Source organism: Pandoraea pneumonica (genome assembly GCF_049918595.1).
GTDB lineage: Bacteria > Pseudomonadota > Gammaproteobacteria > Burkholderiales > Burkholderiaceae > Pandoraea > Pandoraea pneumonica_A.
In genome coordinates this window covers 966,566-1,024,236 of the sequence record NZ_JBNCRZ010000001.1, presented here as the reverse complement: position 1 = coordinate 1,024,236, position 57,671 = coordinate 966,566, and the positions used below count along the sequence as shown (strand labels likewise).

General features: G+C 62.9%; 42 protein-coding genes and 2 pseudogenes (2 of these 44 running past the window's edge). 17 read left to right on the top strand and 27 right to left on the bottom strand.

Annotated elements, in window-relative coordinates; all coding sequences use genetic code 11:
- A protein-coding gene (gene aceE, locus ACPWR9_RS04750) for a pyruvate dehydrogenase (acetyl-transferring), homodimeric type (protein WP_426296253.1) crosses the window boundary here: on the top strand, positions 1-1,048 show its end. It extends 1,649 nt beyond the left edge of the window; 1,048 of the gene's 2,697 nt are visible here — the last part of the coding sequence; its start codon lies beyond the left edge, outside the window; the stop codon is at positions 1,046-1,048.
- Between the two features lie 21 nt (positions 1,049-1,069).
- Here aceE and ACPWR9_RS04745 read toward each other — a convergent pair whose 3' ends face one another.
- From ACPWR9_RS04745 to ACPWR9_RS04730, 4 genes are all read right to left on the bottom strand, one after another.
- A complete protein-coding gene (locus ACPWR9_RS04745; RefSeq protein WP_426296254.1) occupies positions 1,070-2,065 on the bottom strand; it encodes an alpha/beta hydrolase in 996 nt (331 codons plus the stop codon).
- Between the two features lie 123 nt (positions 2,066-2,188).
- Positions 2,189-3,391 carry a class C beta-lactamase gene (ampC, locus tag ACPWR9_RS04740; RefSeq protein ID WP_426296255.1) on the bottom strand — a complete coding sequence of 401 codons (1,203 nt, stop codon included), beginning with the start codon at positions 3,389-3,391 and terminating at the stop codon, positions 2,189-2,191.
- Positions 3,392-3,681: 290 nt separating this feature from the next.
- On the bottom strand, positions 3,682-4,080 hold the full coding sequence (locus ACPWR9_RS04735; RefSeq protein ID WP_174987924.1) for a DUF3331 domain-containing protein: 399 nt from the start codon (positions 4,078-4,080) through the stop codon (positions 3,682-3,684).
- Positions 4,081-4,133: 53 nt separating this feature from the next.
- The gene (locus tag ACPWR9_RS04730; protein ID WP_426296256.1) at positions 4,134-5,426 is read right to left on the bottom strand and encodes an NAD(P)/FAD-dependent oxidoreductase; all 1,293 of its coding nucleotides are present in this window, start codon (positions 5,424-5,426) and stop codon (positions 4,134-4,136) included.
- 156 nt (positions 5,427-5,582) lie between these two features.
- Between ACPWR9_RS04730 and ACPWR9_RS04725 the strand changes: the two genes are divergently transcribed.
- The 3 genes from ACPWR9_RS04725 to ACPWR9_RS04715 all read left to right on the top strand — a co-directional run bounded on the left by ACPWR9_RS04725 (position 5,583) and on the right by ACPWR9_RS04715 (position 7,555).
- On the top strand, positions 5,583-6,239 hold the full coding sequence (locus ACPWR9_RS04725) for a TetR/AcrR family transcriptional regulator (protein ID WP_426296257.1): 657 nt from the start codon (positions 5,583-5,585) through the stop codon (positions 6,237-6,239).
- A 149-nt stretch (positions 6,240-6,388) separates the two neighbouring features.
- Positions 6,389-6,742: a RidA family protein gene (locus ACPWR9_RS04720; protein WP_150679509.1), complete on the top strand. Its 354-nt coding sequence runs from the start codon at positions 6,389-6,391 to the stop codon at positions 6,740-6,742.
- A gap of 237 nt (positions 6,743-6,979) precedes the next feature.
- Positions 6,980-7,555 carry a hypothetical protein gene (locus tag ACPWR9_RS04715; RefSeq protein WP_426296258.1) on the top strand — a complete coding sequence of 192 codons (576 nt, stop codon included), beginning with the start codon at positions 6,980-6,982 and terminating at the stop codon, positions 7,553-7,555.
- Positions 7,556-7,585: 30 nt separating this feature from the next.
- Here ACPWR9_RS04715 and ACPWR9_RS04710 read toward each other — a convergent pair whose 3' ends face one another.
- The 4 genes from ACPWR9_RS04710 to ACPWR9_RS04695 all read right to left on the bottom strand — a co-directional run bounded on the left by ACPWR9_RS04710 (position 7,586) and on the right by ACPWR9_RS04695 (position 13,554).
- Complete coding sequence (locus tag ACPWR9_RS04710) at positions 7,586-9,220, bottom strand: SH3 domain-containing protein (protein ID WP_426296259.1); 1,635 nt, start codon at positions 9,218-9,220, stop codon at positions 7,586-7,588.
- 76 nt (positions 9,221-9,296) lie between these two features.
- Positions 9,297-11,801 carry a TonB-dependent siderophore receptor gene (locus ACPWR9_RS04705; RefSeq protein WP_426296260.1) on the bottom strand — a complete coding sequence of 835 codons (2,505 nt, stop codon included), beginning with the start codon at positions 11,799-11,801 and terminating at the stop codon, positions 9,297-9,299.
- A gap of 137 nt (positions 11,802-11,938) precedes the next feature.
- Entirely contained in the window at positions 11,939-13,021 is a 1,083-nt protein-coding gene (locus ACPWR9_RS04700) for a FecR domain-containing protein (RefSeq protein ID WP_426296261.1), read from the bottom strand.
- Positions 13,018-13,554: a sigma-70 family RNA polymerase sigma factor gene (locus ACPWR9_RS04695; protein ID WP_426296262.1), complete on the bottom strand. Its 537-nt coding sequence runs from the start codon at positions 13,552-13,554 to the stop codon at positions 13,018-13,020. The genes ACPWR9_RS04700 and ACPWR9_RS04695 overlap by 4 nt, the downstream gene beginning before the upstream one ends.
- Positions 13,555-13,958: 404 nt before the next feature.
- On the opposite strand from ACPWR9_RS04695, the gene uvrA reads away from it, so the two are divergent.
- Entirely contained in the window at positions 13,959-19,832 is a 5,874-nt protein-coding gene (gene uvrA, locus ACPWR9_RS04690) for an excinuclease ABC subunit UvrA (protein WP_426296620.1), read from the top strand.
- 108 nt (positions 19,833-19,940) lie between these two features.
- Here the strand turns inward: uvrA and ACPWR9_RS04685 are convergent, their stop codons facing one another.
- The 7 genes from ACPWR9_RS04685 to ACPWR9_RS04655 form a co-directional block, all read right to left on the bottom strand.
- A complete protein-coding gene (locus ACPWR9_RS04685) occupies positions 19,941-21,104 on the bottom strand; it encodes a porin (protein WP_426296263.1) in 1,164 nt (387 codons plus the stop codon).
- A gap of 317 nt (positions 21,105-21,421) precedes the next feature.
- Positions 21,422-22,363, bottom strand: coding sequence for a DUF1177 domain-containing protein (locus ACPWR9_RS04680; RefSeq protein ID WP_426296264.1), 942 nt, complete (start codon positions 22,361-22,363; stop codon positions 21,422-21,424).
- 58 nt (positions 22,364-22,421) lie between these two features.
- On the bottom strand, positions 22,422-23,135 hold the full coding sequence (gene pepE / locus ACPWR9_RS04675) for a dipeptidase PepE (RefSeq protein ID WP_426296265.1): 714 nt from the start codon (positions 23,133-23,135) through the stop codon (positions 22,422-22,424).
- A gap of 56 nt (positions 23,136-23,191) precedes the next feature.
- Entirely contained in the window at positions 23,192-24,382 is a 1,191-nt protein-coding gene (locus ACPWR9_RS04670) for an aminotransferase class V-fold PLP-dependent enzyme (protein ID WP_426296266.1), read from the bottom strand.
- 67 nt (positions 24,383-24,449) lie between these two features.
- Entirely contained in the window at positions 24,450-26,102 is a 1,653-nt protein-coding gene (locus tag ACPWR9_RS04665; protein WP_426296267.1) for an OPT/YSL family transporter, read from the bottom strand.
- Between the two features lie 44 nt (positions 26,103-26,146).
- Positions 26,147-26,899: an IclR family transcriptional regulator gene (locus ACPWR9_RS04660; protein ID WP_426296268.1), complete on the bottom strand. Its 753-nt coding sequence runs from the start codon at positions 26,897-26,899 to the stop codon at positions 26,147-26,149.
- 302 nt (positions 26,900-27,201) lie between these two features.
- Positions 27,202-29,265 carry an ATP-binding protein gene (locus ACPWR9_RS04655; RefSeq protein ID WP_426296269.1) on the bottom strand — a complete coding sequence of 688 codons (2,064 nt, stop codon included), beginning with the start codon at positions 29,263-29,265 and terminating at the stop codon, positions 27,202-27,204.
- Between the two features lie 449 nt (positions 29,266-29,714).
- Here ACPWR9_RS04655 and ACPWR9_RS04650 point away from each other — a divergent pair, with 449 nt between their 5' ends.
- The 4 genes from ACPWR9_RS04650 to ACPWR9_RS04635 all read left to right on the top strand — a co-directional run bounded on the left by ACPWR9_RS04650 (position 29,715) and on the right by ACPWR9_RS04635 (position 35,815).
- Positions 29,715-31,895, top strand: a complete 2,181-nt coding sequence (locus tag ACPWR9_RS04650; RefSeq protein WP_426296270.1) for a malate synthase G — start codon at positions 29,715-29,717, stop codon at positions 31,893-31,895.
- A gap of 105 nt (positions 31,896-32,000) precedes the next feature.
- Positions 32,001-33,272 carry a DUF445 domain-containing protein gene (locus ACPWR9_RS04645; protein ID WP_426296271.1) on the top strand — a complete coding sequence of 424 codons (1,272 nt, stop codon included), beginning with the start codon at positions 32,001-32,003 and terminating at the stop codon, positions 33,270-33,272.
- A 284-nt stretch (positions 33,273-33,556) separates the two neighbouring features.
- Positions 33,557-34,633 (top strand): porin, encoded by a 1,077-nt coding sequence (locus ACPWR9_RS04640; RefSeq protein WP_426296621.1) that lies wholly within the window; start codon positions 33,557-33,559, stop codon positions 34,631-34,633.
- A gap of 87 nt (positions 34,634-34,720) precedes the next feature.
- Entirely contained in the window at positions 34,721-35,815 is a 1,095-nt protein-coding gene (locus tag ACPWR9_RS04635) for a nucleoside hydrolase (protein WP_426296622.1), read from the top strand.
- Positions 35,816-35,886: 71 nt separating this feature from the next.
- Here the strand turns inward: ACPWR9_RS04635 and ACPWR9_RS04630 are convergent, their stop codons facing one another.
- Positions 35,887-36,903, bottom strand: a complete 1,017-nt coding sequence (locus ACPWR9_RS04630) for a LysR family transcriptional regulator (protein WP_426296272.1) — start codon at positions 36,901-36,903, stop codon at positions 35,887-35,889.
- 119 nt (positions 36,904-37,022) lie between these two features.
- Here ACPWR9_RS04630 and ACPWR9_RS04625 point away from each other — a divergent pair.
- Positions 37,023-38,168: pseudogene (locus tag ACPWR9_RS04625) on the top strand (NCS2 family permease); the annotation flags it as partial.
- Positions 38,169-38,470: 302 nt separating this feature from the next.
- On the top strand, positions 38,471-39,589 hold the full coding sequence (locus ACPWR9_RS04620; protein ID WP_426296273.1) for an adenosine deaminase family protein: 1,119 nt from the start codon (positions 38,471-38,473) through the stop codon (positions 39,587-39,589).
- A 173-nt stretch (positions 39,590-39,762) separates the two neighbouring features.
- Here ACPWR9_RS04620 and ACPWR9_RS04615 read toward each other — a convergent pair whose 3' ends face one another.
- A complete protein-coding gene (locus ACPWR9_RS04615) occupies positions 39,763-40,080 on the bottom strand; it encodes a DUF4148 domain-containing protein (protein WP_174987930.1) in 318 nt (105 codons plus the stop codon).
- Between the two features lie 866 nt (positions 40,081-40,946).
- Between ACPWR9_RS04615 and ACPWR9_RS04610 the strand changes: the two genes are divergently transcribed.
- Positions 40,947-41,195: a hypothetical protein gene (locus ACPWR9_RS04610; protein ID WP_426296274.1), complete on the top strand. Its 249-nt coding sequence runs from the start codon at positions 40,947-40,949 to the stop codon at positions 41,193-41,195.
- Between the two features lie 53 nt (positions 41,196-41,248).
- Here the strand turns inward: ACPWR9_RS04610 and ACPWR9_RS04605 are convergent, their stop codons facing one another.
- Entirely contained in the window at positions 41,249-42,556 is a 1,308-nt protein-coding gene (locus ACPWR9_RS04605; RefSeq protein WP_426296275.1) for an MFS transporter, read from the bottom strand.
- 160 nt (positions 42,557-42,716) lie between these two features.
- Entirely contained in the window at positions 42,717-43,814 is a 1,098-nt protein-coding gene (gene psrA, locus ACPWR9_RS04600; protein ID WP_426296276.1) for an iron-containing alcohol dehydrogenase PsrA, read from the bottom strand.
- Positions 43,815-44,096: 282 nt separating this feature from the next.
- On the opposite strand from psrA, the gene ACPWR9_RS04595 reads away from it, so the two are divergent.
- Complete coding sequence (locus ACPWR9_RS04595; protein WP_426296647.1) at positions 44,097-44,294, top strand: hypothetical protein; 198 nt, start codon at positions 44,097-44,099, stop codon at positions 44,292-44,294.
- 260 nt (positions 44,295-44,554) lie between these two features.
- Positions 44,555-48,103, top strand: a complete 3,549-nt coding sequence (locus ACPWR9_RS04590) for a hypothetical protein (RefSeq protein WP_426296277.1) — start codon at positions 44,555-44,557, stop codon at positions 48,101-48,103.
- Positions 48,104-48,162: 59 nt separating this feature from the next.
- Here the strand turns inward: ACPWR9_RS04590 and ACPWR9_RS04585 are convergent, their stop codons facing one another.
- Together ACPWR9_RS04585 and ACPWR9_RS04580 are read right to left on the bottom strand one after the other, a co-directional pair.
- Positions 48,163-49,017, bottom strand: a complete 855-nt coding sequence (locus ACPWR9_RS04585) for an undecaprenyl-diphosphate phosphatase (protein ID WP_426296278.1) — start codon at positions 49,015-49,017, stop codon at positions 48,163-48,165.
- A 289-nt stretch (positions 49,018-49,306) separates the two neighbouring features.
- On the bottom strand, positions 49,307-50,626 hold the full coding sequence (locus ACPWR9_RS04580) for an O-acetylhomoserine aminocarboxypropyltransferase/cysteine synthase family protein (protein WP_426296279.1): 1,320 nt from the start codon (positions 50,624-50,626) through the stop codon (positions 49,307-49,309).
- Positions 50,627-50,871: 245 nt separating this feature from the next.
- Here ACPWR9_RS04580 and ACPWR9_RS04575 point away from each other — a divergent pair, with 245 nt between their 5' ends.
- Complete coding sequence (locus ACPWR9_RS04575) at positions 50,872-51,828, top strand: dienelactone hydrolase family protein (RefSeq protein ID WP_426296280.1); 957 nt, start codon at positions 50,872-50,874, stop codon at positions 51,826-51,828.
- Positions 51,829-52,315: 487 nt separating this feature from the next.
- Here the strand turns inward: ACPWR9_RS04575 and ACPWR9_RS04570 are convergent, their stop codons facing one another.
- Both ACPWR9_RS04570 and ACPWR9_RS04565 read right to left on the bottom strand, forming a co-directional pair.
- On the bottom strand, positions 52,316-52,618 hold the full coding sequence (locus ACPWR9_RS04570; RefSeq protein WP_087690501.1) for a DUF4148 domain-containing protein: 303 nt from the start codon (positions 52,616-52,618) through the stop codon (positions 52,316-52,318).
- Between the two features lie 241 nt (positions 52,619-52,859).
- Positions 52,860-53,282, bottom strand: a complete 423-nt coding sequence (locus ACPWR9_RS04565) for a hypothetical protein (RefSeq protein WP_150679534.1) — start codon at positions 53,280-53,282, stop codon at positions 52,860-52,862.
- Between the two features lie 187 nt (positions 53,283-53,469).
- Here ACPWR9_RS04565 and ACPWR9_RS04560 point away from each other — a divergent pair, with 187 nt between their 5' ends.
- Complete coding sequence (locus ACPWR9_RS04560) at positions 53,470-53,814, top strand: DUF2288 domain-containing protein (protein ID WP_426296281.1); 345 nt, start codon at positions 53,470-53,472, stop codon at positions 53,812-53,814.
- A 5-nt stretch (positions 53,815-53,819) separates the two neighbouring features.
- Here ACPWR9_RS04560 and ACPWR9_RS04555 read toward each other — a convergent pair whose 3' ends face one another.
- Together ACPWR9_RS04555 and ACPWR9_RS04550 are read right to left on the bottom strand one after the other, a co-directional pair.
- Positions 53,820-54,194, bottom strand: a complete 375-nt coding sequence (locus ACPWR9_RS04555; RefSeq protein WP_150679536.1) for a hypothetical protein — start codon at positions 54,192-54,194, stop codon at positions 53,820-53,822.
- Positions 54,195-54,247: 53 nt separating this feature from the next.
- Positions 54,248-55,141: a LysR family transcriptional regulator gene (locus ACPWR9_RS04550; RefSeq protein WP_426296282.1), complete on the bottom strand. Its 894-nt coding sequence runs from the start codon at positions 55,139-55,141 to the stop codon at positions 54,248-54,250.
- A 184-nt stretch (positions 55,142-55,325) separates the two neighbouring features.
- Here ACPWR9_RS04550 and ACPWR9_RS04545 point away from each other — a divergent pair, with 184 nt between their 5' ends.
- Positions 55,326-56,723: an MFS transporter gene (locus ACPWR9_RS04545; RefSeq protein WP_426296283.1), complete on the top strand. Its 1,398-nt coding sequence runs from the start codon at positions 55,326-55,328 to the stop codon at positions 56,721-56,723.
- Between the two features lie 44 nt (positions 56,724-56,767).
- On the opposite strand, the gene ACPWR9_RS04540 is transcribed toward ACPWR9_RS04545, so the two are convergent.
- Positions 56,768-57,097: a LysR substrate-binding domain-containing protein gene (locus tag ACPWR9_RS04540; protein ID WP_426296623.1), complete on the bottom strand. Its 330-nt coding sequence runs from the start codon at positions 57,095-57,097 to the stop codon at positions 56,768-56,770.
- A 199-nt stretch (positions 57,098-57,296) separates the two neighbouring features.
- Positions 57,297-57,671, bottom strand: a pseudogene (locus ACPWR9_RS04535) (BTAD domain-containing putative transcriptional regulator); its annotated part runs 1,233 nt beyond the window's last position; the annotation flags it as partial.

The following is a 57,671-nucleotide window of genomic DNA, read 5'->3' as shown; positions in this document are numbered from 1 at the left end:
CCAGCTCTATACGCCGCAAGACGCCGGTCAGCTGAGCTACTACAAGGAAGCCCGCGACGGGCAAATCTTGCAGGAAGGGATCAATGAATCGGGGGCGATTGCTTCATGGATCGCGGCAGGCACGTCGTACAGCACGCACGACTTCGCGACGATTCCGTTCTACATCTTCTACTCGATGTTCGGTTTGCAACGTGTGGGCGATCTGGCGTGGGCAGCGGGCGATGCACGCACGCGCGGCTTCCTGCTAGGCGCCACATCGGGGCGCACGACGCTCATGGGCGAGGGGCTGCAACACGATGACGGACATAGTCACGTGCTGTCGTCGGTGATTCCGAACTGTGTGTCGTACGACCCGACGTTCCAGTTCGAACTTGCTGTGATTCTGCAAGACGGCATGCGTCGCATGTATGCGAACGACGAAGACGTCTACTACTACGTCACGCTGCTCAACGAGAACTACGCGCACCCCGCGATGCCGGAAGGCGCCGAAGCAGGCATTCTCAAGGGCTTGTATCTGCTGCACGAGGGGGCGGCTCCGGCACCCGATGCGCCACGCGTGCAACTGATGGGCAGCGGCGCGATTCTGCGCGAAGTGATGGCAGCGGGCGAATTGCTGGCGAAAGATTTCGGTGTGGCGAGCGACGTGTGGAGCGCGACGAGCCTGACCGAAGTGCGGCGCGAGGGGTTGGCCGTCGAGCGTTGGAATCTGTTGCATCCGTCGCAGAAGCCGCGTGTGCCGTATGTGCAGCAATGCCTCGCAGATCGTGACGGGCCGGTGGTGGTGGCGACCGACTACATGAAGATCGTCGGCGATCAGATTCGTCCGTTCGTCCAAAATCGACGCTTCGTGACGTTAGGTACCGACGGCTTCGGCCGCTCGGATACGCGGGAATCGCTGCGGACGTTCTTCGAAGTGGATCGCCATTTCATCGTGCTTGCCGCCCTCACAGCGCTCGCCGATGAAGGCAAGCTGCCGCGTGAGCTTGCTGCCGAGGCCATCGTCAAATACGGCATCGATCCGGAGAAGCTTGACCCGGCGTCGGTGTGACGCCGGGCGCGCCGTCGGCGGTTATTTTGCCGCTGGCGGCGCGTCATCCGTGGTCGGATGCGTCGAGATGAAGCGCGAGATGGTGGCGACGACATTGGGCGCGAGCGGCAACGACGGATTGCCGTAGGTTGCGATGTTCGCCGCACGGTTGTCGGTGGTCACGGTTTTCAGCACGTGATTTGTGTCGGGCAGTAGCGCGAGCGTCGCAGCAGGCTGTGCTTCCTTCAGGCGCTGTGCATCGACGACGCCTACTTGCAGGTCGCGTTCACCTTGCACGATGAGCGTGGGGACTTGCACGTCGGCAATCAGTTTGGCCGGGTCTTGTGCGAAGAGGCTCATCAGAAAGCCTTGCACCGCCGGTGCGAACAGCGGGGCCAGACGAGGGGGGAGGGTTTGGACGTCCACACGCTCGCCTCGCGTGAGCGCTTGGATGGCGACGTCGCCTGCGCTCGCTGCGACGCCATTGGTTGGGTTGGCGTGCAACTGCTCGCTTAGCACCTCGCCAAGCGGCCGCCCGCCTGTCGATACGAGAATCAAACCACAGACGCCCTCCGGGTGCCGTGCTGCCGTCGCGAGCGCCATCAAACCGCCTTCGCTGTGGCCGAGCAACCAGACGCACTTCGCGCCTGTCTGCTTGCGAATCGTGCCGATCCACGTCAGGGTGTCCTGCACGTAGTCGTCGACGGTGACGGCATTCGCATCGGCCACGGCCTTTGCGCTGCCGAACAAGCCTCGTTTGTCGATGCGCACACTGGCGATGTCGTCCATGGCCAACGCTTGGGCGAGCAGCTTGTACGGCTCGGCACGTACCCCCAGCGGGTTGTTGCCATCGCGATTCGTCGGCCCGGAGCCGGGAATGATCAGCACTGTCGCGAGGGGCTTCGCGGGAGATTCGAGCGTTCCCGCGAGCGGCCCCTGTGGCCCCGATGCCTGAATTTCAGTGCTGGCGGCGTGGGTCATGGTGGTGATGGCCGTGAGGGCAAGCGCTAATCCGAGAGACGTTGCGAACTTGAGCATGACGAAAGCGGCAATGGGACGACATGACGTCGACTTGACGTAATCCCCCGGTGGATATCCCATCGGGGCGCAGCCGATATTCGTACCACAGCTTGTTGACATCATGCTCAGCGCGTCAGTACGTCAACGCGTAGTGCCGTCGAGCGTCGACAGAATCTGATGCGCGGCACGTACACGCTCGGCAATCGGGAACGCCTTGTTGGCAAGCATCACGATGCCCATCTGCTTCGCGGGGACGAAGGCCACATAGGCACCGAAGCCGTTGGTCGAGCCGGTCTTGTTGACCCATACGGCCTGCGTCGGCGCAATCGACGGCGAAAGCTCACGCGCCGACGTGGTCTCGTAAGCCATCTTGGGTCCGTTACCGGCGAGCAGCGAATCCAGCGTGACCGGGTAGGGGTACTGCTCCCAGATCAAGTCCTGCGTCATCGGGCTGTCGAAGTAGTAACCGATACGTGTGTCGTGAATGGCTTGTTGCAACTTCGCGTCGCCAACGGGCTTGCCGAGCTGCACGCTAACGAAACGCAACAGGTCGCCCGCCGTCGTCCTCACGCCATAGGTCTTCGCTTCAAGAATGTCGGGATTCGCACGCACGGGCTTGTCATCCTTCGTATAACCCCACGCGTAATTCGCCATCTGATCGGCAGGCACGCGCAAGTACGTGTGCGAAAGACCCAGCGGCGTGAACACGTGTTGGGTCATCAGCGCGGTGTAATCGCCGCCCATCGCGCGGGACGTAATCCAGCCAAGCGTGCCGATGCTCACGTTCGAGTACTTGCGCACGGTGCCCGGCGCGCTTTCCGGCTTCCACGACTTGAGATAGGCGAGCAATTGATCGTCGGTACGAATCGCATCCGGCACTTGCAGCGGCAGGCTGCCCGCGGTGTGGGTGCCCAGATTGAGCAGCGTGAGATCGCCGAACGGTGTTCCGGCGAGCGACGGCAGGAAACGGCTCGTCTTGTCGGTGAGCGAGAGGGCGCCGGTGGTTTGTGCGTAGGCCGTGAGCGTCGCCGTGAACGTTTTGGTGACGGAGCCGATTTCGAACAGCGTGTCGTCAGTCACGGGCTTGTTCGCGGCTTTGTCGGCGACGCCATAGGTGAAGACATACGATTTGCCATCGACGATGACACCGACTGCCATGCCCGGCACGGCGTTGTCTTTCATGACGGACGCGACGGTCTGGTCAACGAGCGTTTTGATCGCAGCGCGTTGCGGATCGGTGCCGGGTTGTGCCGCATAACTGCGCGCGCTGACGGCCATCCAGCCGATAGCGGCGATAGTGGCAATGGCGGCGAAGGCGGTAGTCGTGAAGGTGCGCGATGTCATCGGATAGGGTCTCCCGGAAGGCTGAAGCGGCAGGTCGTCGAAAAAACGGTGACACGTGTCCGCTCGTTTGGACTGCGCTAAGCCTAATCCGAAAGTTGTCGCTGGTCGTTCCCTGTGCTGGTAACGGATGTAACCGATGCAACTTTTGTTTGACGTAAATGCACGACGAAAAAAAACCGCCCTCTGGGGGGCGGTAACACGCTGAACCAATTCCGGGGGGAGGGGGGACAAGCGTCCAGCGCGGGGGTCTTGAGCGACGGTGCTGTGTGGGGCACCGCCGGTAAGTCGGATCAGCCGTCCTGAAGCGCGGGCTCCTCACGCACTTCGCGGCGGATCGCAGCGGCGGAGATCATCGCGTCGGCGTTGAGCGGCGGCACGTCGCCGAAGAGCGGACGGTAGACGAAATCGCCCACATCGATCGGCTCGCCGGTGAGCGCGCATACACCCGGGTGATGCGCCTTGCGCACGCGCCAGATCTGCGCGCCGTAGTTGCCGCCCATGGCGTCGTTCCACGACACGGTGATGGTCAGTTCGCTCGCGATTTCGAGGACGCGGACGATCGGCGCGCGCCGGGTGTACGGAATCACCGGACGGCACTCGACAGGTTCTGCATCGAGCATGGCCACCGTGTGCTGCCATACGCCCTTGTTGCGCACGGCGGCGCCCGAGGCGTTGGATATCCCGGACACACGGCCACGGCCGCTCCGGTTGCTGCAATTGGTTCTGTTTTCGCTTCGCATAGTTAAGCCAGCCGGATGCGCGGCCCGAGCAGGCCGCCGAGTTTTTCGGCACCCAACAGCGCCGTCGCGCGGGCAACCCCGTGCAGCGCATGTTGATGACGCCGGTACAACATCGCGTGGCTCCACTGCGCAAAGCGTCCGCGCACGATGCCACCTTTGAAAAAACCGAATCGCCCGAGGGCTCCGAACGCGTTGTAGTCCGAGAGCGATACGAGCGCGCCATGGTCGCGATACCCGAACGGCGGCATCGCACGACCTTCAAGCCAGGCGCCCAGATGGCGGCTCAAATGCGCCGCCTGCTGTGTGGCCACCTGCGCCGTTGGCGGCAGGGCGCGTGCGCCGTCCGTCGGCATGAGAGACGCGCAATCGCCGACGGCGAAAATGCGCTCGTCCCGTGCGGTTTGCATCGTGGCGCGCACCACGATCTGATTCGCATCATTGGTCTCCAGACCGCCGATGCCTTGCAAAAAGTCCGGGGCTTTGACACCCGCGGCCCACACGAGCAGATCGCCTGGAATCAATTGACCGTCGTCGCGATAAAAGCCGTCGTGATCGGCGCACACAATGCGCGTGTCGGTCAGCACCCGGAACCCGAGGCGTTCCAGTTGCGCTTGGGTCGCCGACGAGACTTCCGGCGGGAAGGCGCCCAATACGCGGGGGCCGCCTTCGACGAGCGTGAGCTTCAGGCGCTCGCGGATCTGCGGGTCGCCATAGGCCGTTGCCATCTCGAACATCCGGCTCAATTCGGCCGCCAGTTCGACGCCGGTGGCGCCTCCGCCTGCGATCACCACGCGTAACGCGTCGTCGTTCACGGTGCTGCGTACGGCTTCACATCGCAAAGCGGCGTTGAAGGCTTCCGCCTGCGGCTGGCTGTCGATGAAATGACACGCATCGCGCACGCCGGGGAGGCCGAAATCGTTGGCCTGCGAGCCGAGCGCGAGCACTAGCGTGTCGTAGGGCACCCGGCGCTCGCCGAGCAGGCGCGAGCCGTCCGGTGCGTCCATTTCTCCCAAAACGATCTCGCGGCTGCACCGGTCCAGCCCGCACATACGCCCGACCTGGTACGTGAAGCCGTGGTTGCACGCATGCGCCAAATAGGCGACCTGCGCCCGCGCCACATCACGTGTGCCGGCTGCAACGGTGTGCAGCATCGGCTTCCAAAGATGGGTAGGGTGGCTGTCGATGAGCGTCACGCGCGCAACGCCGGTACGACCCAGCGTTCGGCCAAGGCGGGTAGCCAGCATCAGACCGGCGACGCCGCCACCGACGATCACAATTCGGTTTGCGCGGGACATTTGGGGGGAAATGTCAAATTCAACAAGTGATGAATAAGCGCATAATAGCGACCGTGTCCCCATCGTGTCAAATGGGGTGTGTCTGGGCAGGCAGCTCGGCGCGGGTCGGTTAGACTTGGCGCATTGCTGTCGCGAATTCGTTTACCCCATCGCTCAATGACTCCGAATAAAGCTGTCTCGCAAGCCGATTTGCCGCGCAAACGTACGCGCGGCCGTCCTACCGATAACTGCCACGGTGCCGACGCGTTGCTGCATAACGCCCGGCGCATCTTCGCGCAGCGAGGGTTCTATGCGAGCAGCGTGCGGCAGATTGCGGAAGCGTCGGGCGTCGATGCGGCGTTGATTGCCCATCATTTCGGCTCGAAGGAAGCGCTGTGGGTGGCGGTAGTCGATCAGATTGCGACGCTCACGCGCTCGCTCATCGACGACACGCTCGCGTTGCGGCATGCGCCGATCGAGCCCGCCGAGCGTATCGAACAGGCGGTGCAGCTATTCGTGGAGGCGGTATTCGATAACCCGGATATCGGCATGTTCTTCTCGACGGCGGCGACCGAGGAGGGTGAGCGGCTCGATATCCTCACGCAGCGCCTCGTGCGCCCGTACCGTGACGCGATGGTGCCGTTGGTGGCCGACTGGCTCGTCGCTCAGGAGCGTCGTGTGGAAGACGCCGATGTGATGTTCTTCATGCTGACCTCGGCGATCAGCAAAACGGTGTCGTATCGCCACATGATGGGCCCGTTCCTGCCGCCAGAAGGCATGGCCGATCTCAAGCGCACGGTGCTCGATTGCGCGATGGCATTGATCCGGCAGTGATCGCGCAGTGATCGTAGAGGCATCGCGTTTTATGCACGTCGTAAGCATTCGCTAATGATGCGTAACGCCGGACGTAGCGGCGCGCGTCTGTCGTATAAGATATCGGGGCCTGGGCCGACGTCCGGCCCTTTTTCTTTTACGGTGCCCCCATGTCGAACGAAATCAAGCGTCTGAAAACCAATGCCCGCATGAGCCAGGTCGTGATCGCCAACAACGTGGTGTATCTGGCGGGTCAGGTGCCGGACACCCCGAACATTTCGGTCACGCAGCAAACGACGGAAATTCTCACGCGTATCGACGAATTGCTGGCGCTGGCCGGTGTCGACAAGACCCGTCTGCTGACTGCCAACATCTGGCTGTCGGACGCCAAGCACTTCGCTGAATTCAACGCCGTGTGGGACGCTTGGGTGCCGGAAGGCCACGCCCCGACGCGTGCCTGCGTGCAGTCGCCGCTCATGCGCGCCGGCCTCGAAGTGGAAATCGCCGTCACCGCACTGGCGTAAGTTTCCAACGCGTGGCTCACTAAGGTGGGCCACGCCCCCCATCTCCCCCGCCGCTCCTTCCCCCCTCGCATTCGACGTTCGGCGCACGCCGCTGTGTGCGCTTCAGGGGAATTCACAAAGTCAGCGTGATCCGGAATTTTTCAAATTGCCGGTGCGAAACTATGCACCGATGCGCTGTCGCGTCCAGACGTTTTACGTGAATGCTACGCAAGACCACCAACCGGAAGGTGACAAATCATGTTCGCAATCAAAAGTCTCTCGGCTCCACCAAAGATTTCCGTGGATCGGGGTGGGAATTCAAATGATGCTATTAAGCGACTTCAAGAAAAGCAAAAAATATTTGAAACCGGATCGGCGCGATTTTTAGCTTGTGACGCGGGGGCGCAGGAAGTGCTCAAGTTGATCAAAAATGACGCCGATCTATGGCGCAATATCCAAGAAAAACTAGAGGTGAGGGTCATTAAGGCAACGGGAGACGGCAGGATCGTCCTGCATCCATCAGATGATGCGCAGGAGCGATGGTCCGGCAAATATCACATCTACATAACCGTTCGACATGAAGATCAAAGGCTGGTGATAGATCCTTACGTCGGCGGCAAAAATTCGTGCGCGCACGTCGATGAGCAAGAATTCATCGGATCGAACTGGAAGGGGGTGGCGATGGGGCCGGAGGGATATACGGTGGAAACAGTCGCGCCCACTAGCGAGTTGGACCAAAACGGCAACTACGTCCCCGCGTTCTCATTAGAGGACTATATGTATGATTTTTTCGATCCTCATACTTATGAGTCGCATAAGTTCTTTTACGATTAACGATATCTTTGCTGTCTGGCAGTAACCGGCTTACTGCGGCATTTCCTCCGGGGTGTCCGCGCTTTGCGCGCGAGCGGCATCGCCGTTAGCGTCCGCATTTCCATCGCCGATCACACTGAGCTCGAACAGCCGCTTGCCTGCAAGCGATCGGGCCTCCGGGTCTTCCGGATACGACTTGAGCAACGGCAATATCACCGAACCGCCAATCACATTGCGACGGCTGTTATCCGCTGGCGATAGTCCCCACACGTTCTGATACGTCATCGGCACGGTTTGTCCATCGATCTGCGTGTTGCCGAGATACAGCATGATGTGTCCGTCGATGTGGATCAGCGTCATCAACGGCTTTCCGCGCTCGGTCAGCGTGCGTAAGCGCGTATCGATATCGGCGTTGCGGAGGTCGGTGCGATGGCCCGCACGCAACTGATCCGACGAATGCCGCGGCAGCCAGATACCGAAAGGCGCAAAGAGGCTACGCGTCTCCGCCGAGCAGTCGTTGTAGAACAGCGTGTTCCCCCAACCGTAAGGCCGTCCGATCATCTGTTTCATCACTTGTGCCATGTGACGCGGCGTCAGCGTCCAGGGCATCGGCACGGCGGTGGCGTCATCGACCAGCATCGTGCGCATCACCGCTGCGCGTTGCGTGTCGGCGACGGGGAACGTCACGACCTGACGGCCATCACGAAGGCGGGACATCGGTAGTACCGTCCCAATCGGCGCAGTCGTGCGATAGACCTGCCGCTGCGTGCCCGACACGGTGTCGGCGAGCGCTGTGTCGGCCTGCACGATAGCCCCAAGGCCACGCTGTGCTGCCGCTAGCCAACTGGCGACGAAGCGCTCGTCGACCGATGCCACGGTGCGCGCATCGACCCATCCGATCAGATCCGGCGAATAGACGAGCAGCCATGCGCCATCGGCGCTGCGCGCGAGCGTGTACACGGGGGTGCCGGGGCGAAGCGCGGAGTCTTGCAGTGCATCGAACGGATAGCCTTCACCGGCCTGATGGAAGTCGTAGAACGCGGGATCGGACGTTGGCAATTGCCGCACGAGCGCGTTATCGACCGTAATGCCGCGACGGCGTGGGTCGTAACGCCACTCGGCATGATCGGCATCGAGTTGTGCGAGCGCCATATTCCGCTCGATTGCACGAATCCAAGCCTGCGAGTGCGGCTGGAAATTTTCGCCGTATGTCTTCCGAACACCGACAGCGCTATTGTCGAAAAGACGCACACGTCGGGCTTGCGAGTCGGCGACCTGACTCGCACCGGCGGCGGTCAACAGTGACGTCGAGAGCCATGTGCCATTCCACGGCGACGGATCACCTGGCGCCGCGCCGAAGTAGCGCGCGCGGAAAGCGTCGAAGCGGCGTGTCTGTTCTGCTTGGGAAATGAGCGGCTGGTCGTAGCCGGGGGCATCGGGACGGATCCAGTGATCGACGTCCTGATCGTAGTGCTCGATGGGGAAGCGGGCGACGTTGAAGCGGGGCTGCGTACTTGCTACCGACGAAGATGCCGATGCGGCGGTGGCCTCGCTGCGTTGCGATGGCCCCGCACACGCGCTGAGCAGGACCAGTGCGGTGGCAACGCACACAAGCGTCGCCGACACGCGCGCTGTGGCACGTTTCGTCAGCAAATTGGCGCGTGGCGCCAGCAGGTTTGCACCCATGGGGAACGATGGAGAGCCCGAATGCCGCCATGCTACTCCATCGCCCCGGGGGCTAACGTCTGCGAGACGCGTCCGATTACCAGCGCGCCGTCACGCTGCCGATGACCGTGCGGCCCGTGCCGTAGTAGCACTGCACGGTGGTATTACAGCCCGCCACGTAGGTGCGGTCGAACAGATTGGTCGCGTTCAGTTGCAGGCGCCAGCGCCAGCCGATGTCGGCATGCAACGAGGCGTCGACGAGCGTCACACCCGGCACCGAAAACGAGTTGGCCGAGTCGCCTGCCGTCTGGCCCAGATAGCGCACACCCGCACCAGCACCCAGCTTCACATCGCCGATATTGCCGACGTTGTAGTCGGCCCAGAACGACGCCATGTTGCGCGGCACGCCGTACGGACGCTTGCCCAGATCGGCGTTATTGCTGCGCGTGACTTCCACGTCTTGATATGTGTAGCTCGCCACGACATTGAGCTTGTTCGTGAGGCTCATGCGGCCTTCGAGCTCCACACCGCGTGAGCGAACTTCGCCCGTCTGGATAGTGTTACGCGTATTCGCCGGGTCCGACGTGGACACGTTCTGCTGCGTGAGGTTGAACAGCGACGCGGTGAAGATGGCGTTGGTGTTCGTGGGCTGATATTTGATACCGACTTCGTACTGCTGGCCGGTGGTCGGCTTGAGCGGGTCGCCTGCGAGGTTGGTTGAGAGCGTCGGCAGGAACGAGGTCGAATAGCTGAAGTACGGCGACACGCCGAAGCTCGATTCGTACAACAAGCCCGCACGCCACGTGAACTTGTTCGGCGTCTGTTTCACGGACGTTTTGGCGATGTTGTTGTCGGTCGTCGACCAGGTGAAGTCTTCGCGTCCGCCGAGCGTCAGGTACCAACGGTCCCAGCGCATCTGGTCTTGCAGATACAGGCCGAGTTGCGTTTGGGTTTGGTCGGTGCTCGTGGTCGGATTGGCGGGGAGCACGCCTTTGACGCCGTACACCGGCGCATACAGATCAAGCGACGGAGCCGAACCGGTCCACACGCGGTTCAGGAAACGTTGCGACTGGAAGTCCGTGCCGCCAACCACTTTGTGTGCGATGGGGCCTGTCGTCGTGTCGTACTGCACGTTGTTGTCCATCTGCCAGCCGTTCAGAATCGGCTCGGCCTGATAAGCGGTGCGTTGCAACGTGCGCTGATCGGCGAGCAGCGCTGTGCCATAGATCGACTTGTAGTCGAGATCCATGTGCGTGAAGCGCAGGCTGGAACGGAATTGCAGCGCGTCGTTGATGCGATGTTCGAAGCGGTAGCCCGTCGCGACCTGCGTCTTGCGATAGCGGTCGAAGGCGGGGTCGCCGGTGAGCAGGTCGCGATCGATGCGGCCCCAGCGCGACGGCGTCACCATGCCCAGCGCCGGGCCGTAACTGACCGACGAGCCCATGTTGTCCTGCATGTAGTTGAAGAACCACGTGAAGCTCGTTTGCGCGTTGGGGCGCCACGTGATCGACGGCTGAATCATGATGCGGTCGTCGGTCACGTTGTCGGTCTGCGTGTTCGCCAAACGGCCCAGACCGGTCACGCGATAGAGCAGCGTGCCGTCTTCATTGATCGGGCCGGTCATGTCCACGCGCAGTTGACGACGATCGAACGTGCCGTAATCGACGCCGATTTCGCGATACGCCTCGGCGCTTGGCACCTTACTCACCAGATTGACCAGACCACCGAGGTTGCCCGCACCATAAAGGATCGAGCTGGGGCCGCGCAGCACTTCCACGCGCTCAAGCGTGTACGGATCGACGCGAATCGCGGCGTAGCTGCCCGGGCGGTTGGCAATTTGTGGAATGCGCAGGCCGTCCCAGTAAGCGTCGGCGTTGAACCCACGGATGTAAAACCAATCGGCGCGGGTATCGCTGCCGTACGGGTCGGCGTTCACCCCGGCGGCGTACTTGAGTGCGTCGCTCACGGTTTGCACCGCCTGGTCGTTCATCTGGTCGCGCGGAATCACGCTGATCGACTGCGAGGTTTGCATGATCGACGTGTCCGTCTTCGTCGCGGTGTCGCTGCGTTGGGCGACGTAGCCCACGACCGGACCGCGCGCGACGTCGCGGTTCGCCTGTGCGTTGACGTTGGTCTCGGGCAGCGCGACGGCCGCCCCGGTGGCGGCGGCGCCAGCGGTGGCGCCCGGGGCGACGATGTAGCCGCCGTTGGGCTGGCCGCTCGCTTGCAGGCCGGTGCCTTCGATCAGGATCGCCAGCGCGAGCGACGGTGTGTAGGTGCCGGACACGCCAGCCGTGCGCTTATCCGTAATCTGGGCGGCGTCGTAGGAGATCATCAGCCCCGTCTGCTGGGCGAAGGCAACGAGGCCCTGTTGCAGCGAGCCTGCGGGAATATGCAGCGGCTGTGCGGGGCGGGCGGCGCTTGCCGCCGCTGTTGCAGTCGTAGCAGTCGTAGCCGCCGCAGTGGGCGCCGCGTCGGCGGCATGGGCGTTTGCGCTCAGCGCGAAGAGCGCGAAGGCGGCTAGCGAGACGGCGCGGCGGGTACCAGCATGGGCGCGAACACGAGCGGCACGCGAAGGCGTGGGGCTGACGTGAGAAGACATGACGGCGGATTCCTTTCTATGGAGCATCGAACATCGAAATGGGCATTCCTTCCTATGCCCCGCGAGATTCGAAAACCCCTCATCCGGCGGCAAAAAAATTTGAATTGGCGGCGGCGCGTGTCAAGTTAGCGAGCGCATCAGGTATGCGTTCGATCGCCGCCAACAGCCCTGAAGCGTCCCGGCGATACGCCGGTTTGCGTGCCCGGCTGCACCCGCACCCACCAGCGGGTGTAGCGCGCGACCTCGACGGGTAGGGCGCGCGCGAGCATGTCGAGCACGCGATCGGTGTCGTCCACCGGATAAATGCCCGAGACCCGCAGATTGGCCACTTCCGGTGCGCAACTGAGATGGCCGCGCCGGTAGCGACTCAATTCGGCGAGGAAGTCGCCGAGCGGCATCGCATGGACGACGAGCATGCCTTGCGTCCACGCGGCGGCGGCATTGGCGGCGCTGGGATCGTCGACACGCGAACGGATCGCCGTCGCATCGAACGTGGCGCCCTGACCCACGGTAAGCACGATGGCGTCTGACGTTGCATTCGACGGCGTCACGCGCACTGCACCTTCGAGCACCATCACCGATGTAGTCTCATCGTGTTGGCGCACGACGAAGCGTGTGCCGAGGGCTTGCAAGCGGCCGTAGGCGGTATCGACGAAGAACGGACGATGGCCGTGGTCCGCATCGGCCCCTGTCGTGACGACAATTTCTCCGCGCAGTAAGCGCAGACGGCGCGTGTCTTGCGTGAAATGGACGTCGACGGCGGAATCGGTGTTGAGTGCGAGCGCGGTGCCGTCGTCGAGCTGGACGTTACGGCGCTCGCCGACGCCGGTACTGAAGTCGGCGCGAAGCGAGCGCACCGTGGCGCTGTCGCGCGCGGTCCATGCCGCGCCTGCGACGGTGGCGAAAGCCAACATTCCCAGCACGCGGCGGCGCGACTGACTCGTTTTAGCTTTGCGGGCGTTCAGGCGTAGCAGCGTGCCATGTGCGATCGCAGGCGGCACGGTGCGCATCTGACTGCCGAAGTCGACCAGGCGCTGCCATGCCTGCGCGTGCCGCACATCGGCGTCGTGCCAGCGTCGCCATGCGGCGTGGTCGATTGCGCGGGCGTGGGCATTGCCGTCGGCGGCGTTGTTGGTTTGCAGGCGCACGAACCACTCGGTGGCCGCCAACGTGACCGATTCCGGCAGCGGGTCGCCGGCGCGATGCGAATTGGCGCTCATGGGTGGTCGCTCCCGAAGCAGCAGGTATGCAGGGCTTTGACGATGTGGCGTTGCACGGTGGCAATGGAGAGGCCAACGGCTTCGGCGATATCGCGCTGCGGGAGGCCGTCGAGTTGCGACATCAGGAAGACGCGGCGAACGACTGGTGGCAGGCCGTCTAGGCGGCGGTCGATATCGACGAGGGTTTGGAGCAGGATGGCGCGCGTTTCCGGATCGGGCGCGACGGCTTCGGGCAGCGCGGCGAGCGTGTCGAGATACGCGGCTTCGATCTTGCGATGGCGATGCAAGTTGGCGACGAGGCCTTGGGCGACGACGGTCAGGAAGGCGCGGGGTTCGCGCGGACTGACGGAGGAGTCTTTGCTGAGCAGCCGCACGAAGGTGTCGTGGGCGAGGTCGGCAGCGTCGCCGTGATTGCGCAGCTTGCGGTGCAGCCAGTTACGAAGCCAGCCATGGTGATCGTGATAGAGCGCGGCCACGCCGGACGCTTCGGCGCGTGCGTGGTCAGTGCGGCCCCCGGTGTCGTCACGCATCATGATCTTGGCTCGGCCGCGCGCGGGCGCAACCGTCGCTGATTCAACAGCTTCGTTGGTTAATGATAATCATTCGCATCATATCATGTCACGTATGGGGCGGTGACTGGCGGGAAATAAATAGGGAGCGGGGAGAAGCGGGTGCCCCGAAAATTAGGACTATCGGCAATGGGGGTATGTGCGACGAACTGTATAAATGTACAGTACAATCGCCCATGCCGAACGGAGCGTGGATGCTGTCAGCGCCTGTCGTATCGGCCTGATAAAGTAGTTCCCCCGAGGCGCAAATGCGCACTTTCAGACGTCAACCAAGCGGCCCTGAACAATTGGATAACTCGTCCTCGAAACCCGACGCTTCGACGCATTCGTCGACCGACACGTCGGCTGATCCGTCGGCCAACCACGCCATTCGTATCCGTGGTGCCCGCCAGCACAACCTCAAGAACCTCGACGTCGATCTCCAGACCGGTGAGATGACGGTCGTGACCGGTCCGTCCGGCTCCGGCAAGTCGAGCCTGGTCTTCGACACCTTGTTTGCCGAAGGCCAGCGCCGCTACGTCGAGACCTTCAGTGCGTACGCGCGCCAGTTCCTCGACCGCATGGATCGCCCGCAGGTCGATCATGTGGAAGGCGTACCGCCAGCCATCGCCATCGATCAGACCAACCCCGTGCGCAGTTCGCGCTCGACGGTCGGCACGATGACCGAACTCAACGACCACCTCAAGCTCCTCTTCGCTCGTGCGGCGGCGCTGTTCGACCGCGAGACGGCACAGCCCGTTCGCCACGACACGCCCGAGACCATCTACGCCGAACTGATGGCGCGCACCGCGCAGGGGGACCCGCGCCTGGTCGTTACCTTCCCGGTGGAACTGCCGGGCAGCGTCACGGCCGATGAGGTCGAACAGTGGCTCTCCGCATCGGGCTACACCCGCGTGCAAGCCGAGCGTGAAGTCGCGAGCGCTACCGGCACGCGCAAGGTGCTCGACGTGGTCGCCGACCGCTTCCGGTTGCAAAACACCGAGAAGGCGCGGGCGATGGAAGCCATCGAGTCGTCGCTCAAGCGCGGCCGCGGCCGCGTGAACGTCTACGTGCTCGCCGAAGAAGGCGAGCCGGACATCTGGCGTTACTCGCAGGACTTGCACTGCCCTGACAGCGATTTGCATTACGCCGATCCGCAACCGGCGCTCTTCTCGTTCAATTCGGCTTACGGCGCCTGCGAGACTTGCCGTGGGTTTGGTCGCGTGATCGGTGTCGATCTCGGTCTGGTGATCCCCGACGAGCGCAAGACGTTGCGCGGCGGCGCGATCAAGACGATTCAGACGCCTGCATGGAAAGAGATTCAGGAAGACCTGCTCGAGTACGCCGGTAAGGCGGGCATTCCGCGCGACACGCCGTGGTCGAAGCTCTCGTCTGAACACCAGCAATGGGTGATTGAGGGCGACCCGACGTGGAAGGGCGAGTGGAATAAACAGTGGTACGGCATTCGCCGCTTCTTCGGCTATCTGGAGTCGAAGGCGTACAAGATGCACATCCGTGTGCTGCTATCGAAATATCGCAGCTACACCACGTGTGAGACGTGCGGCGGCGCTCGCCTGAAGACCGAAGGGCTGCTGTGGCGCCTTGGTTCGAAGGAGAATGCCGACGCGGTTCTGCCGCCGTCGCAACGGTTCATGCCGCGCGGCGTGTCGTGGTCGCGCGCGCAGCTCGAAGCGCTGCCCGGCCTGACCATGCACGATTTGATGCTCATGCCGATTTCACGTGTGCGTCAGTTCTTCGATTCGCTGACGTTGCCGTCGAGCCTGCTCGACGATGCGCTCAAGCTGCTGCAAGAAGAAGTGGGCACGCGGCTGAAGTACCTGTGCGATGTCGGCATCGGCTATCTCACGCTCGATCGTCAGAGCCGCACGCTCTCCGGCGGCGAAGTGCAGCGGATCAACCTGACGACTGCGCTGGGGACCTCGCTCGTCAACACGTTGTTCGTGCTCGACGAGCCGAGTATCGGTCTGCATCCGCGCGATATGGACCGCATCGTCGCCGCCATGCATCGCCTGCGAGACGCGGGTAATACGCTGGTGGTGGTCGAACATGACCCCGCGGTCATGCTGGCGGCCGATCGTGTCATCGACATGGGCCCCGGTCCCGGCGAGCGCGGTGGACAAATTGTGTTCGACGGCACGCCCGAAGACGTGCGTCACGCTGACACCCTCACGGGCAGCTATCTCGGCGGCCGCAAGCACGTGGCGAACGCGTCGAACTGGCGGGCACGTCCGGTCGATGCCGAAACGCCGCGGCTGACGCTTTCCGGCGCGCGCGAGCATAACCTCAAGCAGATCGACGTCGAGATTCCGCTGCAACGGCTCGTGTGTGTCACTGGCGTATCGGGGTCCGGCAAATCGACGCTGGTGCAGGACATTCTGAGTCCGGCGCTCGCGCGGCACTTCGGCGACCCGACCGAAGCGCCCGGTGCGCACGATGAACTCACGGGCGCCGAGCAGTTGTCGGGTGTGGTGTTCGTCGACCAGTCGCCCATCGGCAAGACGGCACGCTCGAACCCGGCCAGCTACGTCGGCGCGTTCGACGAAATTCGCAAGCTGTTCGCGGCCGAGCCGGTGGCGCTGCAACGCGGTTACAACGCGAGCACATTCAGTTTCAACTCGGGCAACGGGCGTTGCCCGACCTGCGGCGGTTCGGGCTTCGAGCACGTCGAGATGCAGTTCCTGAGCGACGTGTATTTGCGTTGCCCGGACTGCGATGGCAAGCGATACCGCGCCGAAGTGCTCGATGTGAAGATTCGCCGCGCCGTGCCGGGCGAAGCGATGCGCGAGTTGAGCGTGTCCGATGTGCTCGACCTGACCGTGAATGAGGCCGTGAAGTTGTTCTCGTCGGATCGCGATGTGCTGCGTGTGTTGCAACCGATCGTGGACGTGGGGCTGGAATACGTGAAATTGGGGCAGCCCGTGCCGACGCTCTCGGGCGGTGAGGCACAGCGTCTCAAACTCGCGGGCTTCCTTGCGGAAGCGGCACAGAAGAAGACAGCGAGCGGGCAGAAGGTCGCGCATCGCGGGCGGTTGTTCATCTTCGACGAGCCGACGACTGGCTTGCACTTCGATGACATCGCCAAGCTCATGCGCGCCTTCGGCAAGCTGCTGGATGGCGGCAACTCGTTGCTGGTTATCGAACACAACCTCGACGTGGTGCGCGCGGCCGACTGGATTATCGATCTGGGGCCGGAGGGTGGTGAGGGCGGCGGCGAAGTGTTGTGCGCCGGTACGCTCGCCGACGTGGTGGCGTGCAAGGGTTCGCACACGGGCAAGGCGTTGGCCGACTACGAGCGTAATGTCGTGGCTCCGGGGCAGGCCATCGCGGCAAACCCGACACGCACCACGGGCGATGCGGGCATGCCGCTGCAAACTGCGGTGCGTGCCGCACGTACGCATCGCAAACCGGCAGGCGGCGACGCCATTCGCATCGTCAACGCGCGAGAACACAACCTGAAGTCGCTCGATGTGGACATTCCGCGCGGCAAGTTCAGCGTGATTACCGGGGTCTCCGGTTCGGGTAAGTCGACGCTTGCGTTCGACATCCTGTTCAATGAAGGCCAGCGCCGCTATCTCGAGTCGCTCAATGCCTATGCGCGCTCTATCGTGCAACCGGCAGGGCGTCCGGAAGTCGATGCGGTCTACGGCATTCCGCCGACCGTGGCCATCGAACAGCGTCTCTCACGCGGCGGTCGCAAGAGTACGGTGGCGACGACGACCGAAATCTGGCACTTCTTGCGGTTGTTGTACGTGAAGCTCGGCATCCAGCACTGCATTCACGACGGCGCGCCGGTGACGGCACAGAGCCCCGATTCCATCGTGGCGCAGCTGCTACGTGACCGGCGTGGTCAACACGTCGGCTTGCTCGCGCCACTGGTGGTGGGCCGCAAGGGTATCTATACCGATCTGGCGAAGTGGGCGAAAGCGCGGGGACATTCACATCTGCGTGTCGATGGCGTATTCCTGCCGGTCGATCCGTGGCCGAAGCTCGATCGCTTTCGTGAACACACCATCGAGTTGCCTGTCGGCGACGTGGTGATTACGCCCGAGAACGAGGGCTTGCTGCGCACGCTGCTTGCGGCGGCGCTCGAGCAGGGCAAGGGCGTTATGCATTTGCTCGCACCGCTCGACGGACTGGGCGATGCGATGACCGGCGAACAACCGGGTGAAGGGGTCGGCGAGATTGAAGTGTTCTCGGTGAAGCGCGCTTGTCCGGTGTGTGGCACGAGTTACCCAGACCTCGACCCGCGCATGTTCTCGTTCAATAGCAAGCACGGTTGGTGCACCACCTGCGTGGGCACGGGCCTCGCGCTCACGCGTGAGCAGCGCGAGGCGTTCGACGACACGGTGCTGAGTCAGGACAACCGCGGACGCGAACACTCGCTGCCGTCGGAGGAGCAAGAACCGGAAGGCGTGGGTGACCAGCCGTGTCCGGATTGTCACGGCGCGCGACTCAATCCGGTGGCGCGGGCGGTGACGTTCGACGAAGAAGCGATTTCCGATGTGGCGCAGTGGACGGTGACCGACGTTCGTCAATGGGTGCAGGCGCTGCATCTGCATGGCCGCGACGCGAGCATTGCGCGCGATCTGATTAGCGAGATTCAAGGGCGGCTCGAATTCCTCGAAGAAGTCGGTCTGGGTTATCTCACGCTGGATCGCGCGGCACCGACGCTCTCGGGCGGCGAGTCGCAACGTATTCGTCTCGCGGCACAACTCGGCAGCAACTTGCAGGGCGTGTGTTACGTGCTGGATGAGCCGACCATCGGTCTGCATCCGCGCGATAACGGCATTCTGCTCGGTGCACTGCGTAAGCTTGGCGATCAGGGCAACACGCTGGTGGTGGTCGAGCACGACGAGGATACGATTCGTCGCGCCGATCACATTATCGATATCGGACCGGGCGCGGGTAAGCGCGGCGGCACGCTCGTGGCGCAAGGCAGCGTGGCCGATCTGGCCTCACACCCCGATTCGTTGACCGGCAAATTCCTGGCGCATCCGTTACAGCATCCGCTCCAACCGCGTCGCGAAGTCATCGCGCCGAAGCAGGGTACAGAGGCTGTGCCACCGAATTGGCTCACCGTGCATGGCGCGACGTTGCATAACCTGAAGAACGTCACGGCGTCGCTGCCGCTCTCGCGTCTCACGGCGATTACGGGCGTTTCGGGTTCGGGTAAATCGACCCTCGCGCGCGATGTGTTGATGACGAATCTGCTCGATGCCGTGGGTCGTTCCGTGATGTCGTCGCCAGCGGAACGACGCGCCCGTAAGGGAACGGTACGCCATGCGGTGAAGGCAGACGGCAAGCCGCGTGCGAAGTCGGAGGCACCCGCAGAACCGCGCCGCGCCGTGACGCATGCCTGGCACGGGTGCGAATCCGTGACGGGTTGGGAGACCATCGACCGTGTACTCGAAGTCGATCAGACGCCGATCGGCAAAACACCGCGTTCGTGTCCGGCGACGTATATCGGCTTCTGGGACACGATTCGACGTTTGTTCGCCGACACGCTCGAAGCGCGCGCGCGCGGTTACTCGGCGTCGCGCTTCTCGTTCAACACGGGTGACGGCCGTTGTCCCGCGTGCGAAGGGCAGGGCGTGCGTACTATCGGCATGAGTTTCCTGGCCGACGTGAAGGTGCTGTGCGATGTCTGCCACGGGCAACGTTTCAACGCCGAGACGCTGGCGGTGACATGGCGCGGGAAGAGCATCGGCGATGTGCTGACGATGGAAGTGGACGAAGCGGTCGAGTTCTTCGCATCGATGCCGAGCATTGCGCACCCGTTGCAGTTGATGCAGGACGTGGGGCTGGGTTATCTGACGTTGGGACAGCCGTCGCCGACGCTCTCGGGTGGCGAGGCTCAGCGGATCAAGCTGGTGACGGAGTTGACCAAGGTGCGCGACGACATTACGCGTCGCGGTCAGAAGTCGCCGCACACGTTGTATGTGCTCGATGAGCCGACGGTAGGGTTGCACATGGCCGACGTGGCACGCCTGATCAAGGTGCTGCATCGCTTGGTGGATGGCGGTCATACCGTGGTGGTGATCGAGCATAACCTCGACGTCATTGCCGAAGCCGACTGGATCGTCGACATGGGACCGGAAGGCGGCAAGGAGGGCGGCACCGTGGTCGCGGCAACGTCGCCGGATGCGCTCGCGAAGATTGCAGCGAGTCATACCGGTATCGCACTCAGACCGGTGTTGGCACAGACGGTGACTAAGGTCGAGGACGTCGCATCGGTGAAGTAGCCGATGCCGTCGTAAGGCAGGGATGGTATGAAGGACAAACGGGACGCCAATGGCGTCCCGTTTGTTATCGCATCAAGCCAAATGCAAGACGCTTGCCATCACGCGTCATCAGAACTTATGACGCAGCCCTGCGTAGTAAGTCACCTGATTGTCGTGGCCGTTCAGGCGTACGCCCGAGCCGCCGGTCCACGACGTGGTCGACGTGCCGAACAGACCCGACCAATCGCCATTCACGTGATCGTAAGCACCGGCCACATAAACGTCGGTGCGCTTCGACAGGCGGTAGTCGAGAATCGCGTAAGCCGTTTGACGCGTGCCGCCGAAGTTGTTCGCCGACGTGTTGTTGTACATCCACGCGCCCGTGAACGAGAGCGCCGGGTTGAAGTTGTACGTCGCACCCAACGTCAGGAACTGGTCGCGGCGCGCAGCGCTGAACACCGAGCCGATCGACGCCGTCGAGCTGGCCGTCGCAGGCGTGCTCATGTTCGTAATCGAGGCGAAATCCACGCCGCCGTTCGTGACGTCGAAGCCCGCGTCGCGCTGGCTTTGCAGGTAGTCGGCGTAGAACGTCGCCGGACCAAACGCATACTTCGCGCCCAACACCCACAGCTTGGCCGTGCGGCTTTGCGTATCGCGCGTTTGTTGCAACTGGCCAGTCAGCTTCAGACCGTTGCCGTCATACGACAAACCACCCGAGAGCGACGAGCGCGCCGAACCCTGACCGGCAATACCACCCAGCGCGTATTGCAAATTCACGCCAATCGCGCCGAACGACTTCGTGTACGTCAACGCATTGTTAAAACGCTGACCGGTGAGATACACCTGCCACGAGTTCGTCGCCGGAGCGCCAATCGACAGCGGGTCGACGGCCGACACAGCGAGCAATGCGCCCGTGTACTGACGGCCGATATCCACTTCGCCAAACGCACCCGACAAGCCCACGAATGCCTGACGGCCGAACAGCTGCCCCTGCTGGTCGAAGTTGCCGTTGTTGATCGTGAGGCCGTTTTCCAGCACGAAGCGCGCCTTCATGCCGTTGCCGAGATCTTCAGTACCCGTCAGGCCGAAGCGGCTGCCCGACAGGAAGCCCTCGCCACCCTGCTGCACGCTGAAGGTCTTGCCGCCTTGCGGGCTGGTGTTGGTCTGCATGACCACGGCGGCATCGAGCACGCCGTAGAGCGTGACGTTCGATTGCGCGAATGCGCTCGGGGCGGCACACGCGAAGCACACGCCAGCGGCTGCGGCGATCAGGGAAGGAAGCGGATATTTCATGAGAGTTCCGGTCGGTCTTGAATCACGAGAAATAGACGGGGCCATGGCATGCGTGCCGGCCCTCGATGCAAAAATTGACGCAAAAACGCCCCCGCGCTCTCGTGCACAAGGCAAGAGAACGACGTCATGTCGTCGCAGAGGAGCCACTCGACACAGGTCCGGCGCAGTCGCCGGCGAACCGGCTGTGTCAGGGCATTGGCGGCAGTCCGGCGTGCCGCGCGGGTTTGTGACCCAGCACGGGCATGTCGCGGTTCAGCCTGTCGCCTTGGAGAAAAGTCAGGCGGCTCGATTCACGCCGAGCCGCCTGAACGGCAGACTTACGCCGCCTTTTGCAGCACCGTCATCGGGCCGTACAGTTCGAGCAGACGCGCGTATTCCGTCTCGCTGTAGAAGTCGCATTGATAGCGCTGACGGTCGGTGAACTGAATCGCCACTTCCACACAGAAACGCACGGCTTCAGCGATATCCACTTCGTGGCTTGCGCTGCCGCCGCTACCGGCCACCGCTGCTTGCGCGGTGATCGGCACGCCCACCACCGGCGCTTCGGTCGCCACGGTCGGCTGCATGATGCTGTTGATGTGATACAGACCGTTGTCGTAGTCGGTGATGTCTTGCGTCGTGAGCGGCATCACGCGCGGCAGATGCCCCGTCGTCTGCTGCATGATGTTGAGCAGGCTGTCCGACACGCGCAGCAGATAGCCTTGCTTCGACGTCGGCGTAATGGCGAAACCGCGCTCGTTGAACACGCGATTGCCCTTGCTCGTGTCGACCGACAGGATGGCGCCCATGGCGGGGTCGACTTCGAGCTGGTTCATCGTTGCCGAGCTGCACGGCATGCCCATGAAATCGACCGGCTGACGCGGCGTGATCGGCGCGTCCGTGCACAGGTGCGTCGTGACAATGACGTCGCCCTGCAACGTGTCGCCGCGCGCACGCATTTGCGCGAGCTTCAAGCCTGCGGCGATGACTGCCGTTGCGCCGTCGGCGTCCGACACTTGTGCGATCCGGTCCGGACGCGCACCGATCGCGCCGTTACGGCCGATCAGGCCCAGCGTCGGCGCCGTGCCGCCAGCCGTCTTGCCGATAGCGCCCGGCACCACGATCTTGATGAAGTCGGCCACGCGGCCTTCGGTCACACGCTCGACGGCGACCGTCACGCCAGCCTCGGCGTACGGTGCGAACAGCGCGACGATGTCGTCGCCGTTCACGCTCGGCAGGTCGATGAGTTCATACACCGCCAGGGTTTGCTGCAATGCCATGTTTCTCTACCTCTTGAATCCGTTTATTACCTGTTGACGCTGTGCTGCGTTGCCAGCGTCAGATCGATGCGAGCGCGAACGTGCTGCCCGTGGCGATCTTGTCGATGGCGCCGCCTTGCTTGAAGTACAGCGCGTCGAACTCGCCCAGCACCGTGGCGTTATCGCCTTGCACGTGCAGGGCGGTGCCTTCCGGAATGCCGACGACACGCTCGTCCGGGTTGATCGCGAGGTACTCGGCCAGACGCTCTTCGCGCGATTCGCCGTTGTGACCCGCCGGCTTGCCGCTGATGAAGTGCGGATTCACTTGGAACGGAATCAGGTTCAGCGCCTTGAGCGTGGGCGGCTCGACGATCGGCATGTCGTTGGTGGTGCGGATGGTCGGGCACACGACGTTCGAGCCGGCGCTCCAACCCACATACGGCATACCGCCGTTCACACGCTCGCGAATCAGGCCGACGATGCCCGCGTTGTACATGCGATCGAGCAGCGCAAACGTGTTGCCGCCGCCGACAGCGACCGCTTCGGCTTGCTCGACGGCCGCGCGCGGGTCTTTGTGGTGATGAATCGATTCGAGTTCGTAACCGAGACGCTCGAACACCGGCTTCACGCGCGATTCGTATTCGTCGTAGCTGAACGTGATGCCGCCGGCGTAGGGCACGAACAACACGCGCTTGGCGCGACCCTTGAGCAGGGCGTGCAGTTGGTCGTCTGCGTGCTCCAGATAGCCCAGATTGCCCTTGCGGGAGCTGCTCATCATCAGAATTTGTTTCATGGCTTATGCCTCGTCGAGAGAATGAAGTGACGGATCAAAGATGACTGAAGGACGGATCACGAACGCTTATCGAGCAATTCGCGAATCAGGGCGACCGCTCGGTCGATTTCCTGCTCGGAATTGAAATAATGTACCGCCAGACGCGCCATGCGCTCGATGTTGAAGCGCTTGAGAATCGGCGTGGCCATAAAGTGACCGGCTTCGATGATGACACCGGCCGCTTCCAGATGCGCGACGATGGCATCGGCTTCGAGGCCCTTCACGTTGAACGGCACCAGGCTCAACCGCTGCTCGACCTTCGACGGCCCGTAAATCTCGGCGCCCGGCAACGTTTGCAATTGCTCGACGGCGTAGCGCGTGAGTTGCTGCACACGAGCGTAGATGTCTGCCATGCCAAGCGACTGCGCGAAGGCGATGGCTTCGCCCATACCGAGAATCGACGGCACGATCGGGCAACCGGCTTCGAGACGCTTGGCCGTGGGCGGCAACGAGAGCGCACCGTTAGCGTCGACCGACGCATTCCACCAGCCGATCAATGCCGGGCGCAGTTGCGTGACGAGCGCTTCGCGCACGTACAGAAAACCGCTGCCTTCCGGGCCGCGCAGCGCTTTACGCCCGCAGGTGGCGAGGAAGTCGCAGCCGAGCGCGCGCACGTCGATCGGCACCATGCCGACGGTTTGCGTCGCGTTGATGAGCGTCCAGACGTTACGCTCGCGTGCCAGCGCACAGATCGCATCGATGGGCTGCAAAGCGCCCGTCACGTTCGGAAGATGCGCCATCGAAATCAGTCGCGTGCGCGGCGTCAGAGACTTCGCCAGCGTGTCGACTTCCATCACACCATCGGCGTTGGCGGGCACGACGACAACTTTCACACGGCCTTGCGCCTGCAATTGCAGCCACGGGGCTTGATTCGAAATCATTTCGAAGTCGGAGAGCACGACTTCATCGCCGTCTTGCCAGTCGATGCCAGCGGCGACGAGACTGATCGCCTCGCTACCGTTTTTGGTGAAGGCGATTTCCGACGGGTTAGCGCCGACGAAGGCTGCCGTCGCCGCGCGGACTTGCTCGACGCGTGCGTACGTCTCACGACGGAAGGCGGGCAGGTACGGGCCGGTGCGAGCGGTCTCGTTGAGATACGCGGTCATCGTGTCGACGACACAGCGCGGCGGCACCGAGGCGGCGGCGTGATCGAAGTAGACGAGACCGGGCGCGAGTGCGCTCTCGGCGGTGATGTGATTCAGATCCATCGAACTGTCCTACGGGGGTGAGACAAAGACAACGGGCGCGCACTCACAACGTGCGCGCCACTCGAAATTACTTGGCCAACAACTTGCCGAACAACAGCGGCTTGAAGAAGCTGTACAGCGCATCGCCTGCAATGAAGCCGGCAGCCAACGTGCCGCAGGCCGATTCGCCTGCTGCACCCCAGCGGCGCACGATCAGCACGCGCAGCACGAGGCCCGCAGCCACCGCCCAACCGGCGGCGGGGCTCATCAGCAGCAGACCGGTCGCCATGAGCACGCCCAACTGACGCTTCGGGCCGCCGATCAATTGCAGCAAAGCACCCGGGATCGCCCAGATCATCAACTGATGGCCGATATCGCTCGACACACCGGCTTCGATCGTGGCGGCATACACCTTGTCGACCGGCGGGAACATGTTGTTCGCGAAGAAGTGCGGGTAGGCGAGCACCACGGCCACGGCTGCCACGCAGAAACCCAGCATGCCGGCGTAGTACTGCTGCTTGCGACCGGCGCGCTCCAAGGCAGGATCGGCACCGTTGCCACGCAGGATGAAGCCGGTCTTCAGGTCGTAGCCCATATCGGCAAATGCGGGCCCGGTGGCCGACGACAACCCGACGAGCAGGCCGAGGGCCGTCGGCGGAAAGCCACACAACATGCCGATCACCAGCGTAATGAGCGCCACGGCAAACGCTGGGAACCAACCCGAATACATGGCCGCAATACCGACGATCAGTTCATGGGCGAAAGCCGCGAACGCCGCGAACAGCAAGAAGCCGATCAACATACCGGGCGACATATGCGTGGCGAGGCCAGCACACAAGGCGATGAGCAGCGCGATGCCGACGTAGGCCAGAAAGCTCACGCCAAGGAAGCCGACGAGCTTGCGATCCGAGACGGTCGGTTGGTAACCGTTTTCGGCTTGTGCGCCCTTGCGGTTGCCACGCAGCACGAGGAAGGTCACTTGAATGAGCGCGACGACACCGGCGCCGATCATGAAGCCGTGCGGCAGATAGATCTTGTTCAGGTCGACGTGCAGCAGCGGCAGCGAATAGCCCTTGATGAGCAGGCCTGCGCCGAAACTGCCGAGCGCCCAGATGTTGCCGATGAAGGCCACACCGAACGCCGACATCGGAATGCCCAGTACCGAGCCGACGACACCACCCGCCACGCCGTACACGAGCAGACGCGCTTTCTTGCCGCCTTGATCGCCCGCGATGATCGATTCGGCCGTAGCGATACCGGCGGGCCAGGTGCCCGTCGCGGGGAAGGCCTTCGAATCGAAGACACGGTAAAGCACCGTGCCGTCGAGGAACATGGCGATCATCACGCCGATGAGCAGCGGCACGATGAGGTCGGGGCGTCCCATGGCAAACGGGATGCCGATCGGAATCATCAGGCTATTCGAGGCTCCGAAGGTGGCCGACGAGATCGCCGTTTGCACCAGATTCTGACGATGCACCGAACGGAACTTGCGCATCATCGCAATGGGCAGGCGCGCGACGAGCATGGCGAGCAAAGCACCGATGATCGACGTGTTCGCCGAGATGCCGAGCGTGACGATCAATTGCATGCCGATGATCGCGCCCGCGACCGAGACGGCCACCATGAGAAGCAGCGACGTCGGCTCGAAGACGGTGGGGTGTTTGCCGTCGAGCGGCGCATAGGGAGCACCGGAGGGTGCGCCGGGTGGCTTGGCAGCGGCAGAGGGCGGGGCGGATTTCATCGGGTTAATTCTCGGAGGGGCTTATCTGGCGAAATCGGAGCGGGTCAGTAAAAGCGGCGCATGAGCGACTGCACTTCGGCGAGTTCCTGACGCACGGCGGCGAGCATCTCGCCGCGCTTGGCGTCGGTCATACGGAAGTCGGGGCCGGAGACGCCGAACGAGGCGAGGATGCCGTCGGTCTCGTCGAACACAGGCAACGCAAGGCCGAACACACCGTCGGCAAATTCGTTGGCCGAGTAGCTCCAGCCTTGCTCGCGGATGGCGGCGAGATCGGCGCGCAGCGCGTCCGGGTCGGTGATGGTGCTGCTCGTGTAGCGCTTCAGGCCGTGCTCGAGAATGGCGTCGAGTTGCGCTTCAGGCAGATGCGCAGCGATGACCTTGCCCGAAGAGCCTGCGTGCAGCGCGAAGCGCGTGCCGGCGGCGACCGAGTATTTGATGTTCTGATCCGACTCGGCGATTTCGAGATAAACGGCTTCCTTGCCATCGAGCACGGCCAGAAACGCGGTCTCGCCGGTGTTGGCCGCGAGGCGGCGCATGATCGGCAGGATGAGGTCGGAGAGGTGCAGGCCTTCGCGCAGCGACTGCGCGAATTCGAGGAAGGCCATGCCGAGCGCGTACTTGCGCGACTTGCCGCGCTGCGTGACGAAACCGTGCTGGGCGCAAGTGGCGAGAATGCGCTGAACCACCGAGTGGTTGATGCCGGTCTCCTTGGCCAACTCGCGCACACCCCACGTCGGATTCTCGGCGGTGAAGTGGCGCAAAAGCGTCAGCGCGTTGTCGAGCGTCTTCAGCGTCATATAATTTTGTCTCTCTATTAGCACCACTGTGTCTATATGTGGTACATTTTAGAAAGGCAAAAATGGGGCGGCAACGCAAAATTCACAAATCTAGGGTAAACACCCGTGTCGCTTTTCGCCCTTTTTTGGTGCGACGTGTGCTGAGAATCACGTCGAAAGCCGCATGAATACTGGATCTGCCGGGCATTCCCGGTGAACGCGTGACGCATCCCACGCGTCGAGACAAAACGCCCGGACAAGTCCGGGCGTTTTTCATTGGGCGAGAACGCGCTACTCGGTGCCGCCGCTGGGTGGTTGGGTCGTCAAGCCGTCGGACGGCTGCCGCAGGGCAAGCCAAGCCTGTCAAAGAACGCGCGGTTGCGCTCATAGGCCGATTGCAACAATCGGTCGTACGAGATCACTTCGATATACGTCTTGAAGTGGCTGTTGTAGCCAAAGAACCCCATCCCATCCATGGTCTCGCTCAGTTGCAGCATCTGGCAGCGTTGCACGACGGAGCGGGTGATGTCGCACACGATGTAGCAGAAGCCCGGCAGGGACGCCGCGCCCGGCACGGGTCTGCCACCGGGTGTCGTCACTGCCCCGGCGCGTATGCGCACCAGATAATCGATGGCTTGTTCGATCGGGTCCTTGTCGACGCCTGCTGCTGCATCGTTGCGCATCGGGCGCTTGAGTTCGACCACGACAAGCGACGCCAGTGGTCCGTGCGCGCCGTCCGCCATCAGCATGGGGCGGTCGAACACCTTCAAGGCGCACAAATCGGGTCTGCGCCCGGAGACGCAATCGGTGATCGGCATCGACTGCAATGGCTTGTCGCTCGCCAAGTACGAGTGGAAGGCCAGACGTTCGTCGAGCAGCCACAGATTCCCATGCTCGGGATGCACTTCGTCCGAGGTCTTCCCCATCGGCATGAACAATTCATGAATCACTTCTTCGCGCACGAATCGGCCGTCGTCGCCGCGTTGTAACGCGCGTTCAAGGATTTCCAGAATGATCTTGCGATGGAATACATAGTTCGCCAGATCGGACTGCTTGATGTCACCCGCCTTCGCCATGTAACCCGCAAGGCGTTTTCGATAGGCTTCGGTGGTTTCGCTCGACGCGAATTGCAGGAGGTCGTGGCCCTCGGCAACGAGTGAGTGCTCGACGTTGGCCAGTTCCCGATGCAGCAGCAGATCGAGATCCTTATCCGAGATGTCGGGCGGCACGCTCAGCCGGTCTTGATCGATATGGGGAAGTATTGGGCGGTAGCGGGGCGCGCGATGCGCGACGAAGCGCTCTACGCGATCGCGGCTCGCCTGCCGTGTTTGGGCCAGCCACGGCGCGAGATACTCGGTTGCCGCCGCGAGTAGCGCGTCTCGAATCTCGCCGCGCCCGGGTGACCCTTCGCCGAAGAGATCGTCGGACGATTCTGGAATATCGAAGCCGATACGTTCGGGGCGAACATGCTGGTCGAGCCAAGGCGACGTGACGTAGCACGCATAGGTGAAGTCGCCCTCTTCGTCCTGCAATTTGCCGTGAAGCCCGGGCAGTTTGCCGCTGGCGAGCGATTCGTATTCGATGACACGGCTTGCCGCGCACCAAGCGATGGCAGGTTGTGCGACAGCACTCGTCTTGAGTTTCACGTGGGTGATGACAAAGGGATGACCTTTGATGTCGAGCGCCTGGCGCTGCGCACCGCCGAACAGGTAGTTGTCGTAGACATCGGCGAGGTCGATGCATTCGTTGCCGTCGCGCACCACGATGTGCGGCGCGCCGTCATCGCGCACGAAATACCAGAGGCAATGTTCGAAGAGGCTGTTCGCGACGGCCCGCGCTGTTTTGACCGATTTTTCGCGATAGCTCTGGAAGAAGCCCTGAAGATGCACCGTGGTTTGGCGTGCGTCACGGGCCTTGGCTTCGCGCACTTCGACGTTGCGAATACCCTGCCGGGCCGTGAAGTGAAACTGACGCCGTCGCGCGCGCGAACGCCCGACCCGGAAGACGCTCGTGACGGTGACGCACTCGAATGCCTTGAGCCAGAGTAAGCGGCCCACACCCCGACAACCGTGTGCTGCCTTGTGGTCGCTGTCGAGCGTCTCGAACGAGGTCATGTTGGCGTCATCGAAACCCACGCCGTTATCGACGATACGAAAGCCGGAGATCGGGGCCGTTGGCGGCGCGCCGCGTCGCGACGTTGCCTCATCGAGGGCGAGATCGGTTTGCGTGAGGCGTTCGATATCGATGTGAATCTCGCCCCGCGCTGCATCCGATGCGCCTTCCCCGACGGCATGGATGGAATTCACGACCGCTTCGAATAGCGGCAGGAGTCCTTTGTGCTGCGGCAGCGGCGTATTACGTAACCGCCCCGCCAAATTGGTGTTCATGCTCACGGGATATCCCCTTCGAAGGTGCACAAGGGTGGTGGTGTCGGGGGGACTGGGCAGGATTGTGGATAACGCGACCGAGAGCTGCAACGCTCGATGAGTACCAAAGCGACTTTTCGGATTCCTACCACCGCGCGTCCATTTCTCACGAAGTGAAACGCCATACCGAATGCTGCAACTGCACACCGAAAAACGGCGGCGCCCCGCGAAGCCCCGTCGTGCCGATGTCATATGCAAACCCTTATGCCACCTATAAGCTGGGGTGGTGTGACGACTCGAAATCCCGGGTTTCCGAGCGACGGGAGAACGATTACACTCAGGGTCTTATATAAGACTGCCCCTTTTCGTCAGCGATCATGCGTCACCCGGACGTGCAACGCGTTTGCGGTGACGAATGAATGGCCCGACGAAGCAGCGTCAAACTGGTTTTCAAACTCGAGTACAGCATCATGACTTCCACTTCCCAGCGTGGCGGCCTGACGGTCGCAGACAATCTGATCGCGTTCATCGAAAAGGAAGCCCTGCCGGGCACCGGTGTCGATGTCGAAACTTTCTGGAAAGGCTTCGACGCCATCGTCCACGACCTCGCGCCGAAGAACCGCGCGCTGCTCGCCGAACGCGACCGCCTGCAAGGTGAACTGGATGGCTGGCACCGTGCCAACCCCGGCCCGATCGCCGACGCCGCTGCTTATCGCGCTTTTCTCGAAAAGATCGGCTACCTGCTGCCCGCACCGGCCGACGTCAAGGCCACCACCGCCGAAGTCGATTACGAAATCGCCGAACAAGCTGGCCCGCAACTCGTGGTGCCGCTCTCCAACGCCCGTTACGCACTGAATGCCGCCAACGCCCGTTGGGGCAGCCTGTACGATGCGCTGTACGGTACCGACGCCATCCCTGAAGCCAACGGCGCGGAGAAGGGCTCGGGCTACAACCCGAAGCGTGGTGAACTGGTCATCGCCTTCGCGCGCGGCTTCCTCGATCAGGCGGCCCCGCTCGCAGAAGGCTCGCACAAAGATGCGACCGGCTACAGCGTCGAAAACGGCCAACTCGTTATCACGACCAGGAACGGCAAGACCGCACTCGCCACGCCTTCGCACTTCATTGGCTTCCAAGGCGATGCCGCGAAGCCGACGGCCGTGTTGCTCAAGCAGAACGGCCTGCATTTCGAAATTCAATTCGACGCGAATCACCCCATCGGCAAGACCGACGCCGCCCACATCAAAGACGTGCTCGTCGAAGCCGCGGTGACGACCATCATCGACTGCGAAGACTCGGTCGCCGCCGTCGACGCCGACGACAAGGTCGAGCTTTATCGCAACTGGCTCGGCCTGATGCAAGGCACGCTCACGGAGGAAGTGTCGAAGGGCGGCAAGTCGTTCACGCGCCGTCTGAACGCCGACCGCGAATACACGGGCGCCGATGGCAAGCCGGTGAAGCTGCATGGCCGCTCGCTGCTGTTCATTCGCAACGTGGGTCACCTGATGACCAACCCGGCGATCACCGACCGCGACGGCCGCGAAATTCCGGAAGGCATTCTCGACGGCGTGGTCACCGTGCTGGCCTCGCTGCACGACCGCAAGCATCGTCTGAACTCGCGCACCGGCTCGATCTACATCGTCAAGCCGAAGATGCACGGCCCGGCCGAAGTGGCCTTCGCCGACGAACTGTTCGGCCGCATCGAAGACCTGTATGCCCTGCCGCGCAACACGCTCAAGATGGGCATCATGGACGAAGAGCGCCGCACCAGCGTGAACCTCTCGGCGTGTATCGCCGCCGCCGCCGCGCGCGTGGCGTTCATCAACACGGGCTTCCTCGATCGCACTGGCGACGAAATGCACACGGCGATGGAAGCCGGTCCGATGATGCGCAAGGGCGATATGAAGTCGTCGGCGTGGATCACCGCCTACGAGAAGAGCAACGTGCTCGTGGGTCTGGCCGCCGGCCTGCGTGGCCGCGCACAGATCGGCAAGGGCATGTGGGCCATGCCGGATCTGATGCACGCCATGCTGGAGCAGAAGATTGCACATCCGAAGGCTGGCGCCAACACCGCTTGGGTGCCGTCGCCGACCGCCGCCACGCTGCACGCGCTTCACTACCACGTCGTCGACGTGCAGGCCGTGCAACAAGAACTCGAGAAGATCGATTACGCCAAAGAACGCGACGCGCTACTCACCGGTTTGCTGACGGTGCCGGTCGTGGCGAAGGCCGAATGGAGCGCTGAAGAGATCCGCAAGGAAATCGAGAACAACGCGCAAGGCATTCTCGGTTACGTGGTGCGCTGGATCGATCAGGGTGTGGGCTGTTCGAAGGTGCCGGACATCAACGACATCGGCCTGATGGAAGATCGCGCGACGCTGCGTATTTCGAGCCAGCATCTGGCGAACTGGCTGCGTCACGGCGTTATCACGCGCGAGCAAGTCGAAGAGACGATGAAGCGCATGGCTGCCGTGGTCGACAAGCAAAACGCGGGCGACAAGCAGTACCGTCCGATGGCGCCGAACTTCAGCGACTCTCTGGCGTTCCAGGCCGCTAGCGCACTGGTGTTCGAAGGGCTGACGCAGCCCAACGGCTACACCGAGCCGCTGCTGCACAAGTACCGTCTGAAGCTCAAGGCGGAACAACGCGGCTAAGCGGCGCTAAGTCGCCAATGCGCTGCCGATAAGCATTGCGCTTATCAACGAACGCCTGACGGGGTAACCTGTCAGGCGTTCTGCTTTCTCAGGAGCCTGCTGCGCATGGACCCCGCCATCGCACTGCAACGCGCCGAACGGCGTGCCCTGTATTTCCTGCTCGTTGCGCTGGCGATTTTCATCGCCACGCTTTTCATGCCGCCGCACTTCCTCACCGGCTGGCTTCGCGCGGCCGCCGAAGCGGCGATGGTCGGCGGCCTGGCTGACTGGTTTGCTGTGGAGGCGCTATTCCGGCGCATTCCGATTCCCGGGCTGGCCGCTCACACCAACATCCTCATTCGCAAGAAGGACGCGCTCGGCGACGGTCTGGCGCGCTTCGTCCGCGAGAAGTTTCTCGACACGCCTTCGGTGGTCCGCCTCATTGCGCAGCAGAACCCGGCCGACGCCGTCACGCATTGGCTCGGGTCGCACGAGAACGCGAAGCAACTGAGCGCGGTACTGGTGAAGGTGGCGGGTGGCGTGCTCGACGTGATGGACGAGCGCAATGTGCAGGCGTTTATCCGCCGTGCCCTCGACACGATGATCGACCGGCTCGATTTGTCGCAATCGGCGGCTGCCATTCTCGATACGCTCACGCGCGATGGCCGACATCAGGCGCTGCTCGACGAAACGCTCGACTATCTCGTCGAATTGCTTAATGAGCCACAGACGCGAGAATTTCTCTCGGCGCGCATCGTGGAATGGCTCAAGGCCGATCATCCGAAGAAAGAAAAAGTGCTGCCGTCGGAATGGATCGGCAACAAGGGCTCGGACATGATCTCGGCCGCCATCACCCGCCTGCTGGCGCAAATGGAAGCCGACGAGTCTCACCAATTGCGTCGGGCGTTCGACCGCGCGGTGGCGAATCTGATCGAGCGACTGCGTACCGATGCCGAGTTTCAGGCGAAGCTCGACGGGTTCAAGACGCAACTGAAAGGCGACACGGCACTTACCGCTTACGTGGGTGGCCTGTGGAACGAGTGGCGGAGTTGGGTGAAGCGCGATCTGGCGCAGGAGAACTCGGTGATCGGCGCGAAGATCGTCGGTGCCGCGTCATGGATCGCGCAAGAGCTGGCGCGCAGCGAATCGCTACGCCGCGCCCTCGATGCCCAGTTGCTCGACGCCGCCGAGCGCATGGCCCCCGGTTTTGCCGACTTCGTGACCGAACACATCCGCGCGACGGTACATGGCTGGAATGCCGAGCATCTCTCGCAGCAAATCCGGCTGAGTGTCGGGCAAGACCTGCAATACATCCGCATCAACGGCACGCTCGTCGGGGGACTGATCGGCGCGGTGCTGTACCTGATCGCGCAGGCACCGGCGTTGCTCGCACGCTAATGTCTTTCTGGCGCAACACTCTGCGGCACCTGCCATCGCCGCGTCAAAATTCGCGGGTTGCCGCCCGGCAAGGCCTGCGCCATCCTCGCGCCGTAATATCGATAAAATTTATCGATATATAAAAAATCAAAATTATATTTATACAAACCCGTTCCCTATAGTTCGGTCCCTGTAGCGCCGAATGCACTTATCTCGCCGGCGCGCAGATAAAACCTTAGAGAACGCCACACCTCATGAAGACCACGATTCTGGCCCGTTTGGGCAATGCCTGCGCATGCGCCACGATGGCCCTTGCCGCGACCTCCGCACACGCGCAAAACGTCACCATCTACGGCCTGATTTCGGGCGGCGTGGGGTATGTGAGCAATCAGGGCGGCAGCAAGACGTGGCAGGCACTCTCGGGCACGAATCAGAACCCGCGCTGGGGTTTCAAGGGCAGCGAAGACCTCGGTAACGGTACCAAGGCGATCTTCACGCTCGAGGCGGGCTTCAACATCATGAACGGCACCGGCGCACAGAATGGCCGCGCGTTCGGCCGCCAGTCGTTCGTCGGCCTGTCGGACAACAAGTGGGGCACGTTCACGCTCGGCCGCCAGTACGACACCATTCACGACTACGTTGGCCCGATCATCATTTCGAGCAACGGCGTGAACATCGGCGACAACGATAACGGCTACAACGATATCCGCATGCAGAATTCGGTGAAGTGGGTGAGCCCGACGGTGGGCGGCTTCCACGGCACGGCGCAGTACGGCTTCTCGAATTCGGCCACGGGTTTTCGCAACAACAACGCCTACAGCTTCGGGCTGGGCTACAAGTACGGCGACTTCGACTGGAATGCCGCGTACGCGCAGTACAACAACCCGTTTAGCGGCACGAACAACGACGGCGCCATCGCCAACGACTACGCCAGCCCGCTGCTGATCTTCTCGAAGAGCGCCGTGCACCCGACGGTGTACGCGAGCCAGCAGCGTATCTTCGCCACGGGCGGTTTCTACCGCTGGGGCCCGGCACTCATCGGCGCGATGTTCTCCGACGTGCGTTACACGTATCTCGACGCATCGCACCTGCACTTGCAGAACTACAACCTGACGCTGAACTACAACCTCACCCCGGCGCTGGTGCTGGGCGCGGCGTATGGCTTCACGACGGGTAAGTACGATGTGATCAACACGCGCCCGCAATGGCATCAAGTGAACTTGCAAGCCGACTACTGGCTTTCGAAGCGCACCGACGTAGCACTGACGCTCAACGCGCAACAGGCCGCTGGCGACGCGCAGTACGCGCAACTGTTCGGCTATGCGGCATCGAGCACGAAGCGTCAGCTCGCCGTGACGCTCGGCATGCGTCACACGTTCTGATCGACCGCCTCAGATCGACTAACGCACGCAAACGACTTCGCCCCTTACGCTATTTTCAGATTCGACGTCATGGCTGATATCCAAGAGATGAACACGGCACCGCAGCACAATCGCCGCAACTTCCTGCGCACGTCGCTTGCCGCGTCGCTGGCAACGCTGGGTGCAACGGGGGCTGGGAACGCATTGGCTGAACTGACGTCGACCGAAGGGGCGTCGCGATTGGCGGCTGATGGCACACCGCGTCGCACGGTCATCATCGACTGCGACCCGGGGCAGGACGACGCCATCGCCATCCTGTTTGCACTTGGCGCTAACGACCAGATCGACCTCAAGGCGCTCACCACCGTGGGTGGCAACGTGCCGCTGGAGCTGACCGAGCGCAACGCCCGCATCGTGCGCGACTGGGCTGGCAAGACGAACTCGCTGCCCGTGTATGCCGGGTGCCCGAAGCCGCTGATGCGCGATCTGATCACGGCCGCGAACGTGCACGGTCGCACGGGACTCGATGGTGTGACCTTGCACGAGCCGCGTGCACCGCTCGCGCCGCAACACGCCGTGACGTATCTGATCGACACGCTGCGCGCTGCCAAACCCGGCAGCGTGACGCTCGTGGCGATCGGCCCGCTCACCAACGTGGCAACGGCCCTCACGGCCGCACCGGAAGGTGCCAAGGCGCTGCGCGAAATCGTGGTGATGGGCGGCGCATGGTTCGAGCGCGGCAACATCACGCCGTCGGCTGAATTCAACATCTTTGTCGATCCGGAAGCGGCGAGCATCGTACTGGGCGCCGGCGTGCCGATTACGGTGATCCCGCGCGACGTTTGCGTGAAGGCACCGATTACCCCGGCACGCGTCGCGCCGTTCCGCGCGTTGAAGAACCGCTGCGGTCCGATCGTGGCGGATATTCTCGCGGCCGAAGTGGCCTATCAAAAGGGCCGCCGCGGTGTGGAATCGGCGCCGATGTACGACCCGTGCACGATCGGCTACCTGATCGACCCGACGATGTTCGGCGGGCGTCGCGTGAATGTGGCCGTGGAGACGACGGGTCAACTGACGCTGGGCGAGACCGTGGTGGACTGGACAGGACGCGCCAAGCGCGCCGTGAACGCCACGTGGATCACCGATGTGGACGAGGATCGTTTTTACGAGACGCTGCTCTCGCGCATTGCACGTTTGCCGTAATCGATCGAAATGACGGACTGACGCGGTGACCCGATATGGGCACCGCGTTTTCGCATGAAGCGACGCCGAAATTACGTTGCGAGATGTTGCACGATCCAGTCGCGGCACGCACTCACCTGCGGGCCGCGCTCTTTGCCGTCGAGCGACATTAGCGCGACAGTGCGTGTGACGCGCGGCGCGGTGACATCGAGCGCGACGAGTTCCGGATCGTGCAGGTGCAACGTGTAGAGCTTGGGCAGGATGGCGAGCGCGAGGCCGCTGCGCACGAGCGCGTACAGCGGCTCGGTGTACTCCATGCGGTATTTCGGCTCCAGCCGCAGGTTGTGTGAGCCGCCGGTGCGGCGTAGCGAATCGCTCACGTTGCCGCGCACGAACACGGCGAGATCGCGCTCGGCGAGCTGTGACCACGTGGCCGACGCGGCCTTCGCTAACGGATCGTCGTGGCGCGTGACGAGCACGATTTCGTCGTCGAACAGGTCGTCGCAGCGAAAGTCTTCGGCGCTGGCCGCTTCGTCGTCTTCGTCGCGGATGCCGACGCCGAGATCGATTTCGCCCCGCGCGAGGGCCGCGACGAGTTCGCTATTGGGCAAGTCGCTCAGCGCAAAGCGAACGCCAGGATGAGCGTCGCGAAGGCTACCTAGCACCGGCAGCAAACGCGCGGCGACCGACGGAATGAAGCCGATGCGCACCGTCTGCGCTTGCAGGGTGAAGGTGCTCGTCATGTCGTCGAAGGTGCCGCGCGCTGCGTTGAGCAAGCGCTCGGCGAGCGGCAGGATGGTCGTGCCCGCCTCGGTCAGTGTTAGCCAGTGAGCAGATCGCTCGAACAGGCGTCCGCCCAGCAAGAATTCGATTTGGCGGATGGCCGCTGTCAGGGCGGGTTGCGTGACCGACAGGGACTGCGCCGCCTGCGTGAAGCTGCGCGAATGCGCGAGCGCCACGAAGTACTGCACCTGCCGCAATGTCAGCGCGGGAAGGGGCGGTACGGTGGCCGCAGTGGGTTTCAAAGCGCTCGGCGGGGCCTCGGCGGACGATGCCTTGGCGGCGCCGGGTGGCGCAGTACGACGCGATGAAGTCGGGGAAGTCGCCATGGTGCGCTCCTGAGTCCGCAAAGAATAGATTCGAATTATCGAATCATAAGTAATTTGATTTTTTATTTATAGTCGCGTGCACGTAAAGTGCCACGCAAAGACCCAACTATTCTTGGCATATGCATACCTCTCCCACTGAGCGCGACGTGACCGGCAGCGCACCGCACAGCAGCCCCGCCGCCGCACCGCGCGGCTGGCTCGAGCGACGTTTCGCCATTGCCGAGCGCGGCTCCTCCGTGCGCACCGAAGTGCTGGCAGGCATCACGACGTTCCTTGCTGCGGCCTACCTGATGGTGGTGATCCCGTCGCTGCTTGCTACGGGCGGGATGGATCGGGGCGCAGCGACCACGGCGGTCATGCTGGTGTTTGTGCTGTTCTCGGTGCTCATGGGGTTCTACGCGAACCTGCCGTTCGTCGTTGGCCCGGGGATTGGCGGTTCGGTCATTGTGGGCGTCACGCTCGCCGCTACCGAACACGTCGCCTGGCAGACGGGCATTGCCATCGCGTTTCTGTCGGGCGTGTTGTTCCTGCTGCTGACGGTGTTGGGGGCTCGCAGCGTCGTTGCGCGATTGATTCCGACGGCGATCAAGCTCGGACTCGGCGCCTCCATCGGGCTGTTCATCGCGGTGCTGGGGGTGCGTAACGCGGGCATGGTCGTGGCCAATGCCAAGACCAACGCCTTTGCGCTGGGCGACTTCAGCAAGCCGGGCACGATCGTCGCGCTGGTGGGGCTGGGCGCCGCAATTCTGCTGCAAGGCCGCAAGGTGCCGGGGGCCATCCTCTGGTCGATTTTGCTCGCGGCGATTGCCGGTGTGCCGCTGGGTGTGACGAAAGTCCCCGAGTCGTTCATTTCGCTGCCGCACAGCATCGCGCCGGTTGCGTTTCAACTGGATCTGCAAAGTGCGCTGACGGTGGCGGCGCTGCCGTACTTGTTCGCGTTCTTCGCAGCGGAGTTTTTCTCGACGTTGGGCACGACGCTCGCCGTGGGCGGTAAGGCGGGGTTACTCGACGAGCACGGCAACATGGCCAACATCAATCGTCCGTTCCTCGTGGACTCGATTGCGGCCACGGGCGGTGCGTTGCTGGGTATTCCGGCGTTGACCGCGTTGGTGGAGTCGGCAGCTGGCGTCGAGGCGGGCGGGCGTACCGGGCTGACGTCGATTGCGGCGGCCTTCATGTTTGCGCTGGTGTGCTTCTTCGTGCCGGTGGCGCTGGCCATTCCGAAGGAAGCGACGGCGCCTGCGCTGATCCTGATCGGGTTGTCGATGTTCAGCACGATCCGTCATGTGCCGTTCGACGACTTCAGCGATGCATTCCCGGTCCTCGCCATGGTGCTGCTCACGCTGCTCTCGAACAGCTTCGGCACCGGTATCGCGGGTGGCTTGCTCTGCTACGTGCTGGTGAAGGTGCTGATGGGCCGCTTCAAGGATCTGCCGTGGGGGCTGTACGTGCTGACGCTGCCGCTCGCGTATTACTTCTGGACGGTCGTGGGCCGCCACTAAGCCACGCGGCAACCTCGAACTGACCGCCACGGGCGGGTTTCACGAATTCAATAAGACTGAGCGTTATGACAGAGACACCGGGCCACGTGCCCGCCGCACGCACCGGCGTGCAGATTCAGGAGGCGCATCGCACGTTTTTCCACGCGATGCCGAAGGTCGAATTGCACTGCCACTTGCTGGGCGCGGTGCGTCACGACACGTTCGTGACGCTGGCCGAGAAGTCGAACGCGCCGCTTTCCCGCGAGGAAATCGACGGGTTCTACACGCGTGGCGAAAAGCCTGTGGGCGTGCTGCGTGTGTTGCGCGCACTCGATGAGTATTTGCTGACGACGCCGGACGATTTGCATCGCATCGCCTATGAGTATCTGGCCGATGCCGCCGCACACAACGTGCGCTACAGCGAGTTCTTCTGGAACCCGACGGGCACGGTGCGGACTTCGGGCATTCCGTATGTCGATGCGCAAGACGCGATCGTTGCGGCCATTCGTGACGCCGAGCGCGATCACGGCATCGCTGGTCGGTTGGTGCCGAGCATCGACCGTGAAGCCGATCCGCGCGAAGCCGTCGAGATGGTCGAGTGGATGCGTGCGCATCGTGCCGACGAAGTGATCGGCATCGGTATCGACTATCGCGAGAACGACCGTCCGCCAGAGTTCTTCTGGAAGGCGTATCGCAATGCGCGTCTGGCGGGTTTCAAGACGACGGCGCATGCGGGCGAGTTCGGTACGCCGTGGACGAACGTCGAGACGGCTGTGGAGCTGCTCAAGTGCGATCGCATCGATCATGGCTACACCATCGTCGATGCGCCGGACTTCGCGCGTGAGTGCGCCGAGCGCGGCATCGTCTTTACCGTGGTGCCGACCAACTCGTATTACCTGCGCACACTGACGCCCGAGCGTTGGGCGGAAGATCATCCGATTCGCCGTATGCCGGGGCTGGGTTTGAAGATTCATCCGAACACCGACGATCCGACGCTGCATAAAGTCAATCCGGCGCAGGCGTGGGAGCTGATGTTCAGCCATCTGGGCTTTTCGCTCGATGACTTGCAGACGTTCATGCATAACGGGCTGGACGGTGCATGGATCGACGACAGCACGCGCCGCGCATGGCGCCGCACGTTTGCCGTGGATTTCGATACGGCGCGACGTGCGTTGGAAACCTCACTCGGCGCGTCCAAAGCCTGAGTTACCGTTTTTCCTTGGTCTCACCCGACCTTATGCCGCCTTCGGGCGGCTTTTTTTTGCCCGGCTTTTGCCTGGCATGCGAGCGCTGCGGCCAATAAAAAAGCCACCGGCGTGGGCACACCGGTGGCTTCGCATCGCTTGGGGTCGATGCGTGAGCAACTTCAAGCTGAGGATTACGAGTGGTTATCCGGGTCGACCAGGTTGCGGTCGTTCAACTGTGCGCGCACGTCGGCACGGGTGATGCCGCTGGCCGGGGCGGCCTTGTCCACTTGCGTTTGCGCGGTCAGCGGCGTGCCGGTTTCCACTTGATTCAGTTGGCCGTCGGCGCGGGCTTGGGCGATTTCGCTGCGCACTTCAGCGCGCGAAACTTGGCTTTGGCCGGCGAGTTGTTGCGTGTCGCCGATTTGGTTGTCATAACGAGCGTCGGCGAAAGCAGAGGCCGACACGAATGCGGTAGCAGCAACAACAGCAGCAAGGATACGGGTGTTCATGGTGATACTCCTGTCAATTGATTGTGGTGTTTCGTGTTCAGCTAGCGTTCGGGGCATTTCCGCGGTTTTGCTGCGTTGCGGTGTCCGTCGCGTTGGCATGGAATGAATCTTAGGGAAAACCCGTGGTTTTTTCGCAACTGAGCGTCTACAAAACGCAACCATTCGTCTGATTTGAAAAATCTATTGAAAATCAATGATTTGGCGTCGTTAAACCAGATATATGGCCGTGCACTGACCGGGTTTGGGCGGCGATTTGGCGGGAAATGCCGCTGCGCGCAATAGCCTCTTTGATGCGATGGGGTTTATTGCAAAGTGCGTCGGCAGTAAAGTGACACTCATGAAGTCAGGTCGACGTCGTGGCTCGCAAGGTGCGCCGCACCGCGGACGATATCGGCCCGTACAGGAGCATAAAAATGGCTGCCCTCGGTTCTTTCCTTTTCTTGGCGAGTGTTTCATTGCTCACCGCCGCGTATTTGCGCAGCCGTCAGGAACGTGCCAACCGCTCGCGTCGTCAAGAAGTGCGCATTACGCGCCGTTGATTGCCGAGACGTTGAAGTGATGCCGAACGCCGCACAGTTGTGAAACTGCGCGAGCGTAGATAGGTGTAACCGGTCGATCCGACTGAAGTGACTGGCGCGAGCCGTAGCTCGTGCGGGGTTCATGCAACGTGAACCTCTTGCCATTGATTGCCGATGGCGCGCGATGATTCGATATACGCAATCAATCGCTTCCCCAATTCCCCGATTATTTCGTTTTCAGCAATGCGTCCTTCTCCGGGATCGCGTTTTTCCCACGCGTGCGCAAGCGTAGATTGGCGGCAATGGTGGCGCCCGTCGTGGACGTCGCTTCCGACAGGAGAAATGAAAATGAAACACGCTCTGATCGCTTCGGCCTTTGCTGCCGCTCTGTTGACCGTTGGCGCTGCGCAAGCTGCCGAGAACACCCAGCCGGCACAAGCCGCCCAGCCGCAGCAAACGCAACAAGAAGCGCAAGTGCAGGTGCAGCAACAAGCCCAGCCGGGTCCCGTCGCCGCGCAACAAACCACGACCTTGGCACCGGCGTATGAAGTGCCGGGCCGCGTGAACCGCGCCGGTTCGATCTACTTCGGCCAGTAAGCAGGCAAAAAAGCGGCAAGCCGGGGAGCCATCCTCCGACTTGCCGTGCCGACTTAGTAAGTCTTCTTCATCGCCGCTGCACAGGTGGCCGACAAACAGCCGACGACGAGCACATACACCGCGATCCACCACGGTTTGTGACCGCCGTATTCGAGCAACGTTGCTGCAATAAGCGGCGTGATCGAGCTCGAAACAATCCCCGATACCTGATACACCACCGAGATGCCCGTGTAACGCACACGCGTATCGAACAGCTCGCAGAACATCGAGGCTTCCGGCCCGTAGACGAAGGCGTACACCACGCCCAGCGGCAAGATCACCGCGAGCGATACCCACCAGATGTTCGTCGAGTAATGCATGACGGCCAATGCCGGAATCGACGACACCCCACACGCCAGCGCGCCCCAACCGAACACACGACGACGACCCACCCGGTCGGAGAGTTTCGATGCATAGGGAATGGTCACGACGAGCACCAGCGCTGCGAGGGTGACGGCGACCAGCACCGGTGTCTTCGGGAAGTGCAGCGTCCCCACCAGATATGAAATCGCAAACACGGCGTAGACGTTGAACACGACACCGTCGATGTAGCGCGCGCCCCAGCCGAGCAGCACGTTGCGGCGATAGTCGCGCACGATCTCCGTGAGCGGGACATGTGCGACGTGCTGGCTGTCTTTGATGCGGGCGAATTCGGGCGTCTCGAGCACCTTTAAGCGGATGAACATGCCCACCGCCACCAGCACGAGGCTCAGCATGAACGCGAGCCGCCAGCCCCACGACATGAACTGTGCGTCGGTGAGTGTCGACGAGAGCAGGGCGACCACGCCTGTGGACAGGCATAGCCCGACCGCTAGCCCGATTTGCGGATACGCGGCGAACTGCCCGCGCTTATCGCGTGGCGCGTATTCAAACGCCATCAGCACGGCACCACCCCATTCCCCGCCAAGCCCGATGCCTTGCAACAAGCGCAGAAAGAGCAAGATGAGTGGCGCGGCGATGCCGATGCTGTCGTAGCTCGGCACTAGCCCAACGAGGAAAGTCGACACCCCCATGATCGTGAGTGTGACGATGAGCAACGGTTTGCGCCCGAGTTTGTCGCCGAAGTGCCCGAACAAAATGCCGCCGAGCGGGCGTGTGGCAAAGCCGACGGCGTAGACGGTGTAAGCGAGTGCGGTGGCAACGAAGGCGTCGCCGCTGGGGAAGAAGAGCTTGTTGAAGACGAGTCCTGTGACGGTGCCGTACAGGAAGAAGTCATACCATTCGACGGTCGTGCCGATCAGGCTGGCAAGTGCGACCGTACGCACCGCTTTTTCGGCAGACACGGTATCGGTGCTGCCGATCCCGTTGAGAACCTGTTCCATTGCGCCTCCTGTTGATGCGCCGCGCCGTGGCGGCGCGCTGCGACGCTCCGGTCTGCGCCGGGGCGTCTGTCTCCATGGTTGTCTCGTGACCGCGCGTTGGACCGGCGGCTGTTTTTTCGATAATGGATGTTGCGGGGACTGCGGGTAAATCGGGTAATGCTCAGACCGTCGCGCCGATAAAGTTACGGCCACGGGGTCCGTCGAGTGCGGCGGCAATCATGGCCGTTGACTCTGGCTCGGTGACGCCATAGGCCGAAAACTCCGTGGCGACGCCCAGTCCATTCAGAAACGCGGTGAGCTTTTCGGGCGCACCGGCGACATCGCCGTCGAACACTTGCGCGAGTACGGCGTCGCGATCGGCGCGCCGGCCGACAGCGAGCCGCATGACGGCCGGTAGCGTGAACGAGCAAGCGATGCCGTGCGGCAGCCCGTGACGGATCGTCATGTCGTACGAAATCGAATGGGCGAGGGCGGTCTTCGTATTCGAGAACGCCATGCCGGCACGCAACGCGGCCAACGCCGCCGCGCGACGCAGCCCGGCATCGTCGAGTGCGGCCATGAGTGGCGGCAACACGCGCATCATGTCGCGCGCGGCTGTCACGGCGAAGGTGTCGGAAATTGGATTCGCGTTGACGTTCCAGATGGCTTCTAGCGCGTGAGAGAGCGCATCGAGCCCGCTTTGTAACGTGACGGAACGGGGCAGCGAGCGCGTGAGGAGCGGGTCGACGATGGCGGCTTCGGGCCATGTTTCGGGCAAATGCAGCGAGTATTTCTTGCGCTTCACGTGACGATCCCAAAGCGTCGCCCACGGGGTGACTTCACTGCCGGTGCCTGCGGTCGTCGGTATCGTGATGAGACGTTTGGTGCGTGTCGGTTGGAACGTGCCGTCGGCATCGAGCGCATCCACTAACGTACTGAAGCGATCGTCGTCGCCTGCCACCATCAGCAGCTTGGCCGTGTCGAGCGCGCTGCCGCCGCCAAGTGCCACGATGACCTCGCATTGACCGTAGCGGCGCCAGAAGTCGCCGTACATGGGGGCCAGTTCGCGCACGTCGGGGTTCGGGCTGACCTGATCGATCACGCCGGCGAGACGGCTGCCGAGCAGGGCCTCGATCTGTCCCGTCATTCCCAGGCCGCGGGCTTCGGGCATGGTCACCAGCACGGCGCGGCGCTGGCCGACGAGGGCGGGCAGATGCGCAAGGGCGCCGTCGCCGAAATGGACATCGACAGGGTTGTGAAAGCGCGAGCGTTCGGTCATGGCAAGTGTCGGGGACGATGCCGCACGTATCGCTTCGCACCCTGCGAAGCCATCGGTTGGCGAGAGGTTGTGCTGGAGTATGGTGAGCGCCGTCCCATACTTCAAATTCACATTTTTCTGCTCGTCTATTGATAAAAGCTATGTATGTGGCCGCGATATCCCGTGGTTTTACGAATAAAAACAAGGCGGCTTAAGGTAGTTGCGGCGAATGTTGGGGTTAATCACCGCAGAATTTGCGGTGATTAATTTGCCGCTGCGGCAATTCTTCGCCATCATCGCCGCATGGAACGCGGTGATTGGCTCTATCTCTGGCAGGCCCCCGAATGGCCCGCAATGCGCTACGAGGCGAGTCTCGCGGCGCTGGCGAAATGTTCTTCGGACACGGCGTTACGCGATATCAGGGAACTGCTCGATCGCGGTGTGCTGCGCAAAGGCAGTGGGGCCGGGCGCAATACGTCTTACGAGTTGGCGGACGAATAGTCGTCCTCGTGATCGACACGCGCGTCGACGGTAAAAAGTCGGCGCACCGCTAACGACAGCACCGTCTTTCGGCAGGCATCACCCTCTCTCGTTTCCCTTGGGAGTCGGTAATGCCCTCCGCACGCATCGCGCCGCATCGCGCAAGTCTTGCTCATTCCGCCGGGCGCTCGCCTGTCGATTCATCACGAAACAACCGTACGCATGCGCGGTTCATGCTCAAACACGTGCGGCAGCATGTGCGCGTTCCGCGGCGTAGTGCTATGCGCGACGCGCCTCGGATAGGCGCAACACCGACGGCACAAGGCGCCAGCGCCAGCGCGGCCGCCAAGGCGCTCCTGTTCGGCATGTGCTTTCTCGGCGCACAAGTTTGTCGGGCGCAGCTGCCGGAGACGGCCCCTCGCGATACCCACGTGCGCACCGCCGACATCGATCGTGCGCTCGCGTCGCTGCTGCCGCCATCGCCCGCCGCGCAGCAATGCCCGGCATCATCCGTGTCCGCATCGTCGGGCAGCCACCTCGTCAACGTGGCGACGTTCACCGAGTGGGTGAGCGATCGGATCTCGTATGGATGTCCGCGTGCGCCGCTGCAATGCGCCGGCGAGCCTCCCGCGCCCTGCGTGACCGACGCGTTGCCCACACAGGACGATGTGCTTCACGCCGCGTTGCGCGCCGCGCCGTCAGCGGAAACCGACCGCGCGTCGCCCTCGCAGCGAGACGCCACGGCTCGGCGGCTCGTATCGCGTGTCGACCCGGTGATGGCACGGTCCGACGCGCGCGCGGTGCGCTTTGGCAGCCTTGACTGGGCGCTGGCGCGCATCGGCGACGCGCTGACCGGTGACGAGTCGAGCAACTGGGCCACGAGCGAGTTGGTTGCCGTCGCACTCGCGATGCTTCCCGAGCGTCACGATACCCGTGCTAGCGCGACGTTCTTTTCGCGCTTCATGCCTATCGTCACGCGCATGGCGCTTGCGAACGATGTCATCGAGCCGCATGAGGCAGAACGCCTCGATACTCGGACCCGCGCGCGCGTCATCGCTTACTTCCGATGGCGCATGCAAGACGCGCTTGGACAAGGAGAGCGCCTCGCGGCTGCCGCCAACTTGCTGCCGACCCGCCGTGACGTCGCTCGCGAACAGGTGGCGTCCGCCGGTGTGCCACCCGACGTCGCAGTACACGTCAAGTCGCATAAAGTCTTCGTCGCACTCTGGAACGGCGCTGTCTACCCGATCGTTTTCCGCCCGTGTATGGGCGCACCGGGAACCTACACACCCGTCGAATTGCTGATGCACGACTGCCTGAGCGACCTCAAGCGCGACGCGCCGCAGTACTACGCCCGGCTGTCCGATGCCGACGTGACACACAACCGCATTACCGAGTTGTTCGAGGCACGCTATGCCACGGCAATTCCTACACTCGCGCACACGTTTCTGATGCCCATGCTGCAAGCGCGCATCGACACCTTGAACGACACCGACCGCGCCATCTGGCGATGCGGCGACTGGACACTCCATCGCGCCATGGGAACGCCTGCGATGCAACCCGTGCCGGACGATGCGGGCGGCGTGCTGGGTGTTGTGCTGCCCGATGAAGCGGCGAGCAAAGCCGACGAGATCCAGCACTTCACCTTGCTGATGTCGATTCAACATCCTTCGGGAGCGGGGGCAGGGCAGACACGACACTACTTGATTACGCCGTCGACACTGCAAGTGGTTCGGCTTAACGGCGATCTGGCTGCGCGACTCAATAGTGGCGAAGCACCGTTTGTCGCCGTACCTCGCGAAGCTGGCGGCCCCCGTGATCGCAGCGGCCGGGCGATGTGCGTCGACACGGTCACGCGCGCGGCGTGCGGCGCGACAGTGCCGGCCACGCAGGGCGCCGCTGAGATTCTGGCAGCGCCATTTCATGCGTTGCACGATGCTGCATTCGCGATGACGGCGACGGAGGCTGAACATGCCGCGCGTCGTGAAGCGTTGCTCGGTCTGCTGCCGTTCTATCGCTGCGTGCAGGACGTGCGCGCGGCAAGACAGGCCACCGTGTTCGATTGCGCGACGGATCTGCTGGGGCTCCTCCCGTTGGCAGATGCCGGACTCGATGCGTCACTCTCGGCGATGCACCTGCTCACGGCGCTCGGCCCAGACGAGTGGCTCGCGTGGTCGGAACAATTGATGGTGCGCGGCCTGCCAGCGTTGCGCGAGAACACGCCCGCGCAACTGGCGCATTGGCTCGATGTGGCGGCTCGTGATGGGATGCGGCTCGCCGGCGAGTCTGCCCGCTTGTTCGATCCCGGTTTCGCCGCGATGTGGCATCTGAGCACCGGTGTGGCGGGCAGTGCAGAGGCATTGTTCGAACGGCTCGCGCGAATGCCCCTGTTGCGTCGCCACCTGCCGGCACTGCGCGCGCGACTGGACGCGCTACCCGTAGCTTCGGAATCGCGCTTGTTGAACCAGCTATGTCGATCGCGGCGCAGTCCGACAAGTGTCGGTGGGGCCTGCTCGCAACTGAGCGGCTTTGGCGGTTATGTCCGGCCGTATCCCCACAGCGGAGGAGAGACGCGCTTCCAATTCGATGCGGGCTCGCAGACATTCGAGAGGTTCAACAGCCACGACGCGGCCATGCGAACCGTCGTGGTGGACGACATGACCGACGGCGGCGAACTGGCGGAGCGTGAATATCTGCTTATCGGCGACCACGTGGTCTGGCGTCACATCGATGCGCAGCGCGGACCGGCCACGTCGGGTAAGCGCGCACGGCCGGGCGCTTATGACTTCCTCATGTCGCTGAGCGCAGCGTTCGGTAAGGACCCCCGTTATGTCGTCGTCGACGTGCCCGTCGTCACGACGGGCGGGCACGAGCGCACACTACAAATCGCCGCGCGCTACGCCACTTTTGCGGATCAACGCGGATGCCGTTCTAGCCTCGTGCAGGTGCAGGGCGCGGACTACGTGTTCAAAATCGACCGAGGATGGGAAGGATCGCCGGTCGCTGAATCTCCGATCACGGTGTATAAGGCCACGGAGGCGGACGTCAACGCTTACAAGCAGTTCATGGCGCTGTTGCGCACTCCGTATGAAGGCGAAATCGTCTTGCACGAGGGCGTGCCGCAGTACCAACTCGTGGCATCGATGCCGCGGCTCGTGCAAGCGCGAATCAAGCGAATGACCTTACGCATGCAAAGGGTGCAGCACGACGCCCTGATCGTGCTGAGGGATCCGATGCGCCTGCCTGAAGTGGAGCTGCTGTTGCAGCGCTTTACGCCTCTCGCGCAGGTGGCGACGCTGCACCGTGCGTTAATCGAGGCGATCGAAGCGATGACGAACGTCACGCCGAGATTGATTCAGCACTACCGGACGCGTATTGCCGTCGCCTTGATGGTGGACCCCGCATTGCCCGCGACGGCCACCGTCAACGGACTCAGCCTGCCGCTTTCCTACAAGCGTGCCAACGTGCCGGTGATTTATCTGAACGAACTGGGACTGGATTCGCGCACGACGGAGAGCCTTGCGGGTGTACTGCTTCAGCAGATGACGCGGGCGTCGCTTGGCGCGTTAAATCAGTTGGCGCAGGCGCCGGAATTACCTGCGACGCTCGCCGAGTTTGGCGGATTGGCGGACTTGAGCCCATTGCTCGCCGTCGCCCATTCGGTGCCGCCCGACGTGCTGGTGAGGCATGCGCCGACGCTAGAACAGTTGATCTTTCTGAGCGCCTATTTGCACAACCCGATGCGGGCAGACGGGGTCAGAAGTTTCTCTTGGGCATCGACCGATTCGTACTGGCGGATGACACTGCCAGACGGCGGCGGGCTCAGTTGAGTCGGGCGAAGGCCGGGGTGCCGGCCTTCGCGATGCACGACGCTGTTAGTACTGATTCGTCAGCTCAAATACTGGCTCGAGAACAACACCACGGCCGACGCCACAAGGCAGTAAATGCCGAACAGATACCAGCGGCCGTGTTCGAGCCAGCGCGAGAGCCAGCGCAGTGCGATCAGACCGGCGAAGAAGCTGAACACCATACCGACGAGACACGGCGTAAGCACCGCCATGAAGTGACCCGAGAGGGCCTGCGCGGCGCCCGACTTGTACAGGCGATACGCTTCTTTCACGATGACCGGCGGGGTGAGCACCACGGCCAGCGCGAAGCTGAATTCTTCGACGCGAATCTTGTCGAGGCCGCGCAACATGCCGGTCGAAATGGTCGAGCCCGAGCGCGAGAAGCCACGGAACGGCAGGCAAATGCCCTGCACTGCGCCGATCCATGCCGAGTCGGCCGCACGCATCGGACGGTCGCCCATCGGCGGACGCTTGCGGCCCGCAATCAGGATCAGGATGCCCGCCATCGCGAGGCCCGCCGAGATGATGTACAAGTTGCCGAACAGATGCTCGATCTCGGAGTGCTGCGTGCCGCGCATGAGCACCTTCTCGATGAACAACATCAACGCGATACCGATCACACCGGTGAATGCCGTAGCGACGATCACCTGCTTGGCGTTGTGGATGAAGTCGCGGCGCGACGAGAAATAACGCTCGCGCCACGACTTCCAGAAATACACGATCACTGCCAGCATCGTGCCGGTGTGCAACATCACCAGCAACAGCGTCATTTCAGGGGCGGTCGGGTCGAGACCCATCAGCTTCTCGGCCATGATGACGTGTGCGGAGCTGGAAACGGGCAACAGTTCTGCCACGCCCTGCACAATCGCGAGCACCAGCACTTGCAAATAGTCCATGCGCAATCCTTGGGAAATGGGCAAGCACACTACGCTGCCATCATGTCGTTTTTGTGACAGTCATATGACGGCGTCGCCGATCCCTGCCCCCGACCGGCTGCCGCGCATGATAACCCGGCAGAATTGGCTTTGAATGAGGGTTTTGCGCGACGCCGGAACGTTGCGCAAAACGACAACGGGCGACGTTGCCGTCACCCGTTGTATCTGTCGAAACCGCCTGAGAGCGTCGGTCGGGACGTGCCTAGTGGCGCGTCTCGTCACGCACTCATATGCGCACTCATATGCGCGCTCAAATACGCGCGAGCGCCTGATCCAGATCGGCCAGCAAGTCGTCGATATGTTCGATACCGATCGACAGGCGTACTGTTTCTTCGCTCACGCCCGCGCGGCGCAGTTCTTCAGGCGAGAGTTGGCGGTGCGTGGTCGATGCCGGGTGAGTGGCCAGCGACTTGGCGTCGCCGATGTTCACCAGTCGCGTGAAGAGTTGCAGCGCGTCTTGGAATGCTGCGCCGCCCGTACGGCCGCCCTTCACGCCGAACGTCAGAATGCCGGGGCCGCGCCCCGAGAGGTACTTCTGCACGAGCGCGTTGTCCGGATGCTCCGGCAGACCGGCGTAATTCACCCATTCCACCTTCGGATGCTTCTTGAGGAACTGCGCCACCTTCAGCGCATTCTCGGTGATGCGGTCCAGGCGCAGCGCCAGCGTCTCGATACCCTGCAAGATCTGGAACGCGTTGAACGGCGAGATGGCCGCACCGGTGTTGCGCAGCGGCACGACGCGCGCGCGTCCGATGTAGGCCGCGGGGCCGAAGGCTTCCGTATAAACCACGCCGTGATAGCTCACGTCCGGCTCGTTCAGGCGGTTGAAGCGGGTCTTATGTTCGGCCCACGGAAATTTACCGGAATCGACGATGGCGCCGCCTAAGCTCGTACCGTGACCGCCGAGATACTTGGTTAGCGAGTGCACGACGATGTCGGCCCCATGCTCGAACGGACGCAGCAGATACGGCGATGGCACGGTGTTGTCGATGATGAGCGGAATGCCGTGGCGATGCGCGATGTCGGCGAGCTTGGCGATGTCGGTGATATTGCCCAGCGGGTTGCCCACGGACTCGGCGAAGATCGCTTTGGTGCGGTCGTCGATCAGTGCCTCGAACGATTCGGGTTCGCGAGGATCGGCAAAGCGTGTGGTGATGCCCGAGAGCGGCAGCGTGTGCGCGAGCAGGTTGTATGTGCCGCCGTAAAGCGTGCTCGCCGACACGATGTTGTCGCCCGCCTCGGCAATGGTCTGAATCGCGTACGTGACGGCCGCCTGACCCGATGCGAGGGCCAATGCCGCCACACCACCCTCGAGGGCGGCGACGCGCTGTTCCAGCACGTCCTGCGTCGGATTCATGATGCGGGTGTAGATGTTGCCGGGCACCTTCAGGTCGAACAGGTCGGCGCCGTGCTGTGTGTCGTCGAAGGCAAAGGCCACCGTCTGATAGATCGGTACGGCTGCCGCGCGCGTGGTCGGGTCGGGGCGATAGCCACCGTGCACGGCCAGCGTCTCGAGGCGCCATTTCGGGGCTTGTGCGGTGTCTTCGGCTTGCTGCGTCTTGTCGGTCATGTTGCTTGTCTCCGGATAAACATGACGTTCCACACATGGAACGGTTTGATGAGCAGGTTGCTTAGGTATCCGATGACATTCTAATGGGGCGCCCCGGGGTGGCTTATCTCTGATCGGCACATGCTTAGCGCCGCTCGCGCGCAACGATTCGTAATATGACGCGCGTGGGCGCTTACGTTTGGCATCGAGACGGCTGGATATACTCGGTTCACCCTGTATTTACCCTGCTCCGGAGCCGCACGATCATGATGGTTCGTTCCGCACGATTTACCCGCTTCAGTGCCCGTCACGGTGCCCGTGCAGTGGCGCGTTGTGCGTTGGTGTTCGCCTGCTTGGCAGGGGGATGGTCGGTGGCAGCGCACGCGCAGGAAAAGGTGAGCATTGCTTCGCTGGACACCGACAACACCGGTAAGCCGGTGATGCTCGACGCGTATCTCTTTCGGGCGACCAACGCGAACGGGCCGACGCCCGCTGTCGTGTTCATGCACGGCTGCAACGGGATGCTGACGCGCAAAGGCAAGATCGACAGCCGCGAGCTCGACTGGGCGCATCGGTTCAACGCGTTGGGCTACACGGTGCTCGCGGTCGATAGCTTCACCTCGCGTGGACAAGCCAGCGAGTGCCGGGGCGGGGGAGACGTACGACCGTCGGTAGAGCGCCCGCGCGACGCGTATGGAGCGTTGCGGTATTTGCAACAGTTGCCCGGCATCGCGCCGAATCGTATTGCCCTGATGGGCTGGTCGCATGGCGGCGGCACGGTGCTGTTCTCGGTGGGGCCGCGCGGCCCGGGGCAAGCGCCTGTGGCGACGTCGGCACAGGCCGCCCCGGTGCCGTCCAAGGCCCCTGACTTTGCAGCCGCTGTTGCGTTCTATCCGGGCTGGTGCAATACGAAGGCGCAGGGCGCCGACTGGACGACGCGTATCCCGGTGCTGGTATTGATCGGGGCCGACGACGTATGGTCGAAGCCGGTACCGTGCGATGCCTTCATCAAGGACGTCACGGCCAAGGGTGCGCCCGTGACCTTCCACATGTACCCGGGCGCGTATCACGACTTCGATTACCCGAACCTGCCGCTGCGCGAGCGGCCCGAGTTCACCAACCCGAAAACGCATATCGTGCCGATCACCGGCACGCAGCCGGAAGCACGCGACGATGCGATCGAGCGCGTCACGGCATTTCTTGCGAAGGTATTGGCTTCCTGAATTTCGGAGGCACCCGATTCGGTGCCAAATCACGATCGCTTGAGGGGGAGGCCCGCTGGACGGGCCTCTGCGAGCCATTCGGGCTAGGTTATGCACTGGGTATCCACAGGATACTCACCGCAAACCCCCGACATTCCCACAGCTAATCCACAGAGAAATGCCGAGTTATCCATGGCATATCCACAGCCTATACAGGGCTTATCCACGCGATATCCACTGGAATTTGCCTGCTTATCCCTGGGTTATCCCGTGGGTATCCCCCGACTGTCCACAGACTTGTCCCCCGAGCAATCACAGCTTGTTCACCGGGTTATCGACAGACTTGTCCACAGGAGGGGCGGATTTTCCCGATGAGGTTTCGCCCGCACAAAACAAAATCGGCCGCTGAATTGCGGCCGATTTGTTATCGGTAGTGCTCGGTGGCGGAAGCCCGGAGTCGCAGCGTGCCTAACGCAGACACCGGCTCACGGACCTAGGCCACATGCGATTAGCTGCCGAAGTAAGTGCTACCTGCGCTGGCGACGTTGGTCACCGAACCTGCCATCACCGGCTGTGCGGCACCGCCCACCTTGGCAACCGTCGTCGGGTAGACCGAGTCGTGTTGTTCGAGCAGACCGGCTTGTTGGGCTTGGATCAGTTCCGTACGGACCTGTGCGCGGCTCACGGCGCTAGTTTGCGGAACCCATGCGAATTCCGAAGGACCTTCGAAGGCGTCGCTAGCAAAGGCCGAACCGGCCGACACAGCAAGCATTGCGGAAACCAGAGCCGAGGTAATAAGAGTGCGTTTCATGATGTTTTCTCCTGTCGTTTGAACGTTGGCGGTGTTCGTTTCACCGTCGACAGTTGCAGTCTATTGCTGCCATCAATCGCAATAAAGTCGATAATTGTCTATTTTGAATTGCTATTTCAGAAATAATGTGCGCAAGCCAAGGCGGGCCACAAACGACACCGCCGCCCGGGCGTGAGCCTCGGGCGGCGGTGGGAGATGCAATCGGCGAATGACGCCTTAGCGCGCCGTATCAACTAACGACTTAAGCGTCGTCGTCGAGCCAAGGCACTTCCACGTCGGTCAGGAACGCGACCATGGCGAGCGGGCGGGCTTCGTGATGCCCCAGCTTGCCGTCGGCGCGATGCCACTCGACCTGGAACGTCTCGGGATACTTGTCGGCGCGAAGCTGCACGGTGCGCAGCTCTTCTTCGTCAGCCTCTTCGATGGGACCGTCGAACGACAGCACCAGCGACTGCGGCCACACACCGTCTTCCGGGTCGTAAATCTTGTCGCCACCCGGCACATCCACAACTGCGTCGACGCCGATCGTCTTCGACGCCGCCACAATCATCTCGCCAAGTGCGCGCAGCAAGGCAGTGGCGCGCGCGGAGTTGATCTGACGCATGGCGAGGTCGCCGCGCGTCAGGGCTTGTTCCAGCTTGGGATCGGTTTTTTGTTTGGTCATGCGGGTCCTCGGTAAAACGTTAGTCACCACGCAGCGCGGCGAGTGATGCCACTTCCGACTCCAGCGGCGTGCGTGGGGTTCCGATGCTACCACCGTCGCGCGCGCCGGGGCGCATTACAATGCGGCTTTCGTCATTTGTCTTACCCCGGGTGCAGGCGATTCCTAGCTTGCACCGTCAGGAGCCGTCATGGATTCGCCCAAGCAAGATCAAGCCCCGCAAGCCAACCCCCACGCGCCCAGCGAGACGTATGCGCGTCTGCTCGGCGAGACCGCCAAAATCGACTGGAAGGATCTGGAGTCGTTCTTTGCGCGCGGCGTGCTGCTTTATGTGGCGCCCGGCGTCGATCTCGTGTCGGTCGCCGAAGCTGTGGCCAACGACGATGCGCCGGTCGTCACGCAGTGGCTCTCATCGGGCATGGTCGAACGCATGCAAGCCGCTCAGGCCAGCGATTTCGCGGCCCGCACGCCCGAATTGTGGGCCGTCGTGGTGGCACCGTGGGTGCTCGTGCAGGAACGCTCGATCAAGGCCTGATCCTACTATTCCGTAATGCCCGCTTCGTGCAGGCGCCGCGTGCAGTCTTCCAACAAGTCTTGCGCGACCGCTGACGCATAGGCGTAGTCCGCGTCGAGCGACTCCGTCATCTCATGTGCCGTGTACAAGCCCGCTTCGCGCGAGAGTGTGCCGGCCAGTTCGCGCGCAAAGTCGTCGCTCAATTCCGAGAGCACGCGCCGCTCGGCCATCGGCAATTGCAGCTTCGAGCGCGAGAGCCACAACTGCGCGAGCGAAGCCCCCTGTTTGTCGGTCATCCACTGTCCGTGTTCGTAGTACGCCGACAGCCGCTCGGCTGTCAGCGCGAACAGCAGCGCGCGACGGGTGTTGAAGTTCAGACGAATCGGTGTGGGTTCCGGCATGACGGGTGCACTCTCTGATGAATGGGGAGCAAGGGCGCGAGGGCGCAAAGGTATCACGCGAACAGCCGCAACAGCGCAGTGCGCGCGTGGCGGATCAGTTCGGTCTCGTCGGCGCGCCCGGGCAGCAAATGGAATTCTGCGCGCGGCAGCGGCGGCAGTCCGAGCGACGGCGGGCAGACGACCAGGTCGGACGTCAGCGCCGATTCGTTGAGGCACGAAATGCCGAGTCCCGCGCCCAGTGCCAGTTGCATACCGGCGACGCCTGCCGCCGAGTGCGACACGCGATACGGCACCTTGTGCCGCTCCAGCACGCTGAGCACCAGACTTTGCAGCGCGCACGACGGCGGCAAGGTGACCAGCGGCAGCGGTTCGCCCAGCGGCTCGGCGAGCGTCGACGACATCGCCCAGACCAGCCGCTCGCGCCGCACCAGCGTGCCGGGCGTGCGGTAGCCCAGCGCCTTCGCGCCCTTGCCGACATCCTCGTTCATCAACCGCAATGCCAGCCCGACATCGAAATGCTCACCGGTCAGCGCGGTGCGCTCGATCTGTGCGCTCTGCATGGCGCTCACATGCAATCGCAGGCGCGGGTACAAACTCGCGAAGCGCTTGAGCACGCGGCCCACATCGTGCGGACGGTAGTAATCGGTGATGGCAATGCGCAACTCGCCGTCGAGCAAGACACCTTGCAAGTCTTCGAACGCTGCCTCGGAGAGCGCCGAGATTTGTCGTGCGTAGGCGATCAGGCGTGTGCCGGCAGGCGTCGGGCGCATGCCCTTACGCGAGCGCACCAACAGCGGCTGACCCGCGCGTTCTTCCAGTTTCTTGAGTTGTTCGCTGACCGTCGATTGCGATAAGAAGATCAGTTCGGCGGCGGCCGAAATGCTGCCCGCATCGTGAATCGCGATGAAGGTACGTAACTGCGTGAGGTCGAAGGCACGGGCGTTCATGACGGCTCCCGAGTGGGCGGTGTCGCGGAGATCCGGCCGATCCGATGGCGCGCAGGATAGATGATCCGGAAAACACGATATAAGGCATCGAATTTTCCCGCTTTTCCGATGGATTGTCTATCCGTACGATGCGTAGCATCCCTCGGCTTCTGCTGCGTCCTACAGGGCGCGCACCGTGTCACTCATGAACGATCGCCTATCGTGTACCGTCGCGCCGCCTGGCCCGGCTATCCCGCTTCCCATTGCTGACGTGGCACCGAAGACGTTGCCGCCTGCCGATGCAGGACTGTCACGCGGCGCAGCCCGCCCGCTCGGCCGTGAACACCGTTGGAAGGTGCTTGGCGTGGGCGTGGCGGCCAACGCCAGCTTTGCTGCTGCGATGGGGGGCATTCCGGCTACAGCGGTGCAGATGCGCAGCGCCTACGCGCTCGCCAACGGCGATCTCGGTCTGGTGCTCGGCATGATCGGGTTGGGCATCGCAGTATCCGAACTGCCGTGGGGCATGCTCACCGACCGCTGGGGCGACCGGCGCGTGCTGCTCGTCGGGCTGTTGGTAACGGCAGCGGCGCTGCTCGCCATGGGCGTCTGGGTAGTGCCGACGCCGCGATATGTGCCACCGATGCCGCTGTTGGCCGCGGGCATGCTCGCTATCGGCATGCTCGGTGGCAGCGTGAACGGATCTAGCGGCCGCGCCGTCATGCGCTGGTTTCACGACGGCGAGCGCGGCCTGGCGATGAGTGTGCGGCAATGCGCCGTACCGCTTGGCGGGGGCATCGGCGCCATGCTTTTACCGGGCGCAGCGTTGCATTTCGGCTTTAGCGTGGCGTTTTTCGGGCTGGCAGCCGCTTGTGTTGCCGCAACGGCTATGGCTTGGCTGTGGCTGCTCGAACCGCCGGAAGAGGCGCACGAGGCACCGCATGCCGCACAGCTTTCGCCGGCGCAGAGCGGCACTGGCACGAACACGGCGGTGAAGTACTCGCCGCTGCGCGACGCGCGTTTGCTGAGTACGGCGTTGGGGATGGCAGTGCTTGCGATGCCGCAAATCGCTGTGCTGACGTTCGGCACGGTGTTTCTTCACGACTTCGCGCATGTGAGCGTGATGACGATTTCGCTCACGCTCGGCGCGGTGCAAACCGGGGCGGCGCTCACGCGTGTCTGGAGCGGGCGCTATACCGACAAGCGCCGCAATCGCCCGCAGTATCTTCGTGCGTGCACGGTCACCGTAGGGGTTGTCTTTGCGCTCTTGGCCGCGCTCGTCGCAGCCCTCACGTTGCACCCGGCCTGGCTCGCACACGGCACACCGTGGCTCATCGCCTTGCTGATCGCGGGCGGCGTGGTGGCATCGGCGTGGCATGGCGTGGCGTTCACCGAACTGGCGACGCTTGCCGGGGCGTCGCGCGCAGGGACGGCGCTTGGTATCGGCAACACCGGCGTGTTCATGACGATGTTCCTCACGCCGTTGTCGATCCCCTTGCTGCTCTCGCTGGGCGGTTGGGCGTTGGTGTGGGCGGGCGGGCTGTTATGCGCAGCGCTCGCGTGGCCACTGTTCGTGTGGTCGCATCGCGAGCGTGTAACGACGTAGTGTGAACGCCGCGCGAAAGGCGACCACCGACGGCCGCCAGCGAATCACGGTAGATGCACGTGCTCGACGAGAAAATCGAGGAACGCGCGAACGCGGGCGGGCAAGTGCCCGCCTTGTCCCACGTACACGGCGTGCACCGGTTCGAGATCGCCCGGGTTGTAATCTTCGAGCACGGCGACGAGGCGTCCTTCGCGCAGGTCGGCGTCCACGTGATAGCGCGAGTGACGCGCGAGCCCGAGTCCTTCCACCGCGAGCCGCCGCATGATCTCGCCGTTGCTCACCACCATGTTGCCAATCTGCGGATAGTGCGTAATGCCGCCCGCGCCGTCGAGAAACGGCCAGCCTTGCACCTGACGGTCGAAGTTGAAGGCCATCACGTTGTGATGAATCAGGTCGGCAGGCAAGATGCACGATGCGCTCGCGCAGCGCGGCGGGGAGGGCAACGCGCGGCGTCGCGGCGCGCACGATGGACGCGGCTGCGCCAGCGTCGAGTGGTGCCAGGTCGATCCGGCGCAACGCGACCGTGTGCCGCCACGGCACTTCGAATTCCGGTCGCGCGCAAACCATCAGCAATCGGCCGGACGGCGGATTCTCGGCCATCAGCGCGAGCAGTTCTTGCGTGGATGGGTCGGCCCAATGGGCGTCGTCGAGCATCAGTACGCCGTCGTCGGGCAGCAGCGAGGCGAGCAGTTGCGGCGCCTCGTCGAGCACCGCCTGCTTCCATGCGTGCGGCGCGGTAATTTCAGCCGGGGACTCGAACAGATGACGCAGGCGCCGGTGCGCGAGCAGCGCGGGTTGCGGCAATTGCGATGCCTCGGCGACCGACTGCGTGCGCAACCAGCGCGCGATGGGATGGAACGGGGTGCCCGCACCATCTTGCGCGCATGCCAGATCGATCACGCGCAAGCCGCGCGTCTCGAGGAAGTGGCGGGTGAGCGCGGACTTGCC

Excerpts from the sequence above, each read along its gene's own strand:
- ACPWR9_RS04570 (WP_087690501.1), bottom strand. The coding sequence starts at position 52,618 with ATGAAACGCACTCTTATTACCTCGGCTCTGGTTTCCGCAATGCTTGCT.
- ACPWR9_RS04630 (WP_426296272.1), bottom strand. The coding sequence starts at position 36,903 with ATGGCGACTTCCCCGACTTCATCGCGTCGTACTGCGCCACCCGGCGCC.
- ACPWR9_RS04730 (WP_426296256.1), bottom strand. The coding sequence starts at position 5,426 with ATGTCCCGCGCAAACCGAATTGTGATCGTCGGTGGCGGCGTCGCCGGT.
- ACPWR9_RS04545 (WP_426296283.1), top strand. The coding sequence starts at position 55,326 with ATGAACGATCGCCTATCGTGTACCGTCGCGCCGCCTGGCCCGGCTATC.
- ACPWR9_RS04680 (WP_426296264.1), bottom strand. The coding sequence starts at position 22,363 with ATGGCATTGCAGCAAACCCTGGCGGTGTATGAACTCATCGACCTGCCG.
- ACPWR9_RS04660 (WP_426296268.1), bottom strand. The coding sequence starts at position 26,899 with ATGACGCTGAAGACGCTCGACAACGCGCTGACGCTTTTGCGCCACTTC.
- ACPWR9_RS04550 (WP_426296282.1), bottom strand. The coding sequence starts at position 55,141 with ATGAACGCCCGTGCCTTCGACCTCACGCAGTTACGTACCTTCATCGCG.
- ACPWR9_RS04615 (WP_174987930.1), bottom strand. The coding sequence starts at position 40,080 with ATGAACACCCGTATCCTTGCTGCTGTTGTTGCTGCTACCGCATTCGTG.
- ACPWR9_RS04725 (WP_426296257.1), top strand. The coding sequence starts at position 5,583 with ATGACTCCGAATAAAGCTGTCTCGCAAGCCGATTTGCCGCGCAAACGT.
- ACPWR9_RS04685 (WP_426296263.1), bottom strand. The coding sequence starts at position 21,104 with ATGAAATATCCGCTTCCTTCCCTGATCGCCGCAGCCGCTGGCGTGTGC.
- ACPWR9_RS04715 (WP_426296258.1), top strand. The coding sequence starts at position 6,980 with ATGTTCGCAATCAAAAGTCTCTCGGCTCCACCAAAGATTTCCGTGGAT.
- ACPWR9_RS04695 (WP_426296262.1), bottom strand. The coding sequence starts at position 13,554 with ATGATGCGTGACGACACCGGGGGCCGCACTGACCACGCACGCGCCGAA.
- ACPWR9_RS04580 (WP_426296279.1), bottom strand. The coding sequence starts at position 50,626 with ATGACCGACAAGACGCAGCAAGCCGAAGACACCGCACAAGCCCCGAAA.
- ACPWR9_RS04655 (WP_426296269.1), bottom strand. The coding sequence starts at position 29,265 with ATGAACACCAATTTGGCGGGGCGGTTACGTAATACGCCGCTGCCGCAG.
- ACPWR9_RS04670 (WP_426296266.1), bottom strand. The coding sequence starts at position 24,382 with ATGGATCTGAATCACATCACCGCCGAGAGCGCACTCGCGCCCGGTCTC.
- ACPWR9_RS04650 (WP_426296270.1), top strand. The coding sequence starts at position 29,715 with ATGACTTCCACTTCCCAGCGTGGCGGCCTGACGGTCGCAGACAATCTG.
- ACPWR9_RS04560 (WP_426296281.1), top strand. The coding sequence starts at position 53,470 with ATGGATTCGCCCAAGCAAGATCAAGCCCCGCAAGCCAACCCCCACGCG.
- ACPWR9_RS04555 (WP_150679536.1), bottom strand. The coding sequence starts at position 54,194 with ATGCCGGAACCCACACCGATTCGTCTGAACTTCAACACCCGTCGCGCG.
- ACPWR9_RS04635 (WP_426296622.1), top strand. The coding sequence starts at position 34,721 with ATGAACACGGCACCGCAGCACAATCGCCGCAACTTCCTGCGCACGTCG.
- ACPWR9_RS04540 (WP_426296623.1), bottom strand. The coding sequence starts at position 57,097 with ATGGCCTTCAACTTCGACCGTCAGGTGCAAGGCTGGCCGTTTCTCGAC.
- ACPWR9_RS04590 (WP_426296277.1), top strand. The coding sequence starts at position 44,555 with ATGCGCGACGCGCCTCGGATAGGCGCAACACCGACGGCACAAGGCGCC.
- ACPWR9_RS04720 (WP_150679509.1), top strand. The coding sequence starts at position 6,389 with ATGTCGAACGAAATCAAGCGTCTGAAAACCAATGCCCGCATGAGCCAG.
- pepE (WP_426296265.1), bottom strand. The coding sequence starts at position 23,135 with ATGAAACAAATTCTGATGATGAGCAGCTCCCGCAAGGGCAATCTGGGC.
- ACPWR9_RS04575 (WP_426296280.1), top strand. The coding sequence starts at position 50,872 with ATGATGGTTCGTTCCGCACGATTTACCCGCTTCAGTGCCCGTCACGGT.
- ACPWR9_RS04710 (WP_426296259.1), bottom strand. The coding sequence starts at position 9,220 with ATGGGTGCAAACCTGCTGGCGCCACGCGCCAATTTGCTGACGAAACGT.
- ACPWR9_RS04665 (WP_426296267.1), bottom strand. The coding sequence starts at position 26,102 with ATGAAATCCGCCCCGCCCTCTGCCGCTGCCAAGCCACCCGGCGCACCC.
- ACPWR9_RS04585 (WP_426296278.1), bottom strand. The coding sequence starts at position 49,017 with ATGGACTATTTGCAAGTGCTGGTGCTCGCGATTGTGCAGGGCGTGGCA.
- ACPWR9_RS04640 (WP_426296621.1), top strand. The coding sequence starts at position 33,557 with ATGGCCCTTGCCGCGACCTCCGCACACGCGCAAAACGTCACCATCTAC.
- ACPWR9_RS04745 (WP_426296254.1), bottom strand. The coding sequence starts at position 2,065 with ATGCTCAAGTTCGCAACGTCTCTCGGATTAGCGCTTGCCCTCACGGCC.
- psrA (WP_426296276.1), bottom strand. The coding sequence starts at position 43,814 with ATGACCGAACGCTCGCGCTTTCACAACCCTGTCGATGTCCATTTCGGC.
- ampC (WP_426296255.1), bottom strand. The coding sequence starts at position 3,391 with ATGACATCGCGCACCTTCACGACTACCGCCTTCGCCGCCATTGCCACT.
- ACPWR9_RS04605 (WP_426296275.1), bottom strand. The coding sequence starts at position 42,556 with ATGGAACAGGTTCTCAACGGGATCGGCAGCACCGATACCGTGTCTGCC.
- ACPWR9_RS04595 (WP_426296647.1), top strand. The coding sequence starts at position 44,097 with ATGGAACGCGGTGATTGGCTCTATCTCTGGCAGGCCCCCGAATGGCCC.
- ACPWR9_RS04620 (WP_426296273.1), top strand. The coding sequence starts at position 38,471 with ATGACAGAGACACCGGGCCACGTGCCCGCCGCACGCACCGGCGTGCAG.
- ACPWR9_RS04705 (WP_426296260.1), bottom strand. The coding sequence starts at position 11,801 with ATGTCTTCTCACGTCAGCCCCACGCCTTCGCGTGCCGCTCGTGTTCGC.
- ACPWR9_RS04565 (WP_150679534.1), bottom strand. The coding sequence starts at position 53,282 with ATGACCAAACAAAAAACCGATCCCAAGCTGGAACAAGCCCTGACGCGC.
- ACPWR9_RS04645 (WP_426296271.1), top strand. The coding sequence starts at position 32,001 with ATGGACCCCGCCATCGCACTGCAACGCGCCGAACGGCGTGCCCTGTAT.
- ACPWR9_RS04610 (WP_426296274.1), top strand. The coding sequence starts at position 40,947 with ATGAAACACGCTCTGATCGCTTCGGCCTTTGCTGCCGCTCTGTTGACC.
- ACPWR9_RS04700 (WP_426296261.1), bottom strand. The coding sequence starts at position 13,021 with ATGAGCGCCAATTCGCATCGCGCCGGCGACCCGCTGCCGGAATCGGTC.